Origin of the sequence: Salinicoccus albus DSM 19776 (assembly GCF_000385175.1) — a bacterium.
Classification (GTDB): domain Bacteria; phylum Bacillota; class Bacilli; order Staphylococcales; family Salinicoccaceae; genus Salinicoccus; species Salinicoccus albus.
In genome coordinates, this window is record NZ_ARQJ01000030.1 from 57,672 (window position 1) to 115,342 (window position 57,671).

At 42.6% G+C, this 57,671-nt stretch carries 56 protein-coding genes, 3 pseudogenes and 1 riboswitch (1 of these 60 only partly in view); of the genes and pseudogenes, 46 read left to right on the forward strand and 13 right to left on the reverse strand.

Annotated features, from left to right (window positions below):
* The 8 genes and pseudogenes from G343_RS0109720 to nagB form a co-directional block, all read left to right on the forward strand.
* Positions 1 to 797 carry the 3' portion of a 5-oxoprolinase subunit C family protein gene (locus G343_RS0109720; protein ID WP_020007950.1) on the forward strand. 187 nt of this gene lie to the left of the window's left edge, so 797 of the gene's 984 nt are visible here — the last part of the coding sequence; the start codon falls outside the window, past its left edge; the stop codon is at positions 795 to 797.
* Positions 798 to 802: 5 nt separating this feature from the next.
* The gene (locus G343_RS0109725) at positions 803 to 1,228 is read left to right on the forward strand and encodes an acetyl-CoA carboxylase biotin carboxyl carrier protein (RefSeq protein WP_020007951.1); all 426 of its coding nucleotides are present in this window, start codon (positions 803 to 805) and stop codon (positions 1,226 to 1,228) included.
* Between the two features lies 1 nt (position 1,229).
* Entirely contained in the window at positions 1,230 to 2,576 is a 1,347-nt protein-coding gene (locus G343_RS0109730) for an acetyl-CoA carboxylase biotin carboxylase subunit (RefSeq protein WP_020007952.1), read from the forward strand.
* Between the two features lie 16 nt (positions 2,577 to 2,592).
* Positions 2,593 to 3,351 carry a LamB/YcsF family protein gene (locus tag G343_RS0109735; protein ID WP_020007953.1) on the forward strand — a complete coding sequence of 253 codons (759 nt, stop codon included), beginning with the start codon at positions 2,593 to 2,595 and terminating at the stop codon, positions 3,349 to 3,351.
* A gap of 84 nt (positions 3,352 to 3,435) precedes the next feature.
* Positions 3,436 to 4,583 (forward strand): annotated as a pseudogene (locus G343_RS14805) (NRAMP family divalent metal transporter).
* A 12-nt stretch (positions 4,584 to 4,595) separates the two neighbouring features.
* Positions 4,596 to 5,375 carry a putative hydro-lyase gene (locus G343_RS0109745; RefSeq protein ID WP_020007955.1) on the forward strand — a complete coding sequence of 260 codons (780 nt, stop codon included), beginning with the start codon at positions 4,596 to 4,598 and terminating at the stop codon, positions 5,373 to 5,375.
* 132 nt (positions 5,376 to 5,507) lie between these two features.
* On the forward strand, positions 5,508 to 6,104 hold the full coding sequence (locus tag G343_RS0109750; protein WP_020007956.1) for a pyroglutamyl-peptidase I: 597 nt from the start codon (positions 5,508 to 5,510) through the stop codon (positions 6,102 to 6,104).
* Between the two features lie 74 nt (positions 6,105 to 6,178).
* Entirely contained in the window at positions 6,179 to 6,898 is a 720-nt protein-coding gene (gene nagB, locus G343_RS0109755) for a glucosamine-6-phosphate deaminase (RefSeq protein WP_020007957.1), read from the forward strand.
* 407 nt (positions 6,899 to 7,305) lie between these two features.
* On the opposite strand, the gene G343_RS0109760 is transcribed toward nagB, so the two are convergent.
* Both G343_RS0109760 and G343_RS0109765 read right to left on the reverse strand, forming a co-directional pair.
* Complete coding sequence (locus G343_RS0109760; RefSeq protein WP_020007958.1) at positions 7,306 to 8,538, reverse strand: ABC transporter permease; 1,233 nt, start codon at positions 8,536 to 8,538, stop codon at positions 7,306 to 7,308.
* A complete protein-coding gene (locus G343_RS0109765; protein ID WP_020007959.1) occupies positions 8,525 to 9,430 on the reverse strand; it encodes an ABC transporter ATP-binding protein in 906 nt (301 codons plus the stop codon). The genes G343_RS0109760 and G343_RS0109765 overlap by 14 nt, the downstream gene beginning before the upstream one ends.
* A 173-nt stretch (positions 9,431 to 9,603) precedes the next feature.
* On the opposite strand from G343_RS0109765, the gene G343_RS15845 reads away from it, so the two are divergent.
* The 7 genes from G343_RS15845 (at position 9,604) to G343_RS0109800 (ending at position 14,798) form a co-directional block, all read left to right on the forward strand.
* Entirely contained in the window at positions 9,604 to 9,726 is a 123-nt protein-coding gene (locus G343_RS15845; protein WP_020007960.1) for a hypothetical protein, read from the forward strand.
* A gap of 68 nt (positions 9,727 to 9,794) precedes the next feature.
* A complete protein-coding gene (locus tag G343_RS0109775; protein WP_020007961.1) occupies positions 9,795 to 10,358 on the forward strand; it encodes a VanZ family protein in 564 nt (187 codons plus the stop codon).
* A 19-nt stretch (positions 10,359 to 10,377) separates the two neighbouring features.
* A complete protein-coding gene (locus G343_RS0109780) occupies positions 10,378 to 10,782 on the forward strand; it encodes a hypothetical protein (protein WP_020007962.1) in 405 nt (134 codons plus the stop codon).
* A 113-nt stretch (positions 10,783 to 10,895) separates the two neighbouring features.
* Positions 10,896 to 11,816, forward strand: coding sequence for a TroA family protein (locus G343_RS0109785; RefSeq protein ID WP_020007963.1), 921 nt, complete (start codon positions 10,896 to 10,898; stop codon positions 11,814 to 11,816).
* Positions 11,817 to 11,881: 65 nt separating this feature from the next.
* Positions 11,882 to 12,757, forward strand: coding sequence for a M23 family metallopeptidase (locus G343_RS0109790; RefSeq protein WP_020007964.1), 876 nt, complete (start codon positions 11,882 to 11,884; stop codon positions 12,755 to 12,757).
* The gene (locus G343_RS0109795) at positions 12,754 to 13,629 is read left to right on the forward strand and encodes a DNA-3-methyladenine glycosylase family protein (protein ID WP_020007965.1); all 876 of its coding nucleotides are present in this window, start codon (positions 12,754 to 12,756) and stop codon (positions 13,627 to 13,629) included. Before G343_RS0109790 ends, G343_RS0109795 begins: the two co-directional genes overlap by 4 nt.
* Before the next feature lie 23 nt (positions 13,630 to 13,652).
* Positions 13,653 to 14,798 (forward strand): CapA family protein, encoded by a 1,146-nt coding sequence (locus G343_RS0109800; RefSeq protein ID WP_020007966.1) that lies wholly within the window; start codon positions 13,653 to 13,655, stop codon positions 14,796 to 14,798.
* Between the two features lie 23 nt (positions 14,799 to 14,821).
* Here G343_RS0109800 and G343_RS0109805 read toward each other — a convergent pair whose 3' ends face one another.
* Complete coding sequence (locus tag G343_RS0109805; protein WP_020007967.1) at positions 14,822 to 15,019, reverse strand: hypothetical protein; 198 nt, start codon at positions 15,017 to 15,019, stop codon at positions 14,822 to 14,824.
* Positions 15,020 to 15,136: 117 nt separating this feature from the next.
* Here G343_RS0109805 and G343_RS0109810 point away from each other — a divergent pair, with 117 nt between their 5' ends.
* Positions 15,137 to 15,442 carry a thiamine-binding protein gene (locus G343_RS0109810; protein ID WP_020007968.1) on the forward strand — a complete coding sequence of 102 codons (306 nt, stop codon included), beginning with the start codon at positions 15,137 to 15,139 and terminating at the stop codon, positions 15,440 to 15,442.
* Between the two features lie 54 nt (positions 15,443 to 15,496).
* On the opposite strand, the gene G343_RS0109815 is transcribed toward G343_RS0109810, so the two are convergent.
* Both G343_RS0109815 and exaC read right to left on the reverse strand, forming a co-directional pair.
* Positions 15,497 to 15,832 carry a DUF779 domain-containing protein gene (locus G343_RS0109815; protein WP_020007969.1) on the reverse strand — a complete coding sequence of 112 codons (336 nt, stop codon included), beginning with the start codon at positions 15,830 to 15,832 and terminating at the stop codon, positions 15,497 to 15,499.
* 1 nt (position 15,833) lies between these two features.
* Positions 15,834 to 17,354 (reverse strand): acetaldehyde dehydrogenase ExaC, encoded by a 1,521-nt coding sequence (gene exaC / locus G343_RS0109820; RefSeq protein WP_020007970.1) that lies wholly within the window; start codon positions 17,352 to 17,354, stop codon positions 15,834 to 15,836.
* Between the two features lie 212 nt (positions 17,355 to 17,566).
* Here exaC and G343_RS0109825 point away from each other — a divergent pair, with 212 nt between their 5' ends.
* Positions 17,567 to 17,806, forward strand: coding sequence for a hypothetical protein (locus G343_RS0109825; RefSeq protein ID WP_020007971.1), 240 nt, complete (start codon positions 17,567 to 17,569; stop codon positions 17,804 to 17,806).
* A gap of 100 nt (positions 17,807 to 17,906) precedes the next feature.
* Entirely contained in the window at positions 17,907 to 19,523 is a 1,617-nt protein-coding gene (locus G343_RS0109830) for a BCCT family transporter (RefSeq protein WP_020007972.1), read from the forward strand.
* A gap of 119 nt (positions 19,524 to 19,642) precedes the next feature.
* Here G343_RS0109830 and G343_RS0109835 read toward each other — a convergent pair whose 3' ends face one another.
* Together G343_RS0109835 and G343_RS0109840 are read right to left on the reverse strand one after the other, a co-directional pair.
* On the reverse strand, positions 19,643 to 21,094 hold the full coding sequence (locus G343_RS0109835; RefSeq protein ID WP_020007973.1) for a sodium:solute symporter family protein: 1,452 nt from the start codon (positions 21,092 to 21,094) through the stop codon (positions 19,643 to 19,645).
* A gap of 146 nt (positions 21,095 to 21,240) precedes the next feature.
* Positions 21,241 to 21,828, reverse strand: a complete 588-nt coding sequence (locus G343_RS0109840; RefSeq protein WP_020007974.1) for a YkoF family thiamine/hydroxymethylpyrimidine-binding protein — start codon at positions 21,826 to 21,828, stop codon at positions 21,241 to 21,243.
* 85 nt (positions 21,829 to 21,913) lie between these two features.
* Positions 21,914 to 22,017, reverse strand: a riboswitch (TPP riboswitch).
* Between the two features lie 527 nt (positions 22,018 to 22,544).
* Here G343_RS0109840 and G343_RS0109850 point away from each other — a divergent pair.
* From G343_RS0109850 to G343_RS0109925, 15 genes and pseudogenes are all read left to right on the forward strand, one after another.
* On the forward strand, positions 22,545 to 23,900 hold the full coding sequence (locus G343_RS0109850) for a GntP family permease (RefSeq protein ID WP_020007976.1): 1,356 nt from the start codon (positions 22,545 to 22,547) through the stop codon (positions 23,898 to 23,900).
* Positions 23,901 to 24,136: 236 nt separating this feature from the next.
* Positions 24,137 to 24,535: a hypothetical protein gene (locus G343_RS0109855; protein ID WP_020007977.1), complete on the forward strand. Its 399-nt coding sequence runs from the start codon at positions 24,137 to 24,139 to the stop codon at positions 24,533 to 24,535.
* A 223-nt stretch (positions 24,536 to 24,758) separates the two neighbouring features.
* Entirely contained in the window at positions 24,759 to 24,923 is a 165-nt protein-coding gene (locus tag G343_RS15205; RefSeq protein ID WP_020007978.1) for a hypothetical protein, read from the forward strand.
* Between the two features lie 851 nt (positions 24,924 to 25,774).
* Positions 25,775 to 26,405: pseudogene (locus G343_RS15210) on the forward strand (polysaccharide biosynthesis protein); the annotation flags it as partial.
* Between the two features lie 108 nt (positions 26,406 to 26,513).
* Entirely contained in the window at positions 26,514 to 27,707 is a 1,194-nt protein-coding gene (locus tag G343_RS0109880; protein ID WP_020007982.1) for a lipopolysaccharide biosynthesis protein, read from the forward strand.
* A 701-nt stretch (positions 27,708 to 28,408) separates the two neighbouring features.
* A complete protein-coding gene (locus tag G343_RS15440; RefSeq protein ID WP_156823601.1) occupies positions 28,409 to 29,086 on the forward strand; it encodes a hypothetical protein in 678 nt (225 codons plus the stop codon).
* A complete protein-coding gene (locus G343_RS0109890) occupies positions 29,083 to 30,093 on the forward strand; it encodes an NAD-dependent epimerase (protein WP_020007984.1) in 1,011 nt (336 codons plus the stop codon). Before G343_RS15440 ends, G343_RS0109890 begins: the two co-directional genes overlap by 4 nt.
* Before the next feature lie 16 nt (positions 30,094 to 30,109).
* Positions 30,110 to 31,384, forward strand: a complete 1,275-nt coding sequence (locus G343_RS0109895; protein WP_020007985.1) for a nucleotide sugar dehydrogenase — start codon at positions 30,110 to 30,112, stop codon at positions 31,382 to 31,384.
* Position 31,385: 1 nt separating this feature from the next.
* Positions 31,386 to 32,552, forward strand: a complete 1,167-nt coding sequence (locus G343_RS15020) for a glycosyltransferase (RefSeq protein WP_020007986.1) — start codon at positions 31,386 to 31,388, stop codon at positions 32,550 to 32,552.
* Positions 32,545 to 33,096: an acyltransferase gene (locus tag G343_RS14535; protein ID WP_020007987.1), complete on the forward strand. Its 552-nt coding sequence runs from the start codon at positions 32,545 to 32,547 to the stop codon at positions 33,094 to 33,096. Before G343_RS15020 ends, G343_RS14535 begins: the two co-directional genes overlap by 8 nt.
* A gap of 83 nt (positions 33,097 to 33,179) precedes the next feature.
* A complete protein-coding gene (locus tag G343_RS15760) occupies positions 33,180 to 33,689 on the forward strand; it encodes a hypothetical protein (RefSeq protein WP_020007988.1) in 510 nt (169 codons plus the stop codon).
* A 90-nt stretch (positions 33,690 to 33,779) separates the two neighbouring features.
* The gene (locus G343_RS15765; protein ID WP_245541950.1) at positions 33,780 to 34,022 is read left to right on the forward strand and encodes a transposase; all 243 of its coding nucleotides are present in this window, start codon (positions 33,780 to 33,782) and stop codon (positions 34,020 to 34,022) included.
* A gap of 217 nt (positions 34,023 to 34,239) precedes the next feature.
* Positions 34,240 to 35,391, forward strand: coding sequence for a glycosyltransferase family 4 protein (locus tag G343_RS0109915; RefSeq protein WP_020007990.1), 1,152 nt, complete (start codon positions 34,240 to 34,242; stop codon positions 35,389 to 35,391).
* 42 nt (positions 35,392 to 35,433) lie between these two features.
* Positions 35,434 to 36,357, forward strand: coding sequence for a hypothetical protein (locus G343_RS0109920; protein ID WP_020007991.1), 924 nt, complete (start codon positions 35,434 to 35,436; stop codon positions 36,355 to 36,357).
* Positions 36,350 to 36,982 (forward strand): sugar transferase, encoded by a 633-nt coding sequence (locus tag G343_RS0109925; RefSeq protein WP_020007992.1) that lies wholly within the window; start codon positions 36,350 to 36,352, stop codon positions 36,980 to 36,982. The genes G343_RS0109920 and G343_RS0109925 overlap by 8 nt, the downstream gene beginning before the upstream one ends.
* 909 nt (positions 36,983 to 37,891) lie before the next feature.
* Here the strand turns inward: G343_RS0109925 and nhaC are convergent.
* Positions 37,892 to 39,328: a Na+/H+ antiporter NhaC gene (gene nhaC / locus G343_RS0109930; protein WP_020007993.1), complete on the reverse strand. Its 1,437-nt coding sequence runs from the start codon at positions 39,326 to 39,328 to the stop codon at positions 37,892 to 37,894.
* A gap of 46 nt (positions 39,329 to 39,374) precedes the next feature.
* The gene (locus G343_RS0109935; RefSeq protein WP_020007994.1) at positions 39,375 to 40,034 is read right to left on the reverse strand and encodes a GntR family transcriptional regulator; all 660 of its coding nucleotides are present in this window, start codon (positions 40,032 to 40,034) and stop codon (positions 39,375 to 39,377) included.
* A gap of 181 nt (positions 40,035 to 40,215) precedes the next feature.
* Between G343_RS0109935 and G343_RS0109940 the strand changes: the two genes are divergently transcribed.
* From G343_RS0109940 to G343_RS15025, 5 genes and pseudogenes are all read left to right on the forward strand, one after another.
* Entirely contained in the window at positions 40,216 to 41,508 is a 1,293-nt protein-coding gene (locus G343_RS0109940) for an NAD(P)/FAD-dependent oxidoreductase (protein WP_020007995.1), read from the forward strand.
* 283 nt (positions 41,509 to 41,791) lie between these two features.
* Positions 41,792 to 42,025: pseudogene (locus G343_RS15960) on the forward strand (hypothetical protein); the annotation flags it as partial.
* Positions 42,026 to 42,075: 50 nt separating this feature from the next.
* Complete coding sequence (locus G343_RS15850; RefSeq protein ID WP_281167425.1) at positions 42,076 to 42,198, forward strand: hypothetical protein; 123 nt, start codon at positions 42,076 to 42,078, stop codon at positions 42,196 to 42,198.
* Between the two features lie 603 nt (positions 42,199 to 42,801).
* Positions 42,802 to 44,298, forward strand: coding sequence for an ABC transporter substrate-binding protein (locus tag G343_RS0109945; protein ID WP_156823603.1), 1,497 nt, complete (start codon positions 42,802 to 42,804; stop codon positions 44,296 to 44,298).
* 395 nt (positions 44,299 to 44,693) lie between these two features.
* Positions 44,694 to 45,038 carry a pyridoxamine 5'-phosphate oxidase family protein gene (locus G343_RS15025; protein WP_020007997.1) on the forward strand — a complete coding sequence of 115 codons (345 nt, stop codon included), beginning with the start codon at positions 44,694 to 44,696 and terminating at the stop codon, positions 45,036 to 45,038.
* A 15-nt stretch (positions 45,039 to 45,053) separates the two neighbouring features.
* Here G343_RS15025 and G343_RS0109955 read toward each other — a convergent pair whose 3' ends face one another.
* Positions 45,054 to 45,380 carry a hypothetical protein gene (locus tag G343_RS0109955; RefSeq protein WP_020007998.1) on the reverse strand — a complete coding sequence of 109 codons (327 nt, stop codon included), beginning with the start codon at positions 45,378 to 45,380 and terminating at the stop codon, positions 45,054 to 45,056.
* 156 nt (positions 45,381 to 45,536) lie between these two features.
* On the opposite strand from G343_RS0109955, the gene G343_RS14815 reads away from it, so the two are divergent.
* From G343_RS14815 to G343_RS14560, 4 genes are all read left to right on the forward strand, one after another.
* Positions 45,537 to 45,857, forward strand: a complete 321-nt coding sequence (locus G343_RS14815; protein WP_020007999.1) for a DUF1572 family protein — start codon at positions 45,537 to 45,539, stop codon at positions 45,855 to 45,857.
* A 73-nt stretch (positions 45,858 to 45,930) separates the two neighbouring features.
* Positions 45,931 to 47,184 (forward strand): MFS transporter, encoded by a 1,254-nt coding sequence (locus G343_RS0109965; protein WP_020008000.1) that lies wholly within the window; start codon positions 45,931 to 45,933, stop codon positions 47,182 to 47,184.
* A 130-nt stretch (positions 47,185 to 47,314) separates the two neighbouring features.
* Entirely contained in the window at positions 47,315 to 48,478 is a 1,164-nt protein-coding gene (locus G343_RS0109975; protein WP_020008002.1) for a Zn-dependent hydrolase, read from the forward strand.
* Between the two features lie 23 nt (positions 48,479 to 48,501).
* Positions 48,502 to 49,017: a GNAT family N-acetyltransferase gene (locus G343_RS14560; protein WP_020008003.1), complete on the forward strand. Its 516-nt coding sequence runs from the start codon at positions 48,502 to 48,504 to the stop codon at positions 49,015 to 49,017.
* A 12-nt stretch (positions 49,018 to 49,029) separates the two neighbouring features.
* Here the strand turns inward: G343_RS14560 and G343_RS0109985 are convergent, their stop codons facing one another.
* The gene (locus G343_RS0109985) at positions 49,030 to 50,076 is read right to left on the reverse strand and encodes a C45 family autoproteolytic acyltransferase/hydrolase (RefSeq protein ID WP_020008004.1); all 1,047 of its coding nucleotides are present in this window, start codon (positions 50,074 to 50,076) and stop codon (positions 49,030 to 49,032) included.
* A gap of 166 nt (positions 50,077 to 50,242) precedes the next feature.
* Here G343_RS0109985 and G343_RS0109990 point away from each other — a divergent pair, with 166 nt between their 5' ends.
* Together G343_RS0109990 and G343_RS0109995 are read left to right on the forward strand one after the other, a co-directional pair.
* On the forward strand, positions 50,243 to 51,376 hold the full coding sequence (locus G343_RS0109990; protein WP_020008005.1) for a trans-sulfuration enzyme family protein: 1,134 nt from the start codon (positions 50,243 to 50,245) through the stop codon (positions 51,374 to 51,376).
* Positions 51,377 to 51,467: 91 nt separating this feature from the next.
* Positions 51,468 to 52,301 carry a dihydrodipicolinate synthase family protein gene (locus G343_RS0109995; RefSeq protein WP_020008006.1) on the forward strand — a complete coding sequence of 278 codons (834 nt, stop codon included), beginning with the start codon at positions 51,468 to 51,470 and terminating at the stop codon, positions 52,299 to 52,301.
* Positions 52,302 to 52,636: 335 nt separating this feature from the next.
* On the opposite strand, the gene nagA is transcribed toward G343_RS0109995, so the two are convergent.
* Positions 52,637 to 53,773 carry an N-acetylglucosamine-6-phosphate deacetylase gene (gene nagA, locus G343_RS0110000; protein ID WP_020008007.1) on the reverse strand — a complete coding sequence of 379 codons (1,137 nt, stop codon included), beginning with the start codon at positions 53,771 to 53,773 and terminating at the stop codon, positions 52,637 to 52,639.
* Between the two features lie 145 nt (positions 53,774 to 53,918).
* Between nagA and nagE the strand changes: the two genes are divergently transcribed.
* Together nagE and G343_RS0110010 are read left to right on the forward strand one after the other, a co-directional pair.
* The gene (gene nagE / locus G343_RS0110005) at positions 53,919 to 55,397 is read left to right on the forward strand and encodes an N-acetylglucosamine-specific PTS transporter subunit IIBC (protein WP_020008008.1); all 1,479 of its coding nucleotides are present in this window, start codon (positions 53,919 to 53,921) and stop codon (positions 55,395 to 55,397) included.
* A gap of 163 nt (positions 55,398 to 55,560) precedes the next feature.
* Positions 55,561 to 56,667: an iron-containing alcohol dehydrogenase gene (locus G343_RS0110010; protein WP_020008009.1), complete on the forward strand. Its 1,107-nt coding sequence runs from the start codon at positions 55,561 to 55,563 to the stop codon at positions 56,665 to 56,667.
* Positions 56,668 to 56,721: 54 nt separating this feature from the next.
* Here the strand turns inward: G343_RS0110010 and G343_RS0110015 are convergent, their stop codons facing one another.
* Positions 56,722 to 57,621 (reverse strand): helix-turn-helix domain-containing protein, encoded by a 900-nt coding sequence (locus G343_RS0110015; RefSeq protein WP_020008010.1) that lies wholly within the window; start codon positions 57,619 to 57,621, stop codon positions 56,722 to 56,724.
* Positions 57,622 to 57,671: the final 50 nt, after the last annotated feature.

Below are 57,671 nucleotides of genomic sequence, written 5' to 3' on the forward strand. Positions count from 1 at the left end.
TCGAGGCACTCCGGGATATGACGGTCGCCGCCGCCGGTGCAGAAATGCAGATGCATATCGGCGGGGTACCGGTTAAAACCGGCACGGCGGCTAATGTCCTCAAAGGCGAGACCATTACATTCGGACCGGCTTCAAAAGGGGCAAGAACATATCTTGCAGTAAGGAAAGGCTTTAATATTGAACCGGTGCTCGGCAGTGTATCGACGCATACGCGCAGCGGTATCGGCGGTTACCGGGGCCGGAGGCTTGCCGCCGGTGACATATTGCAAACGCTGCCTGAGGAGGCAGCATACCTTGCCGATAAAGTGACTGATATTGAGGAAGATGACGAGATCAGAGTGATTCCCGGCCAGCAGTATGACCGGTTCAAAAAAGATATGGATCAGTTTTATCAGGCATCCTATCAAATTACCAAGGACAGCGACCGTATGGGATTCCGGCTGGATGGGCCGCTGCTTGAAGCTGAAGGCGGTCATGACGTGCTCAGCGAACCGGCCCAGCTTGGCAGTATTCAGGTGCCAAAAGGCGGCCAGCCGATTATTTTACTTAACGACAGACAGACGGCCGGCGGGTATACAAGAATCGCCACGGTCGCGATGGCAGATATTCCAAAGCTGGTACAGAAAAAGCAGGGCGATGAAATTTATTTTACAGAAATCGGTGTGGAAGCAGCCAGGGAGGCATACATGAGTGAAATCAGAAGGATAAAAAACGGCGCCTATCTTGAGCCGGATAATGATTTTACTGTACACCGGCGGCGCTTAGCATCAAAACTTGAAAGTCATATGAAGAGGTGAAGCGGATGGATATGGAAAATATTAAAGAATTGGTGAAACTGTTAAAAGAAGAAGAGTTGAAAGTGATTACTGTTGAAGATGAGAAGGAGAAAATCCATATTGAAGCCGGTACAGGTGATGCTGCGGTCCCGGGCGGTGCACAGCCTGCAGCCAATGACAGTCCGCAGCACGCGGATGACGGCAGACAGGAAGTCAGAGCTGCCCAGGTCGGTACATTTTATACCGAAAAGTCGGAAAGCGGCGGAGAAAAATTTGTTGAAGCGGGCGATGAAGTATCCGCAGGCGATCAGCTGGGCATGATTGAAGCGATGAAAGTATTCAATGATGTGACGGCGGAAGTTTCGGGTACTGTGGAGGAGATCCTTGTTGAGAACGGTGCAGCGGTTGAGTTTGATCAGTCTTTGATGATCATCCGTCGGAAGGGAGATTAGTATGAAGAAAGTATTGATCGCCAACCGCGGAGAGATTGCTGTTCGGATCATACGCACACTGAAGGAAATGCACATTGCCAGTGTGGCCGTCTATTCGGTGGCCGATCGCGGGAGCCTCCATGTGATGATGGCCGATGAAGCCATCTGTATCGGTCCGGCGGTGAGCACAGGGAGCTATCTGAACATCGGCAGTATACTGGCCGCCGTCGAGACGAGCGGTGCTGACGCTGTACATCCCGGATATGGTTTTTTGTCCGAAACACCTGAGTTTGCCCGCAGGTGTGAGGAAGCCGGTATCAAATTCATCGGCCCGTCTTCGGAGATGATGAAAAAGATGGGGGACAAGGCAGAAGCGAGAAAAACGATGAAAGCGGCCGATGTACCGGTGATTCCGGGCAGTGACGGTGCCGTTACGGATTTCGACGGGGTCAAAAACACAGTGGAGGAAATCGGTTATCCGCTGGTCATCAAGGCGGTCTCCGGGGGCGGCGGTAAAGGCATGCGTTTTGTCGGCCAGGCGGATGATCTGCAAAAGCAGTATAAAGATGCGAGACAGGAAGCTAAGAACGCCTTCGGCGATGACCGTGTCTATGTTGAGAAATTTATCCCGAAAGCCCGGCACATTGAAGTGCAGGTAGTCGGCGACGGTCAGGGGAATGCAGTGCATCTGTACGAAAGGGACTGTTCAATCCAGCGCAAAAACCAGAAATTGATCGAGGAAGCGCCGGCCTCTGTCCTGAGCAGCGAATCGCGAAAATACATCACGGAGCGGACCAGCAAAGCAGTGGCGGAACTGGGCTATGAAGGGGCCGGAACTGTCGAGTATCTGTATGTTGAAGCGGAAGATGCCTTTTATTTTATCGAGATGAACGCGCGTATCCAGGTGGAACACACAATCTCTGAAGCAATCACCGGGGTGGATATCATCCGTCTTCAGCTGGCAGTGGCGCAAGCCAATCAATTTGATATCACCCAGGCAGACATCCAGATCAATGGCTGTGCACTGGAGACGCGGATCAATGCGGAAAATCCGGCCAAAGGTTTTATGCCTTCCCCGGGCAGGATTGAAGATGTCCACTTCGGCCTGGGGCGCGGCGTGCGTGTGGATACGCACATTTATCCAGGGTACCATATTCCGCCGAATTACGATTCCATGATCGGCAAGATCATCACCCATGCCGCTTCACGGCAGGAAGCGATTGACAAGATGCGCCATGTGCTTGCAGAGACGGTCATAGCCCCGGTTGATACGAACCTGGATTTTCAGCATTACCTGATGAATCATCCGAATTATGTGGATAATATCATCGATATCAAGTTTCTGGAGCGCAATAAAATTATCGAATAGAAAGGAAGATACACTGATGCTTACGGTAGATTTGAACTCGGATCTTGGAGAAAGCTATGGTAATTATACGATAGGGAAGGATGATGAAATTATTCCGCTGATCTCTTCAGCCAATGTCGCCTGCGGTTTCCATGCCAGCGATCCGTCGGTCATGCAAAAAACAGTTGACATGATCAAAAAAAGCGGCAGGACAGGCATCGGTGCCCACCCGGCCTTTCCGGATCTGATGGGATTCGGCCGGAGATACATGGACCTCACGATGGCGGAAGTCAGGAGCATTATGATCTATCAGATGGGGGCCCTGGAAGGGTTTGCCCAGATGTATGGTTTGAAGATGAATCATGTCAAACCTCATGGTGCACTATATAACGCAACGTTTCAGGATAAGGAACTGGCTGAAACCATTGCGGAGACAGTGAAAGCATACAATCCCGACCTTAAACTCCTGGGGCTCTCCAATCAGAATCTGGTGAAAGCCGGGGAAGCCGCGGGGCTGCCGGTCAGGCATGAAGTGTTTGCAGACCGCGCCTATGAAGATGACGGCACCCTCGTCAGCAGACGGGAGGAAGGGGCCATGATCACTGATACGAATGAGGCAGTCGGCCGTGTGATCCGCATGGTGAAGGAAGGGAAAACAGAGAGCATCAACGGCAGGGATATTGATATCCAGGCAGACAGCGTATGCGTCCATGGCGATGGCCCAAATGCGCTGGAGTTCGTCAAAGAGATCCGGCAGCAGCTGGGTGAAAACGGGATAGAAATCAAAACGATGTAACTTTGAGGGGTGGAAAACATGAATAATGGAAAGCCGAAAATGACGGTGGCCTAAAGACGGCTGCTGTTTGGTGCTGTCTTCCTGATGGCAACATCGTCGATCGGTCCGGCGTTTCTCACACAGACGGCCGTGTTTACAGAGCAGTATCTGGCAAGCTTTGCCTTTGCCATTTTAGCATCAATTGTGATTGATATCGGTGCGCAGCTGAATATTTGGAGAGTGCTGAGCGTGTCAGGGAAACGCGGTCAGGACGTGGCCAACGAAGTACTTCCCGGTCTTGGTTACGTCGTTGCATTCTTTATCGTCCTCGGCGGTTTTGCTTTCAACATCGGTAACGTTGCGGGGCCGGTCTCGGTATTAATGCGATATTCGGCTGGGATGTCCGTGTAGGTGCGGCGCTGACCGGGGCAGTTGCGATCATCGTCTTCCTGGTGAAGAATGGGCGTGCTGTCATGGATGTTGTGACCCAGGTGCTTGGTGTCTTGATGATTCTGATTACGGCCTATGTCATGATCCAGTCGAATCCGCCATACGGCGAGGCGGCAGTCCGCGCGGTCGTTCCTGAGGATCCTGTCGCGCTGTTCCTGCCGATTGTCACACTGGTCGGCGGAACGGTCGGCGGCTATATTACTTTTGCCGGTGCGCACAGATTGATTGAAGCCGGCATGACCGGCAGGGACAGCCTCGGATTCGTCAGCAGAGCTGCGAACTACGGGATCCTGACGACCGGTCTGATGCGGGTGCTGCTGTTCCTGGCAGTGCTTGGTGTCGTCGCCCAGGGGTTCTCCCTCAATCCGGAAAACCCGCCGGCATCCGTCTTTCAGATTGCGCTGGGGGACATCGGCATGACGATATTCGGTATTGTACTGACAGCGGCAGCGCTGTCATCCGTCATCGGTTCAGCGTATACCAGTGCGTCGTTCCTGAAATCACTGCACAGTATATTTGATAAGTACAATAACGTGGTCATTGTGACATTTATCGTCGTTTCCACACTCATTTTTACAGTGGTCGGCGAACCGGTGACCCTGTTGATTTTAGCCGGCGCATTCAACGGACTGATCCTGCCGCTTACGCTCGGGGCCGTATTGCTGGGGTCCAGGCGCAGGAAAATCGTCGGTGACTACCGTCACCCGACATGGATGATTATCTTTGGTATACTTGCCGTAATCATTACACTCGTCGCCGGCGTTCTGTCCCTGCAGGGACTTGCAGATCTATGGAACGGATAGGAGGTGATTGAATTGGACAGTATTGAACTGAGAAAGAAAATCCGAAATGGTGAATTTAACGGCACAACTTCAGGGGCTGCCGGTGAAAAGGTGCAGGCAAACATTGTCATACTGCCGAAAGCGTATGCTTTTGATTTCCTGCTGTATGCCATGCGCAATAAAAAAGCGGTCCCTGTCATCGAAGTCATCGAAGATGGCATCACCGAGAGCAGATTTGCGAGGGAATCAGACATCCGTACAGATGTGCCGGAATACAATGTGTATAAGGACGGGGAACTTGTCGACACGGTCGCGGACATCACCGGCTACTGGCAGGCGGACTTTGTCACATTCCTCATCGGCTGCAGCTTCACATTTGAGCAGGCGATCTTAGACGCAGGCATCGATATAAAACACATCAGCGAAGGTAAAAATGTGGCGATGTATAAGACGAATGTCGCTACCGTACCTGCCGGTGTGTTTTCCGGGGGACTTGTGGTATCCATGAGACCGTTTAAAGACAAAGACGTCAAAACAGTCAGGGATGTGACAGCTCAATTCCCTGAAATGCATGGTGCGCCTGTGCATGCCGGTGACGAGATTGAACTTGGCATTTTGGATATCACGTCGCCGGCGTACGGGGAAGCCATCGATATCGAAGCAGATGAAACACCGGTGTTCTGGGCGTGCGGCGTCACACCGCAGAATGCGGCACTGAATGCCAGACCTTCCGTGATGATCACTCATTCTCCCGGCCATATGTTTGTGACGGATATAGATAATAAGGATTACAGGGAGACGCAGAATAACTGATTTAGCGGCTTTCCTTACTGTAAGCATCTGAACTTGAACGGACGTTTTTAGCTCCCGCTTGATGTTGTGGGAGCTTTTTATGGTGAAATCTGATACATTGCAGATAACGATTTTAATCTGGAGGGTGTTATGATGAAGAAACTGTTACTGACCGGATTTGAACCTTTCCTGAAATTCAAGTCCAATCCGACAGAGGCGGTGGTGAAGGAACTGCACGGTGAAGCAATCGGGGATTTTCAGGTGACCGGCAAAATCTATCCTGTGGCATTTGAAAGAATCAGTAAAATGATTGCGGATGACATAAGGGAAGAACAGCCGGATGTGGTCGTTTGTCTGGGGCTGGCCGGCGGACGGCATAACATCCACCTTGAACGGATTGCCATCAACTGTATCGACGGCCGTCCGGATAATAATGGTTTTCATCCGAATGGTGAGAAAATTGATGCGACCGGGCCGGATGGTTTATTTTCTACACTGCCGCTCAAGGCGTATGAAGCGGCTTTGCAAGCGGCTGAAATTCCGGCACAAATTTCGAACACCGCCGGCACCTATCTGTGCAACAATGTGATGTATTCGGCTTTGAATTACATCCACTCGGCAGGCCTCGATACAAGCGCGGGTTTCATCCATGTCCCGGCGCATCATGAAATTGGGACGGAGATGGATGTACCCAGCTGGCCGCAGGCGGATATTACCAAAGCAATCCGGAAAATCATTGAATTTACTTGAGCGTAAATTCGCTCAATTGTGGTAAAATAATAAAGCATTTTTAAAAACTGACTAATTTACATGTGGAGGCTTTTATGAGAAGTGTCAAAGTAAAAAATTATGATGAAATGAGCATGGAGGCGGCAATGATTGTGTTTGATAAAATCGTTCACTCCAACCGCCTCGTACTCGGTCTGGCCACCGGTTCAACCCCAGAGAAGATGTATGAGTATCTGTCGGACATGCTCAATAAAAACAAAGTGGATCTCTCCCATGTTACGACCGTCAACCTGGATGAATACGTGGGATTATCCCCGGAAGATGCGCAGAGTTACACTCATTACATGAGACGGATATTTTTCGATAAAGTCAACATTCCGCTCGAGAATACCAATGTGCCGAATGGTGTTGCAGAAGATCTCGAAGCAGAAACAAAAAGATTTGATGAAGGCATCGAGAAACTCGGTGGCGTGGACCTGCAGATACTCGGCATCGGACGCAATGCACATATCGCATTCAATGAACCGGGCACTTCGTTCGATTCAAATACACATGTTGTGAATCTGACAGAGTCAACGATCCGGGATAACGCAAGATTCTTCCACAGCATGGAAGATGTGCCCACACAGGCCATTTCACTCGGTTTGAATACGATCATGAATGCCAAAGAAATACTGCTGATGGCTTCCGGTAATAATAAAAGACAAGCGCTTTTGGACAGTTTCCACGGGGAAGTGACAGAAGATGTACCGGGATCCGTATTGCAGCGTCATCATAACGTGACTGTGTTAACGGATATAGATGGATTCAACTAATGATTTGATTGTTTTTTCGCCGGATCAGGGGCGCTTATCCTCCCTGTGGCCGGCGTTTTTTGTTTTATACCATTATCGGGCGCTTCGCTTGTATTGGATCGGGGATCGAGTACCAGAGCCCCCCTCCGCTTATACTTGATTTGAGATCGAATATGCGTCGGGCGCCCCGCTTATATTGGATCGGGGATCGAGTATCAGAGCCCCCCTCCGCTTATACTCGGTTAGAGATCGAGTATGTGCCGGGCGCCCCGCTTATATTGGATCGGAGATCGAGTACCAGAGCCCGCCTCCACTTATACTCGATCGCAAATCGAAGATACCAGATGTAATCCACCTGTCAAAAGCGCCTCAAGATTCAAAAAAACCGGGGCGCTCCACAATGGAGCGCCCCGGTACTGCGCAAATATCTATTCTTTTCTGATTCTCCTCAAATTCTTCATAATACCGGTGTCGGTTGACAGCACGCTGTTGCGGTAGATGCTTGAAGCAAGCATGACGACCAGGATGATTGTAACAATCATGATCAGGACCCCGGTTAATAGCACGAGTTGTCCGGTGGTCTCGTGCATGGCGCGCAGCGGCATGACGAACGGAGTGAACGGCGGGATGTAGCTTGTGATGACGACGAGCATGTTTTCGCCGGAAAATGTGTTGAAGATCCCGATGTAGAATCCAAATAATGAGAGCATTGTCACTGGCATCAGCGCCTGCTGCAAGTCTTCCATCCGGGAGACGAACGAACCGAGCAGTGCTGAGATGGCCAGGTATAATACGAGCCCAAGGATCAGATATAGCAGCGAATAAATGGCCAGCCTGAGGGTCAGATCATTGGATTCGAGCCCGAATTCAGAGATGAGATTGTTGAAGTCAAACATCTGAATCGCAATGACAACTGCGATGATGAATACCAGCAGCTGAGTTATGCTGACAGAGATCATCGCTGAAATTTTGGCCATCAGATGCGTGATGGGATGTACGCTGGATACGATCATCTCGATGACACGCGAAGATTTTTCCATCGCGATTTCCGAACCGATCTGGCTGGCGTAGTTGATGATGATGAAGAACATGATGATGACTGTGACATAGAAGATGATGCTGTTGAGCGGATTCAGCTCAGGTGTTTCACTTTCGCCCGCAGCGTCTTCTCCCGCTTCATCTGCCGTTGCGGCGATATCATAGCTCACTTCAGGTGTCTGACCAAGCTGTTCAGCTTCTTCAGGCGTGATATCCAATTCCTGAATGTTCGTCATTCTCTGGTATTCGCCGAGCGCCGTGTCAATTTGTGTCATCTGCGCTTCCGGGATTTCATTTTCAGCAGAGATGTTGAACGTCATCGGGTCTGTGTTTTCGATGCTCAGCACTGCAGTATCCCCAGCAGCTTCGCCCCCTTCGTGGGGAACGACGTCCATATCCGTTTCGGCTGCTTCGAATAGGGTTTCGACCTGTGTGACTGCCGCTTCGCCGCCGTCAACTTCTATCGTAGCGATTTCCTCGCTGGAGTCAAAGAGACTGATGATACGGTCGACGTTAGCTGCCAGGAAAATCAGGAGTACGACAATCAATGTACTGATGATGAACGATTTCGCCCGTACTTTGGATATGTAAGTCTGCAGGAATGTCGTTTTAAACTTGTTCATATTGACGACCTACTTTCGCGATAAAGATATCGTTGAGCGATGGCTCCTTCACCTGGAACCTTTTGAAATATCCCAGACTGGTAATTTCATTATAGATCTGTTCAGCATACTGCTCTTCTGAAATTTTGAGTGTCGTCTTACTCCTCACCTGTTTCATATCTATGACCCCCGGCATGTCTTTCAGGAAAGCAACGTCATGATCTCCTTCGATGATGATTTCTTTCTGGCCAAAATCGCTTTTAATCTGATCGATGTTGCCGCTGACCACCTGCTGGCCGTGATTCAGGATGCAGAGCTCTTCACACATTTCCTCCACATGTTCCATGCGGTGGGTACTGAAGATGATGGTCGCGCCTTCCCGGTTCAATTCTTTGACCGCTTTTTTCAAGATTTCAACATTGACAGGGTCCAGGCCGCTGAAAGGTTCATCCAGAATGATAAGCTCCGGCTGATGGATGATGGAAGCGATGAGCTGGATCTTCTGCTGGTTCCCCTTTGATAATTTTTCGATGCGCTTATTACGGTTTTCCGGCACTTCAAATCTTTCGAGCCAGTGATCGAGTTTGTCACTGATATCATTTTTGTTCATGCCTTTCAATTCGCCGAGGTATTTGATCTGTTCCTCCACTTTCAGTTTAGGGTGGAGCCCTCTTTCTTCCGGCAGATAGCCGATGCGGTTGGTCACATTGTAATTAATTGTCTGATTTTCGTAAGTAATGCTGCCCTCGGTCTGCTCGAGCAGCCCGAGAATCATGCGGAACGTTGTTGTCTTGCCTGCCCCGTTGCCGCCTAAAAAGCCGTACATACTGCCCGAAGGCACTGTAAGGTTGATGTCGTCCACTGCTGTATTCCCACCGAATCGCTTCGTCAGATTGTTAAGTTCCAGTGACATTTTCCCCCTCCTTTTTTATTCAGTAACAGTTTACAGTTTACCATAGTCGGATAAATATCGTTAATATATAATAGAGAAAATGTATAAATGAATACAACAAAGCCCCCAGCGCGACTGAACGGATTATCGGGCGGACTGACTGAGGATGACTGCACATTTCAGGCGGTCAGGCAGTGGAACGGACGTATGCCAGCGAATTTATCGACGCTTTTGAAGATAGTCTGAATACACAGATCGGTGAGAGCGGTGTTAAACTGTCGGGAGGACAGAGGCAGCGGCCACCCATGAACCACTGATGAACACCCGCGAAATGTACAGCATTGTCACAGAACAGCAATTTGGCTGAGAATAAGAGGAATTGAAAATGTACGAATTATATCATGCGTTTGAACCGATCATACCTATCTTTATCATTTTGTTCTTTACGGTGGTTTTTATCACCGTTATGATCAACCGAAAATCCGGATATAAGCTGGATAACGGCAAAAAATTAGTCAGATTCATCAGCTATATTGGTTTCATCATGACTTTGATCGGCATCTTTCTGGTGACGTTGCTCCCAAGTTCAAATCCGGAAAGGATCACCCAGTTCGTGCCGTTTTTGAGCATCGTTGAAACGTGGGAGCAGGCAACCTGGAGAGCGATCGTCAATTCACTGCTGATGAACATCATTCTTTTCATCCCGCTTGGCTTTTTCTTGTATGTATTAATCAGAAAATTCACGATCACCATCCTGCTGACAATCCTGATCTCTCTGCTTATCGAACTGTTGCAGTATCTGATGCCAATCGGCAGAATTTCCAATATTGATGATGTGTTTCTTAATACTGCGGGCGGCATCATTGGCAGTGTTTTCGGTCTTGTATTTGTAAAATTGAGAATTGTTTATCCAATTCAAGGACAGGGTAAAGGGGGAAATAAACGTTAACAATTAAGGGGGATGAGTGATGCATAAAAGACTGAAGCGCCTTGAGGGTGTAGAACTTTTTGAGGACGAAGTCGTCGGGCCGGAACTGATTGGCACGATTGAGTACGAACATGATGGCCGGCATGAGTTCTATGGGGCGGTGATTCCGACGACGTATCGGGTGTTTCTGAGGATTGCAATCAGCGATGATGAAATCAGGAGCAGGGACGTGATGTACAGCGACATTACCGGTATCAGCAGGGAAAACTTGCTCATGGTAGGTAATATCCTTCATATTTGGACAGGTAATGAAAAAACGTTCAGCCTGAAAAGTCTGTCCGACGGCAGGCTGGGGAATTTTCTGGATTTCCTGATCCAATACAGATCCAGAGCATTGCATATAGAGGAGGGGACGCAGACGTCCCGCACTCAGGATGCTGTATAAATACACCATATCCAGGGACCGGGAATTTCCCGGTCTTTTTAATCATCCAATTACACAGTAACCGCTTTCGTGTATAATGAAATGTGATTCAATTGGAAAAGGAACTGTAACTCATGAGGATAAAATTTTTATTGACAGCGCTTGTCGCTGTATTGTTCCTGAGCGCATGCAGCAGCTTCAGGGAAACCGGCGTATCAGAAGATGGCACGCTCAGACAGATTATGACTGAGCATACCGAAGAGATAGAAGTGCCGGCTGATCCGCAACGGATCGTCCTGTTTCGTGCCATGGATGCCGGCAATGCGGAACTCCTTGACGGCGATGTGGTTGGAGTGAGCGAATGGGTCAAAGAGAGTAAATTCTCTGATGCGTTTATGGATGACCAGGTGACATATCTGGAGCATGGTGATCTCGACGCGCTTGAGGCACTGGATCCGGATCTGATCGTGACCTACGCACCGGATGAGTATTTCTTCGAATACCAGGAAATCGCACCGACGGTGCAGGTGAACTATTCAACCTCTGCCTTCAGCCCTTTCAGGGAACGGCTGTATCTGACACATCTATACAACCTGGGTGTCATCATCAATCAGCGGGACAGCGCAGAAGCGCTCGGTGATGAATGGCTGGCGGATACCACCCGCCTGCAGCGGGAGGCTGCCGGAATTGTTTCTGGACAAACAGCAATGGTGCTCCGGGATGTTGACGGCGGCTATTATCTTCAAGATCAATATTCGAGCTTCGGCACCGAAGCAGTCTATGATGTGCTGAAATTCGGGATGCCGGAAAGTGTTTCCGGAGCACTTGAAGAAAACGGCTCGACGGTAATACGGCCCCGGGAGCTGGGCGCCTTCGATCCGGACTATGTTTTTATCAGCACCGCATCCGGCGGAGCGGATATTAAGACGGAAATCGCGCAAGCGATGGATATGCCGGAGGGCAACGTGTTTCTGCTGGATGAAGACAGTTACAGACTGAATGACCTTTCTTCTGTCAGAGCACAGACTGAAGAAATCATAGAGATGTTAAAATAGACAGGCGTGACGGGCGCGCTTGTTTTCGGTATGATGAAGTTGATAATAGTGATGGAGGTGACTATATGGTTGAAGGCAGAATATTCCCTGAAGAATTTGGCTATCATTTCTCGCAGGAAAATTTTGAACAGATTTATCTGCAGACGGTCAACGATTTCAGATTGAGCATGGGTGTGGACGATTTTATCAATGCGGCACAGAATTTCAACGAGGGTACAGGCGCTTTCCGTTTGAAACGGACGAATTCCCTGGAACCCGGCATTAAAAGATACCAGTGGGTGGATGATGAGAGCGGCCGGATGATCATTACCGCTTTTAACAGCGAAGGCGAGATCATCGGTATCCAGTTTGACATCCATGAGTCTTTCAATTCAGACCGTGAGATTACCATTAATTCATACCGCATGCCATTTACAGGAGAATGGTTCGTCCTCTGGGGCGGCAATGACAGCTTCCTGAATTATCATTATCCACATCCGCATCAGAGATATGCATATGATTTTATCAGGAAATCAGCGGGCAGAGCGTTTGACGGGGATGAATACAATCTTGCTTCCTATCATGCGTTCGGCTCGGACGTCGTCGCACCGAGAAAAGGGAAAGTGGTCCATGTCATTAAAAGTGTGGAGGACAACAAACCGCACAGTATGAACATGGTCTCTCCGGAGGGCAACTGCATTATCATCGCACATGGCTATAATGAGTATTCGATGCTTGCCCACCTCCGGGAACACTCGATTTCAGTGGAAACAGGCGAGGAAATCGCGGCCGGTCAAATGATTGGGCAATGCGGCAACAGTGGCGCTTCCGATACACCGCACCTTCATTTTCATGTGATGAACGGTGAGGATCCGTACGAGTCGGATTCTATTCGCATCCAGTTTGCAGACACCCGGGAACCCAGGCAGGGAGATACGATTAAAGGCAGAGGTGCTGTATGATTCTAAGTGCCAACGGACCGTTTGATTACAGCCGTATGTATGAATTCATGGCGCTGCAGGATGACTGTCTGTACGAAACGGCAGCAGGCAGGGTCAGAAGAGCAGAAGTATTTGATGGGCAACCGGTGCTTTTTGAACTTTCCGAAGCTTCGGAATCCAATGCACTGAATCTGGAGATTCTTCACAATGACGGGGCCGATGAGGCGCTGGTCATCGATTATGTTAAAGACTGGTTCGACCTGGCATATGATATTAACGCTTTTTATGCATTTGCATCCAAAGATGACCGGCTAAAAGCGGTGGCCCGGGAGCTGAAAGGCTTCCGCATGCTGGCCTATGTGGATATGACAGATGTCCTCGTCTGGGCGGTGCTCGGCCAGCAGATCAACATGAAGTTTGCATTTGAATTGAAAAGAAGGCTGGTGCAGCACTTCGATCATTATATCGAATATGAAGGGACAAAATATTGGATGATGCCGGGGGCGCGTGAGCTATTTGATATGGATCTTTCTGTGATGCGCGGAATGCAGATATCGAGCAGCAAGTCGGGATATATCAAAAACTGTGCAGCAGGCCTGCTGGACGGCAGTTTAGCCAAGGCACATCTGGAGAAATTTGATGATTACAGCCGGGCGCTCTCTCATTTGACGCGGGTGAAAGGCATCGGGCCGTGGAGTGCCAACGTGATTTTGATGCGTACGATTAAATTCAGAAATGCCGTGCCAATCGGGGATGCCGGTCTGAAAAATGCACTTAAGGCGACGGACGGTCTGAATGACAAACCGACACGTGAATATATCGATGAAGTAATCAGCCAATGGGGGGATTTTGGCACATACGCAACACTTTATATGTGGCGGGTGCTGGGCTGAACGGTTTATAGGGGGATAAATATATGAAATTTTTGATGTCGGTCCTTTTATTTTTAGGATTGTTCCAGGGCGGAGAGCCAGATGCTGAAACGCACGCGACGTACGATAAGGAAACGTCTCAGATTTCAGATTCGGTACGGACAGTGCTGGATGAACATTTTGTCAGCAGTTTCACATTTGGAGCTGCGGGGGACGTGCTGATCCATGACCATCTTTACGAAGACGTTGAGACCGGAGATGGCTATGACTTTATATCCAGAGTGACAGAGGTGTCGCCCTATCTGCAGCAGCAGGATCTTGTCTTTTTAAATCAGGAGACACCGATTGGCGGTGAGGCGCTGGGACTGAGCGGCTATCCGAGTTTTAATGCGCCGCTTGAGACACTCGATCTGCTTGAACACTTCGGCACAGACATTGTTTCATCTGCGAACAATCATACACTCGACCGGGGGGCAGAAGGTGTGCAGGCAACACTCGAAAACTTTGAAGGCAGAGGGATTGAGTATGTCGGCGCGGCCAAGAGTGAAGCAGACAGCCAGCGGGATCGGGTGATTGAAGTCAACGGCATCACAGTCGGTTTTCTGGGATATACATACGGTACGAACGGCATACCGGTACCGGACGGCCAGGATTATCTGGTGAATCTGATTGATGACAGCCCGATTAATGAAGAGATCAATGAATTGGATGCGCAGGTAGACCTGCTTGTTGTCAGCATGCACCAGGGGGTGGAGTATGAACCGTATCCGAGGGAAGCACACAGGCAGCAGATGCTTGAGATGACCGAAAATGGGGCGGACATCATTCTGGGACACCATCCGCATGTGCTCCAGCCGGTTGAAATCCACGAGCGGGATGATGGGTCGGAAGCCGTCATTGCATATTCTCTGGGGAATTTTTTCAGTGCCCAGCAGGATCTAAAGACGAAGATTGGCGGTATCATAGAGTTTGATATAGATAAGGAATCCTCGGATGAAGCAGCGGCAATCAATAATATCCGGTTCATGCCCACTTATGTGGCAAGCCAGGGCTACGACAACTTCAATCTCGTGCCGCTGGCGGATGCGGGAGAATACGGCCTCGAGGACGCCGGCAGTGTATATCAGGACGTGAATGCCCATATGACTGAGTATACAGAACAGATGGAAATCGTTGAGTACCTCGAATAAAAAACGCCGGGGCAATTGCTGCCTCAGCGTTTTCTATGGCTGTCATCTTCATCATGACTCTCTTTTTTAATCACAAATATGAATGACACGATACAGACAATGCCGATTGCAATGATGAGGGGCAGATGATAGTCCGGATTGATCCTGCCGCTCAAAAATATGTAAACGGCGGCCAGTGCTGCGATTGTCAGGAAAAAGTTCAGCCATCTGTATGAATTCATGTTTATTCCGTCGCTCCTTTACACCTTATGAACTTAATGCATCGCTTTTAATGTATATATTCTAATGGTACCATATAGGTGAGACAGTTAGAACGATTTTGAAAGGGAGGCGTTTTCATGAATTATCTTATGGCCGTACAGCTGAAACCGAAGCATCCTCAGCAAAGTAAAAATGGGGATTTGATTGACAGCTCAATTGACATTATCGAACAGAGCGGACTCACTCATTTCGTAGGCCCAATGGAAACTACCGTGGAAGGCACGCTGGATGAGTTAATGAACCTTGTGAAGAAACTGAACAGCCATCTTGAGGATGGCGGCGTATCGGAATCGGAGACCAGTATCAAATTGGTTCAATCCAATGACTCACTGGAAATCAGAAATATACTTTCCGATTATTATGAATTTGATGAAGAAGAGTAAATGAAGCGCAACCGGGGGGCATGTCATTTTGACATGCCCCCCGGTTGCGTTTTCCTATTCGATCGGTTCGCTTCTGATATGGAAGCGGACCCCTCTGGGTCCTTCGATGCTGAACATTCCGCCGATACCTTCTACAACATCCAGTGTCAGACGGGTGTGCTTCCAATACTCATATTGTTTGTGATGCATATAGAAAGGGACACCTTCAACCGTACCCAATTTCACATCGGCATCACCGATGATCATTGTGCCTTCCTTGAAGCACATAGGGCTGGAGCCGTCGCAACAGCCGCCGGATTGATGGAAAATGAGTGACCCATGTTCTGCCTGCAATTCCCTGATCAGCGATCTTGCTGATTCTGTGGCATCAATCTGACTCAGTGTTTTCATATTAAAACAGTCCTTTTGGCGTTTCGTCGTAGCTTACCAGAAGATTCTTCGTCTGCTGATAGTGGCCGAGCATCATCAGATGGTTTTCCCGGCCGATCCCGCTCATTTTGTAACCGCCGAATGCGGCATGCGCCGGGTAGTCGTGGAATGTGTTCACCCATACACGGCCGGCCTGGATCGCCCGACCCATACGGTATGCTCTGTTTTGGGAACGTGTCCATACCCCGGCGCCCAGTCCGTACAGTGTATCATTGGCAATTTCTATTGCTTCATCATCATCTTTATAAGTGGCAACCGCCAGTACCGGGCCGAAAATCTCCTCCTGGAAGATTCTCATGGAGTTGTCTCCCTTGAAGATGGTGGGTTCGAAATAATAGCCGCCAGCGATTTCTCCGTCGACTTCTCTGACATTACCGCCGGTCAGGATTTCTGCGCCTTCCTTTCGGCCGATATCCAGGTATGAGCTGATTTTCTCCTTCTGTTCTTCTGATGTCTGCGCCCCCATCATCGTACTTTCATCGAACGGGTTGCCCACCTGGATACGCTCGACACGTTCAACCACTTTCTTCATAAACGCGTCATAGATATCCTCGTGGACCAGTGCGCGGGAAGGACATGTACACACTTCACCCTGGTTCAGAGCGAACATCACCAGCCCCTCAATTGCCTTATCCAGATAGTCATCCTCAGCGTCCATGACATCTTTGGCAAAGATGTTGGGTGACTTGCCGCCGAGCTCAAGCGTCACCGGAATGATGTTTTGGCTGGCGTTCTGCATGATGATACGGCCGGTGGTCGTTTCACCGGTGAACGCAATCTTATTGACCCTGTCATGGGTGGCAAGCGCTTGTCCCGCTTCAGAGCCAAATCCGTTGATGACATTCAATACGCCTTTTGGAATGAGGTCTCCAATGAGTTCCATCAAGTGCAGGATTGTTGAGGGTGTCTGTTCTGCAGGTTTTAAAACAATTGAATTTCCTGTGGCCAGCGCCGGTGCAATCTTCCATGTCGCCATGAGCAGCGGGAAGTTCCATGGGATGATCTGACCGACGACACCCAGCGGTTCATGATAGTGGTAGGCGACAGTGTCTTCATCAATTTGTGAGATACCGCCTTCCTGGGCCCGGATCGCTCCTGCAAAATATCTGTAGTGATCCACGACCAGCGGCAGGTCGGCGTTCAGGGTTTCCCGTACCGCTTTGCCGTTTTCAAAAGTTTCCAGTACAGCCAGTTCTTCGAGATTGTCCTCGATGCGGTCCGCGATTTTAAGCAGAATATTACTGCGCTCAGTGGCAGAAGTTTTCCCCCAGGACTTCTGCGCTTCATGGGCTGCATCGATCGCTTTGTCTACATCTTCCTTCGTGGAACGCGGCATTTTCGAAACAGGTTTGCCGATCACCGGTGATTCGTTATCGAAATACTGTCCGTTTGCCGGGGCTACCCATTCGCCGCCGATGTAGTTTTCATACTGCGCCTTAACTTTATACTGCGCATTCTCTTTGTGCGGAAATTCAAATACCATATACTCATACCCCCATAAATTTGATACTTCCATTTTATCTGAATCATCGAACTTTTGTAAAGGCTTTCACACTTCAATGAGAGGATTTGGTGGATGGCAGCAATTGTTGTATAATAAAGACATAGAATGAACTCAGAAGGAGAGATGGCATGGGGAAGTGCCCGTTTTGCAGTCACCAGTGGACCTATAGGCAAAAACTGTTGGGGTATTCCTTGAAACCGCGGACGCGGATCAAGTGTCCCAGGTGCCGGGCATACATAGAACCGTCAACGCTGACAATCATCTATGATTACGTTGCCATCATTGCGATTGCGCTGATGGTATTTATATTCATACCGGTGATGCAGATGGCGGTATGGGCATCAATCATGATAAGTGCAGGTCTGCTCGTCATCTATCTGGCAGTCTTCCTGCCGTTCACTGTCAGGTTCAAAAGATATGACTATGACTGAATGGTTCTCCTTTCTTTACTCCGTTGATAATATTCTGATCTATGTTAAGCTTTAACGGTTGGATTTAACTTTAAAGTAAAAGGACATGGAGTGAGTAAATATGAAAAAGAATAATCTGATGGACTGGCCGACGTTTATCGTTTCCTTATTGATATTGCTGTCGGTGGTTATACCGCTTATAGTGTTTCCTGAAGCCAGCAATGCGGTCATCATGTCACTGAACAGTATGGTGACCACCGGACTGGGCGCTGTCTATCTGGCCCTTGGCCTCGCAGTTTTCCTTTTCATAATTTATATCGCATTCGGTAAATATGGCCATGTGACACTGGGAGAGCCATCCGACACACCTGAATTTGGCACACTCAGCTGGGCAGCGATGCTGTTTTGCGCCGGTATCGGTTCCAGTATTCTGTACTGGGGCGTCATTGAATGGGTATACTATTATCAGGCACCGCCGTTTCATCTGGAACCGGAAAGTGAAGGGGCCATCAACTATGCAAGCACTTATGGTATATTTCACTGGGGGCCGATCGCATGGGCGATCTATGTGATGCCAGCCCTTCCAATCGCCTATTCACTGTACGTCAAAAAGACGCCGATACTTAAAATTAGTCTGGCTTGTGCGCCGATACTTGGCAAGTATACAACCAGATGGCCGGGCAAGCTTATTGACATTCTTTTCATTTTTGGCCTGCTGGGCGGCGCAGGGACTACATTGGGTCTCGGTACACCTATGATCGCGGCAGGTATTGAAGCGTTATTCGGCATAGATGGGGAAAACATCGTTCTCCGCTCAGCCATTATGCTTACAGCAACATTGATCTTCGCATTCAGTGCTTATTCCGGATTGAGACGGGGCATCAAATTGCTTAGCGATATCAATGTCTGGCTGACATTTATCCTGATTGCCTTTGCTTTTGTTGTGGGTCCGTCGATTTTCCTCATGGAAACGACAGTATCCAGCGTGGGGTTGTTGATCAAAGACTTTTTCCGTATGGCAACCTGGCTTGAACCGTTCGGGGGGCAGGGCAACATCCCAGAGACCTCTTTTCCGCAGAATTGGACTGTGTTCTACTGGGCATGGTGGCTGGTATATGCCCCGTTTGTCGGACTGTTTATCGCTCGTATATCAAAAGGCCGCAATTTGAAGGAAGTGATATTGGGGGCGCTGATCTATGGTACTTTAGGATGCGTGCTGTTCTTTGGTGTACTCGGTAACTACGGCCTCTGGCTGGAGCTTTCAGGTACATTTTCAGTGACTGATGTTCTGGCAGAACAAAGCGGCGAAGATGCAATCATAGCCGTGGTCGGGCACCTGCCGATGGGAGATGCTGCGCTTGTGCTGTTCCTCCTCACTGCAATCATCTATCTGGCGACAACCTTTGATTCAGGCTCTTACATCCTGGCTGGCACATCTCAGACAGAGGTGGATGGTGAACCGCACAGAGGAAACAGATTATTCTGGGCATTTGCACTGTCCCTGCTGCCGTTTTCATTGATGCTTATTGGCGGAGATGATTCACTGAGCCTGCTTCAGACATCATCAATTGTCGCTGGTGTTCCACTGATCATAATCTTCATCATGCTGATGGTGTCCTTTATGAAGACATTGAGCAGGGACAGGATCAAACTCGAAGAAAGAGCAAGATTATACGAAGAACAAGAACGAAAAAGATTAACCGCTCAATATGATAAGCGTGACAGATGGTGGGAATAAAACGCTGTCGGCATAAAGCGTATTAAAAAAACAATATCAGACATTAGAAAACCCGGGCGGTCATATGACCGTCCGGGTTTAAAATTGATCAAGCATAATCGTAACACCAAAGTCCAAGTTTACACGTTCTCCAATTCAGCAGCTGCCTGTGATGGATCTTTTTCTTTTTTTAGATCAAAATAATAGGCGGTCACCGTTTCATCCTTGGAGTGGTTCGTACTCAGGCTGACGGTGATGAGTAACACAAACGATGTGAGTAAGCCCGGGATGATGACATGAAAGCCAAATGGCTGTCCGAGTAAACTCCAGGTCACGGAAACAATAAGTGAACCAATGACACTGAGAATGACGCCGGATTTCGTTGCCCGGCGCCAGAACATCGCAGCGAGCACCGGAGCGACCATTGTAATCGCAGATAAAGCTAAGGCATATGAGTAGATGGCAATCACATCTGTGATGAACAATGCGACCATTAAGCCAATGACGGCCATTCCGGCAACGGACAAGCGTGATACCCCGAGCACTTCACGACTGCTGGCATCCGGCTTAATCCAGCCTTGATAAATGTCTTTGGAAATATTCATCGCCCCGCTTAACAGGAAAGAAGTGGCACCGGTCAATACAGCTGCAAACAGAGATACCATGAATAACCCGCCGATAGCCGGATGGGCGACAGCCGCAAGGAATTGAGTGTACACAAGGTCCGGGTCGGTGTTCGCCGGGAGCACCTGCTGGGCAATAATGCCGATTCCGATTGAGAAGAACGCTATTAAAAAGGTGATAATGAATCCGGTGGATACAGCCCTGACAGCAATTTTTTCCGTTTTTGCCGCCGAAATGCGCTGCCAGGATGTCTGCCACACCAGATAAAATGGCCCGAATATAATCAAATAGTTAATCAGTTCAGTCGTTTCCATACTGAAAAGGTTCAATGACTCAGAGGGTGTGTTGCTGATGACAGCACCGGGGCCGCCAACATAGTTCAATCCCAGCACAAACAGGAAGATTAAACCGGCAAGTATCAGCACCGATTGTACAGCATCGGTCCAGGCAACACTTGGCAGGCCGCCCATCAATGTGAACAGCACACAGATGACAAAACCGACCAGCATGGCTGTCGTCACAGAAATGTCAAAAGCAATGGTTAAAACCGATCCCATTCCGACAACCTGCATCCCGAATGTTGGTGTCATGTATAGGATGCTGATGATGAGAGAAGGAATGATCCCGGATGTTTTGCCAAAACGCCGGACAAATAAGTCAGGTAATGTATACAGCTTTAGTTTGCGGATGGTTGCCCCCAGTAAAACTGCTAACAATATGGAAAAAAACACAGTCGGGAGTTTTGTCAGTATCCAGCCAATACCGATTTCGAGCCCTTTGCCGGAGGATCCAATGACGGCTGCCGAACCTAAGGAAGTGGCGATGATCGTTCCGCAAATAGGGAAAAACCCAAGGCTGAAATTGGCCATTGTATATTCATCAGCCGTTTTGATCTTTCTCGAATAATATATACTTACGGTGAAAATTCCGATAAGAAAAACGACAATCCAAAAAATATACCAATTCAAATGTGTCACCTCACCTGTATCATTGTTGATATATACGACATCACTGCTGTCGTTATTTTGGATTTTAAGGGCTGTGAATATTTGAATTCAATATTGTCATAATGTCCGTACCAGTCCATTACGCAGCTGGTACGGACATTCCTGGTCTATCGATTGGACGGGCTGTTTGCTGAAATGGTGAAGGTCATGGTTGTATGGCTGACCACTGCCTGAACTTTTGTGAACGCAGTTTCTATTGCGCGGAAAATATCATTCACTTCGCCGTCAAGGCGCGTGGCATAGTGGGTTGGACTCACTGTCACCCCGCGTTCTTTGGACAGGTCAATCTGCTCGTTGATCTTTTCCATATAGTTGTCCGTATTCATCGGATAAAGGGCGAATTTGCATCCAGCGGCCTGGGAAATTTCGGATGAATCAACCACATTCAGGCGGTCATCCGTCACGTCCATGTAGGCATGTCCCGACGAATCTCCCGGGCACCCGATGGAGAACGTCCCGCTCATCTCCACATGTTTGCCTGTTTTTGCTGCCTGCAGATACACCGCTTTCACCACATCGAACACATGCGTCATTCTGCCGCGGACACACGTCGAAACGTCATCCGTATCTTTCCACACTTTCGACGTATCAACCTCAGCCAGTGCAGACAAGATCACATCAGAAAAATCATCACTCATTACGCTCAAATTAAATTGGCATCCTGCAATTCTGTCTGTATTATTTTCAATAGCCATCATAAAACCCTCCGTCAGATAATTGATAATGAAAAACTGCACTCCCAAGGGAATGCAGTCCATGTCATCATTACCGATCTTCAGCTTACACAGAGCTGCACTTCCCCACGCTGGTGTTATCCAGATCGGGTGTGAGGGTCCGGTTCCACCGTCTCAGCCGCCTTTATGACAGCACCCCTAGTGCTTCGGATATGCAGTTCTTATTACACTTACTATTTTAGGGGGTTGAACGAGGGAAGTAAAGAATGATGGGCTGGCGGCGATTTAGCTTTTATCCAAATCATGCATTGTTTTGTTTATAAATGTTAACTAAACTGGATATTGACAGGAGATATAACAGTTATGGAAGTTTGTATTTGTCCTGACTTTTTTAAAGGCAATTTGCCAGCTGAACAATGTTGCTTTGTAAAGACTAAAAGGATTAAAAAGGGTTTACCAGAGTCTGAATGTTTACAATTCTCTATGACAAATGGCGGAAAGGCACCATGGAGTAAAGTTTTCGGAATAAATAGTAACCGCTTACATTTTTAAGTTTTCAGGTCTTTGGTGTGGCTGCAAGTCAACATGGATCAAAGGGAGGGGGATTTAACTATAAGTGTGTGCGGCTTTACTCAAGAAGATCGTGCATTAGAAATGCGGAACAGTTTACTGTTATCAGTGAACTGCACATATTATTCATTTTTATAAACAAATTATAGAATAGAGGGGATTATAATATGGAAGGTTTTGGTTTAGTTCTTGTAATTGTAGCTGCAGTGTTACTGGTGATTGGTTTAACTGCGAAATTCAACATGCATCCTTTTTTATCTTTGATTATCGCTTCGTTCGTTCTAGGGATTTTAGCAGGACTGCCTTTGATGGAGATTGTTGAAGCGGTCAATAATGGCTTCGGAAACCTGATGGGCAGCATCGGCTTAGTCATCGTGTTCGGTACGATTATCGGTGTTCTGTTAGAAAAAACAGGAGCGGCCTATAAAATGGCAGAAGTGGTTTTACGCTTGATTGGGGAAAAGCGGCCGCAGCTCGCAATGAGTGTTATTGGAAGTATTGTCAGCATTCCTGTGTTTTGCGATTCCGGATATATCATATTATCCTCACTGAAAAAAGCAATCGCTAAACGAGCTCAGGTGGCAGTCGCTTCAATGGCTATTGCCTTATCCACAGGGCTATTTGCTACACATACCCTGGTACCGCCGACTCCGGGCCCTATCGCGGCAGCGGGGAATATTGGCGCCGAGCAATACCTGGGCACTATTATTTTAATAGGCGTGGTTGTTGCCATACCGACGATTATGGCGGGCTATTTCTGGGCGATAAAAGTTGGAACAAAGATTAAAGTGGAAGGCGAAGATGAGATGCAGATTGACTATAATGAGGTCGTTAAAGAATTCGGGGAAATGCCTTCAGCCGTAAAAGCATTCTCACCGATTGCAGTGCCGCTCATTCTGATTGCCATTGGTTCCATTGTTACATTTGCCGGCTGGGAAGGTAATTTCTTCAACATCCTTCTATTCTTAGGAGATCCTTCTGTAGCACTTCTTGGGGGTGTATTGACCGGATTCACTCTTCTGCCTAAATTCGATCGTGAAACAATGAATGATTGGATACAGGAAGGACTGAAAACAGCTGCCCCCATTCTACTGATCACAGGTGCGGGCGGTGCTTTCGGTACGGTTATATCATCGACCAATATTACTGGTTTTATCGAAAGTGTTGGTGAAAATTCATTCTTCACAGGCACCTTATTCCTGCTGGTACCGTTCGTCATTGCTGCAGCGCTGAAAACAGCACAGGGCTCTTCAACGACAGCGCTTGTAATTACATCAACGTTAGTAGCGCCGATATTAGTTGACGCCGGCATTCAGGATCCTTTACCCATGGCATTGGTCGTTATGGCGATTGGGGCCGGAGCGATGGTAGTGTCCCATATTAATGACAGTTACTTCTGGGTGGTTAAAGAATTTAGCGGTATGAGTGTGACCCAGGCGTATAAAGGTCAGACGGCTGCCACTTTAGTACAGGGATTAGTTGCGATTTCAATTTCTATTATACTTTGGATAGTTTTTGTATAAGTGTAATTTTCTATTCATAGTTGAAATGTGATGGGTTGGAAATAATCATGTTGCTGATTCATTTACAGCGGACTTGCTGATATCCCGAAGTTAAACAAATGGATGCTGTTATACTCGCTGTCCGGCTCACCATTTCAGTGAGTCGGACAGCGATATTTACATTCTTCGACATACTTTCCATATAATTTACGTATATCAATCTGTATCAAACATCCAAAAGACAAAAACAGTTTTTTATGAACGCTTCAGCAACCGTGCTTTTAGGGATATTGATATTCTTCTTCCAGCCGCTTTTCCGCTTTTTCATCGAGGGCAGTATCGGAAGCGGCGGAGTGAATTGGAATGATTTCACTTCAGGACGATACAGACTGTGGGAGCCGGTGTTTCATAACAGGACGTGGCTTGAGGAAGGGCATGATTATTTTGACTTCATCGATTTCATTCATACGCATAATATACTGTCCGACACCCTTGGCCGCTACGGTATGATGATCGTGATATTTTTTACCGTTCTATTGATTTTTATCTTCGTTGTGTTTGTTTTGTTCATAAAGCCCCTCGGCAGTGCTGTATATATTTCAGCTTTCATAACAATCGGGATGTTCGAGTATAACTGGTTGTTCATGTTTACGTAATTTTTTCCGATAGTATTGTTTTTGGCCATCAATTCCTATATATATTTAGTAGGGTATGAGAAAGTGAAGCATGCCTAAATAGGCAAACAAGTAAAGTGAAAAGATATAATAAGTTGTAAATATATGGTTGAATTTTAAATATTCCCCTCCTCAAATACATGTATTAATGTTATAGTTACTTAGGTAATAATCAAAAAAGTATGCATACATTTTGATGATCCTTATGGAAGAGGCTTTGAACCTGGAAGATATTCTGGAAGTCATCAGGGAGAATTGGTGGTGGATTATCAGTTTAATGTTGCGGTTCGGTGCGATTGTCGCTTTTGCGACCGCATTTTTTAATGACGCCGCAATACGAAGCAAATACTGGTCAGCCAGGATGAAGTAAAAATGTAGTTTCACCTAGAGCTGGAAAGTCCACAACTGTAGCAAACGTAGCAATTGCATACCACACCTCGGTAAACACACACTTTTAATAGATGCTGATATTCGTCGTCCAACTACATATCATATGTTTGAAGTTGGTAATCACTGAGTATTATCAGCAGATATTGTTAAAAAACGGAAATAGAAAGCCTCGAAGTTATAACATCCGGACCAATACCATCGACCCCCTAGGAAATTTTGTCATCGAGAAAAACAAAGCTATATCAGTTGAATGAACTTGTTTACATACTGACACACAACCGGTCAATCTCTCCATCCCGGCGTTGACCCACATCTTGGAAAAATGCCAGGACAGCTAGGACGATTTTCTGCACATTGTCAAAAAGACATTGTCGATAACTGATTCTTTCAGCTATTTCCATAACCCTGCCACCGAGTTGAGTTGTGGGCTGAACGGCTGCAGGAAGAACAGTCCCATCCGGTCCCGGTTTTCCACTCGAAACTTGCTTTTTCCAGCGTATACGTCAGACGTGTAAAACTGAGATCGAGAGCGTGCAGTAATTTGGAAGTACCTGTAACAAGGAGGGTTCTCACCATTACTGTTGGTGATTGACTCACTGATAGTCACTTTTTTCTGTATTTTTGAGTTATTACATACTCGCGGCGTTTTTCCTGCAATCTACATTACCGTTGCTTGTGGGAGGTTCCATCACTCTGTTGATCAGTCATCATATTTTCGCTTATTTTTTTAATTGTTATCACAGAGCATGGGAGTACGCGAGTGTCAGGGAATTGATATCGATTGCGAAAGCAGTGACGACATAGATATTTGTTACATACATATTAACGATGATTCTTTTCCAAATAAAGCCTGATATAGTTTATCATGCAGCACATAAGCATATACCATTGATGGAAGCAAATCCAAAGGAAGCAGTAAAAAATAATATTATAGGGACAAAAAATACAGCAGAAGCTTCAATTGAGTATCAGGAAAAAAATTTGTTTTGATATCTACTGCCAAGGCAGTAAATCTTCCCAATGTAATGGGAGCAACGAAACGTATTGCGGAAATGGTGGTACAATCACTTAACCAAGAAGCAGAGAAAACCACTTTAGTTGCGGTGAGGTTTGGAAATGTGCTTGCAGCAGAGGTACAGTAATTCTGAAGTTTAGAAAGCAGATTGAAGCAAATGGACCAATTACTGTTACAGATGAAAGAATGACATGTTATTTTATGACTATTCCAGAAGCGTCCCGCCTAGTGATTCAAGCTGGAACATTTTCTAAAGGGGCGAGGTTTTCGTACTAGACATGGGCGAAGCAGTAAAAATTATATATTTAGCAAAGAATATGATTAATTATAGTAGTTATAAAGAGAACGAAATAGGAACAAAGATTTCGGGGGTTTAGACCGGGTAAAAAATTACTCGATGAAAGTGAAGTACACCCGGATCAAGTGTTCGAAAAAATTTATATTGGAAATCAAAATTTATAAAAAAGCGACTTTAGAAAAAAGATAAAATCATTTATTGAAGAGGATAATCTGAAGACGAGTATTTTAGAATTTGTGAATAGAGGTTAAGTATACATGAATAAAATACTTAAAAATATTTCATACGTTTTTACTGCAAACATTAGTAATGCCTTATCAAAATTCTTAATTGTCATACTTATAGCAAATATATTAACTGAACTTGAATTAGGAGTTTACACATTTGCAATGGCTCTTACTGCTCCCGTTACATTATTATTTAATATGAAAATGAGATCTTATATTATTGCGAGTACAAACATCAATTACTATAAGTTTTTAAGATTAAGAAATTTAGCAAACTTATTAGCGATATTGCTAATAAATTTAATTGCGATTACATTTTATAATGAAATATTTTATATTATATTACTTGTTGGTATTATCAAAATTATTGAAATCAATTCCGAATTCTACCAATCTTTCCCCAATAGGGAGAAAATATTTGAACAGCCAGCTAAAATAATGATGGGTAGAATAATATTTTCCACTTTGGTTTTTTATATAACTTTAAAAATCACTCAAAACCTAGCTATTTCGTTGATTTTTCAACTATTAGCTCTATTATTATTTTTGTTTTTAGAAAAAAGAATAAATTTATCATTAGTAAATTATAAAAATTATAATTATCCAATAGATATAAAACAAATTTCATTATTACTATTACCACTTGGTATTGTTCAAGCTTTAATGAGTTTTTCATCTAATATCCCAAAATATTTATTAGAAATAATTGGTTCTTTTGAAGAAGTAGGTGTTCTGGCCGCGACGCTATATATAGTAACAATCTTCAATCTTGTCATGAGTACTATTACGCAAACGTTATTACCATATATGAAAAATGTATATGAGCAAAATGTATATAAATTTAATATCACTCTAAATTATGGAGTTAATATTATTTCTTTAATTATAGGTTTTATATTTTTAGGAATATTTTATTTAATAGGAGAAAAATTACTTATTATATTATATTCTGCAGAGTTTGCCGATCACACCTATCTACTTTATATATTTAGTTTTGTAATTACCTTTAATATTTCAGGTTGGGTATATGATTCTGCATTACTGTTGAGTGGAGCAATTAAGTATCAACCATATATCTTGGTAGTTATCTCCTTAATTACTTTTATTGTTGCCTATTTTTTAATTTATCACTACGGGCTTTTTGGTGCAGGAGTAACAGTATTACTATTTAATGCACTTAACACCCTTTCTAAAGCGCTTTATTACAATTTGAAAATGAGGTGAGTAAAATTTTAAGAATATACTATTTAACTTTGATTATAATATCATTTTATGTCTCAATGTATGTTTATTTTAATAATATTCATCCAGGTTATGATTTTTTGTTTATTCTTCCATTTATTTTTAGTATTTCCAGTATGTTTCTTTTTGTGATTAATAATAAAAATATATCTTTGAATTTCCTATATTTGTTATATTTTATTCGCTTCGTCGTATTAAGCTACTTTGTGGTTTATTCTAATTGGTACGGAGGCAGGGCATTTTTTCCACCTCAAGAATCTAGTTTTAACTTAGCAGTTATTCTGATGTGTTCAGAATTTTTATTAATTAATATATTCTATTTTATTTTTGTAAATAAGAAAGATATAAATATAAAAAAGAGCAACCTTAATTTTAAGTATAATGATAATATATTAGACATAGTATTCATTAGTTTTGTAATTATGAGTATATTTTTATCAATATTCATAAGAGATCATATAAGCTTTTTTGGATTGAGTATGGGTTCAGAAAATCAGGCAATGGAATTAAGCTCATTTCGCACATTAATATTTTTTTGTGTTTACATTTCAAAGTATTTATTAATTGGTCTTATAATCAATTATTATTTTAAGAAATATAAAGCGCAAAAAAATCACATTTATATATTATTATCCTTATTTGGTGTTTTATTAGTAAATATGTTTTTCTTGGGGAGTAATAGAATGGATCATGTTCTTCCCTTTATTGCGTCTTTGATACTATTAAATTATTTATATAGGAAAAAAATGATCATTTATAATTTACTTGCTTTTGCTTTTTTAATACTTTCTGTATATATTATTTCTATTTTTCGGCAGACATTTGAATATCAAATTGTTAATGATACTGTGGCATTAATTACCGATTATATCCAAATCTACTTTGCTGGTGTTTATAATGTAGCTTTAAGTTTGGAAATTGCAGCGAGTACTAGTCAAAATATTTTTATTACATTTTTATATGATTTATATAGACCTTTCCTTGGATTAAATTTATTTTGGAGATCCGATTATTTAAATACAAGTGCTGAGCTTTTTAATGATCGTATATTTGACGGTGAACAAACTACACAAATCATTCCTATGTTAGGACAATTTTATTTACCGTTTGGTGTCTTAGGCGTATTGGTATCATCAACATTTCTCGTATTAACGCTATATTTTTTTCTGAGAATTTTAAGCCGAAGTTATATAATTAATGGACTTATAATAATTGCATTAATAATTAGATTATTGATAACTCCAGTTCAAAATTTTGGTATATTTATGAATGAGTTTTCATCCATTGTTTTAATAATGTTGAGCTTGAATGCTTTTGCTTATATTTTACGGTTAAACACTAAGAAGGAGAAGATAAAATGAAAATTCTAATTACAGGAACTGCAGGATTTATTGGATCTCATTTATCAAGAAAGTTGTTAAATAACGGTTACAGTGTAGTGGGTATTGACAATGTGAATAATTATTATTCTGTCGACTTAAAGAAGGATAGATTAAAAATACTGCTTGAAAGTAAAATTAAAAATTATGAAATTGATTTAGAAGACCATAATGCGTTAATGTCGGTTTTTGAAAAGGAAAATCCTGATGTAGTGATTAATTTAGCAGCACAAGCTGGGGTTAGATATAGTTTAGAAAATCCTCATGCATACATTACTAGTAATGTAAATGGTTTTACTAGCATTTTGGAAGGGTGTAGACACTATGGGGTTAATAATTTAATTTATGCTTCTTCAAGTTCAGTATATGGAGCAAACACTACAAAACCATTTTCTACTTCAGATAATATAGATCATCCTTTAAGTCTGTATGCTGCAACCAAAAAGGCTAACGAATTAATGGCGCATACATACAGTCATCTTTATAATCTACCCACTACTGGTTTAAGGTTTTTTACTGTCTATGGTCCATGGGGGAGACCTGATATGGCATTATTCAAATTTACTAAATCTATCGTTAATAATGAACATATTGATGTGTATAACCATGGAAACATGATGAGAGATTTTACATATGTAGATGATATTGTTGAAGCTATCACAAGACTAGTTGATAAGCCTGCAGAATCCAACTCAGACTGGTCTGGTGCTAATCCTGACCCAAGTTCAAGTAAGGCGCCTTATAAAGTATATAACATAGGAAATAACTCTCCTGTAAGGTTAATGGAGTTTATAGAAGCTATAGAAAATAAACTGGGGAAAACCGCTAAGAAGAACTTTATGAATTTACAACCAGGTGATGTACCAGAAACGTATGCGAATGTAGACGATTTATATAACACCATTGATTTTAAACCGGAAACTAAAATACAAGATGGGGTAAATAACTTTATAGACTGGTACTTAGAATATTACGACATTAAATTATAGAAAGGTGAGGGAGTATATGGATAGAAAGATTGCTGTTGTTGGTTTAGGTTATGTGGGGTTGCCAGTTGCTGTATCATTTGGAATGAAACATGAGGTCATAGGTTTTGATATAAATGAACAACGTATTAAAGAATTACAGGAAGGCTATGATCGTACGGATGAAGTTTTGGATGATGATTTAAATAAATCTAAAATAGAGTTTACTTCAGATAAAAACAATCTAAGCAAAGCTGATTTTATTATTGTTGCAGTCCCGACCCCTATAAACAAACACAAACAACCAGATTTAACACCACTATTAAAAGCTAGTGAGACTGTTGGAACTGTCTTAAGCGAAGGTACTATTGTCGTATATGAATCAACTGTATATCCAGGAGCTACAGAAGATGATTGCTTGCCCGTTTTAGAGAAGTATTCAGAACTTAAAGCAGGGAAAGATTTTTTTGTAGGCTATTCACCTGAACGTATAAACCCGGGTGATAGAGAGCATACTTTTGAAACAATTACTAAAGTTGTAAGTGGTCAGACACCAGAAGTGCTTGATATAGTTGCAAATGTTTACAGTACGGTCATTAAAGCAGGGGTACATAAATCAGCGAATATCAAAGTGGCTGAAGCCGCAAAAGTAATTGAAAATACACAAAGAGATGTTAATATTGCTCTTATGAATGAATTGGCTTTAATTTTTAACAAGGTTGGTATTGATACAAAAGATGTATTAGAAACTGCGGGCACCAAATGGAACTTTCTTAAATTCTCGCCTGGTCTTGTGGGTGGACACTGTATAGGTGTAGATCCATATTATTTAACTCATAAAGCACAGGAACTAGGACATCATCCTGAAGTGATATTAGCAGGTAGAAGAATTAATGATGGAATGTCAAAACATATTGCATCAGAAATAATAAAGCAAATGTTACAAAAAAATATACCAGTTGTAGGCACTACCATCAATCTTCTTGGTTTAACTTTTAAAGAAAATACATCTGATTTAAGAAACACTAAAGTTTTCGAAATTATAAATGAATTACAAGAATTTGGCTTGAAAGTAGTTGTTAATGATGCCGTAGCTGATTCCGCAGAGGCACTGAAATATTATAATATAACATTAACTGATAAAAGTGCTTTACAGCCTACCAACGTCATAATTTTTACAGTACCTCATAATGAATATATTCTTGATAAAAAATATTATTTAGATTTAGTTCAGGAAGAAGGTATAATATTCGATATTAAAGGAATTATAAAAGAAGAAGATTTAAAAGCTCATCAATCAATCTGGAGGCTTTAGAATGTCAATATTATGGGCTCACGATCATAAATTTTACAAATATAGAGAACGAATATTTTCCAAAATTGATTTTCCTCATTCAATATGGAATAGATATTTAAAATTTGATTCAAAATTGACTGTTGTGTCTAGGCTGTATAATTTAGAGAATGATGACAAAGATAATTTAGATAAATATAATTTTTCTTCCAAGGAACAGGTTGATTTTGTAGGTATTAATTATTCTGGCTCACCGCTAAAATATTTCACTGATGTGACGTTAATTAAGAGTGAAGTTAAAGATTTAGTAAGAGCAAATGATAAAATTATAGTACGCTTACCAAGTTTAATCGGGACAGTAGTTGCATTTGAGGCACTAAATCAAAAAAAACCATTGGCAGTAGAGTTAGTAGGAGACCCTTGGGACACTCATATTAATATACCTACAATGAAATCTAAGTTATATGCACCTATAATTTATTTTCAAACGAAAATCGTTGTAGCAAAAGCAGATCAGGTTTTATATGTAACTAAACATTTTTTACAAGGAAGGTATAGTAATAAAAGTAAATATAATATCAATGCATCCAACGTTGAAATAAAAATTAAAAATAAAGAACCTAGAGAACTTAAAAAGAAAAATAAATTCAGAATAGGTTTAATTGGTTTTCTGTCACCATATAAAGGTATTGATACTGCTATAAAAGCTGTGAAAGAATTAAATACAAATAGTGAAATTGAGTTTTCGTTAGAAGTATTAGGAACAGGTAGTCTAGATTCATTTTGTGAATTAGCAAAAAAATTGAATGTCGATCAGTATATTAGTTTTAACACTTTGCCAGCTGGTGAACCTGTATTAAACTGGCTTGAATCTATAGATCTTTATATACAGCCTAGTCTTACAGAAGGTTTACCACGGGGGTTAATAGAAGCTATGAGCATGGGCTTGCCAGCTGTGGGAACAAATGCAGGGGGTATTCCTGAATTACTTCCTAAAAGTTATATTATAAAAAAAGGAGATTATATGGATTTAAACCAAAAAATACTTTATCTTTGTCAAAATAGTAAGGAGTACGCAAATCTCTCCAAAACAAATCTTGAAACTTCAAAAGATTATGATAATGATTTTTTAGATAATAAGCGTGAAAATTTTTATGGAAACTTTATATTAGGTGATTTTAATGAATGATATTATTAAAATTTTCAATCAATTACGTTATAATATACCTGTTTCATTAATTTCTACATTGACGGGATTTTTACCTGATAATAGATACAGTGTGAAAATTAGAGGTAAGTTACTAAAACCATTTTTGAAATCGTGTGGTTCTAATTTTCAGATAGGTAGAGATGTCACACTTTTAAACACAAATAATATATATATTGGGGACAATGTATATATTGCAAAAGGTACATGGTTAAATTGCAATGGCGGGATGCATATTGGAAATGAGGTGTTAATTGCTCCATATGTTACTATTAGTACTCAACAGCACACTTATAAAAACAATTCCTATAGGTTTGGTGAATCTATGAATGGAAAAGTAGTAATAGAAGATGGCTCTTGGATAACTTCTCATTGTAGCGTAAAGCAAGGAGTAAATATAGGCAAAGGATCACTTGTAGCAGCTAATTCTTCAGTCATAAAAGATGTTGACGCATATACGGTGGTAGGGGGGGTACCTGCTAAATTTATAAAATCATTAAGCAATAATAATGAAGATTCAATATAAACTATTAGTTCGATTCAAAAATGGTATTAATATATAACATTCTATGGTGTCCCTTTCTTAAAGATATTTAAGGAACGGATATCATGCCATTCAAACGCACAAAAGCTGAACTGCATTTATCTTGGGAAGATCGTGATTATTTAGAGAAAATCCATCAGACTCGCACTGAAGAAGTCCGTCGCGTCGAACGGACTAGTATGCTTTTATTATATGCAAACAACATCAGCGTGTCGATAATTACGGAACGATTGGACACAACTCCGCCCAGGTTTATCGCTGCATTGATAAAGCCTTGGCGTTATGAAGTCTGGACCACACGCCTGTTAGCGCAACATATCGAGGGGGATGCAGACGATGCCGGGCGCCCAAGTGTCAATAATATCGGCTCTGGCACTGTATCGCGAATCCTTGATGAAAACGATATCAAACCGCATAAAGTCAATTATTATCTGGAACGCCGCGACCCGGATTTCGATACTAAAATGGCTCATGTGTTGCATATATACCAACAAGTTGAATGGATGATTGAAGACAATGCATTTCAACCGGTATGTGATGTTATGCTGTCTTACGATGAAAAGCCGGGGATTTAGGCCACCGAAAACAAGGCATCCGATTTACCGCCGGTGCTCGGCAAGCATGCCATCATTGGCCGTGATTCCGAATACATTAGACACGGCACCTTGAGCTTATTGGCTGGCATCGACCCGGTGACCGGCGAAGTCCTTGGTTCTGTTGAAGAGCGGCATCGCAGCCGTGAATTTGTAGACTTTTTGAAAATGCTTGATGCTCATTATGATTCGACGTTGCAAATCCATATTGTCCTTGATAATTACTCCGCCTATACATCTAAAGAAACCAGAGCCTACCTGGAGACGGTGCTCAACCGATTTGAATTTGTATTCACCTCGACACACGGATCTTAGTTAAATATTATCGAATCGTTTTTTGCGGCATATCCGGGTCAAATTGAAAGCAGAATTAAAAGAACGGATTGAATTATATCTCAAAGAAGTCAATGAAAATCCTATGCCGTTTAGATGGATACATGGGTTGGAATCTGCAAGTGATTAAATGATTCCATATTAATGTTATGTATGAAACGAACTACTAGTATAGTATTCATGTTAACGAGGTGGTAAGTTGAAAACAGAGAGTCGTCAAAGTGTGTTTCATTTATTAACTGTGCCAAAAAGTTTAGTTTTGATGAGAGGACAAATCAAATATTTATCAAAAAAAGGTTATGATATATCAATTTTGACAAGTGAAGGGCCGGAATTAGACAATTTTAAAGAAACTCATAAAAAATATCGTATTAATATGAGTAGAGAAATAAATGTCATAAAAGATCTGTCATCTCTCAAAAATATTGTTAGCCTCTTCTTGAAAAATAAGCCATTAATAGTAAATAGTGGAACACCTAAGGCGGGCCTATTAGGTACAATAGCTGCCTTTTTAACCAGAGTTCCAGTTAGGATATATACTATGAGGGGTTTGAAGTTACAAACCAGCACAGGGCTTAAATTTATTATTTTATGGTTTATGGAAAAAGTGTGTTGTACTTTAGCTACTGATGTAATATGTATCTCACATAGCGTTAAAAAAGATATGATCGATTTAAAATTAGTGAATAAAGATAAGATTGTTATACTAGGGAATGGAAGTAGTAATGGTATTGATCTAAAAGACTTTCCACCTCAAATTAATAAAAGTCAAATCGTTATGAATGATTATGATGAAAAGAAATTCACCCTTGGATATGTTGGACGTATCGTTAAAGATAAGGGAGTTGATGATGTCGTTCATATTTTCCAGTATCTAAAAGAACAAGGCGTGAATTGTCAACTTATTCTAATTGGTAGCATTGAGGAGGGGGATCCTATAAAATCAACCACTTATGAAAAAATTTTGAATGATGAAAATATAATTTACTTATCACATGTTGAAAATCCCAGTAAATATTATTATTTAATAGATGTTTTTCTTTTCTTAACTGCACGTGAAGGTTTTGGCAATGTGAGTATAGAGTCACAGGCAGCAGGAACTCCGGTTATAACATATGATGTAACTGGAGCTAAAGATACTGTGATTAATTACAAAACAGGATTCATAGTTAAAAAGAATGACATCAATGAAGTGATTGAAAAATTATTCTTACTCTATAATAATAGTTTTATGTTAAGAAGAATGGGTGCAGCGGGAAAAGAGTATGTGGAAAAAAATTTTTCCAATGAGTTGGTTTGGGAAAGTATGGATCAATTTTATAAACAAAAAATTTTAAATATTAAGCAATGATATTTTTCAGATGTTATCTACTAATAGAAAGAGTGAATATGGATGCGATTTACATTTCTCAGTACTACATCTAAACACAATAAAGAATTTATAAAACTACCTGATAAAAAAGTATTTAATGATTTAAGGCCCAATTTTTTAGTCACAGATCTTGATTATCTTAAACAGTTAGTAGTTGATTATAATCAAAATGACATGTATTTTCTTTTGGATACAGAAAAAAAACAAAACATATCTCTTTATGATGAAATTAATATAGAAAATAAAATAGATTATAAGCCAAATGATTTAACCATGGAAGCTGCAGATTTAAGTATCTTAAATTATTTCAATCGTCGTCTTAGTAATAAATCAATAGCTATATACGGCACAGGCAACATTGCTTTTAAACTAGCTTTAAGATTGTCTGAGAGAAATGCTCAAATTTATATGTATGGTCGAGATGATAAGAAAGTAAATATATGCATAAATGCCTTAAAACAAATTACCTTTGATCGTGATCTGATAAATTATGGAGATAACAAAGCACCGGTAGATTGCTTAGTGTCATTTGTTTCTTCAGAAGAAATAATTGATGAAACATTTTTGAGAATATTAAACGGAAGGTCCCTTTGCTTAGATGGTGGTATAGGAAACTTTTCAAAAGAATTTATAAAAAATGCAATTGTTGTAGGACATGAAGTAAGAAGATTAGATGTAAGACAATCACAAGAAATTATGGATGGTTATATATACTCCCGTTTAAATTCTGAATTTGATAATATTATTGGAAGTAGTACTATCAATGGTCACTCCGTAGTAGCTGGTGGAATCATGGGAGAAGAAGGACAGGCCATTATTGATCGAATTTATAATCCATCCAAAGTTATAGGTATCGCTAATGGAATAGGAGGGGTCAAGGATGAGTCAGAGCTTAACAGTGAAGAACAATCTAAAATCAAAGAGGTTCAGGCCTTTATTGAATAAAGTAGCTAAAAGAGCATTGGACATTAGTGTCAGTTCAATTGCCTTAATCGCTGTGAGCCCGGTTCTGGCTTACACATCATATAGAATTAAAACAGAAGATAGAGGACCTATCCTATTCAAGCAGAAAAGAAGCGGATTGAATGATGAAACATTTGAAATGTACAAATTCCGATCGATGAAAGTGGATAATAAAGTGATAGGCACACATTCCAGCGAAGGAAAGAATCCTTATGCTGAATGGAACGGAAGCGTACCTGATGATTTTGTATTTAAAAGTGCGACAGGACGTAATCCTAACGTTACAGAAATTGGCGCCTTTATCAGAAAATATTCTATAGATGAACTTCCTCAACTTATCAATGTGCTCAAAGGTGAGATGAGTGTAGTGGGTCCCCGACCGGAGATTCCACAAATTACATATCACTATGACAATGAACAACGAAGAAGATTGGAAGTCAAACCAGGCGTTACTGGATGGGCGCAAGTAAATGGCAGAAGTGATATGGACCACGGTAAGAAAATTGTTTATGATCTTTGGTATATAGACAATGAAAATTTCTGGTTAGACATTAAAATACTGTGGGTGACATTTTTGCAAGTTGTCAGTGGTAGAGGGTCAGTGTAATGTATTTACAATGTGCATATCTACGTTAGATTTTGAACTAACTTATAGGAAAAGTGTCAAATAATCTACCACCTGTCTTCAAATCAGAACTTATTAGATACTTGACATACTTCAAGAAAAGAATTTAAGCAGTCTCGTTATTCAGTAGTTTATTGTTATTTTCAAAGATGCATTCTGTATGCTTTTCAAGGGTATTTAAACAATATGTGATGTTAACTCACCATACATAACAGTATTTTCAAAGCAATCTCTCTCATCAATGATGAAAGAGATCAATTAATCAAAACCATTCGTTGATATCCCATTGAATAACTATAAAAGGAACGCCAGATATCTGGAAATTGTCGGCAAAGCCGAACAGGTTAAAGGTCAAAGAGTTATTGAGTGGTGGCAGCATACACATAATGAATCTACAGAGTCTTCAGAACTGACTAGGCTTAAAATTCTAGTAGAGAGATGAGGAAAATGGTAAAAAAGCAAATGTTCGCTCAGGAATAATTGGTATGGAAACTCCCGTTATGAGTGAGGATTTGAAAATGAATGTAGTGGTCAGAAATTGGTCAGTAATCAACATTCCTTGAAGTACCGACTATGCATACGGGTGGCGTGATTTTGACAAGCGGGACACTGAGCTGTCGTTGAATCAATTTGGATGATAAAAAAGCGGGAGTGTTAGTCACCAAAAGTGCGTAAGAAACATTTTATAACTGCCATTTACAATTGCGTAAGAACCACCACTCTAGTTTAGCAGTCACAATTGGTACATTCCTTGTCATTTGGTGGTAAGAAAGATGGTAGAAGTGGTACATTTGTTTGACAGTAATCGATACACTCTAGCTATTTAAAAAATACTCCGGTGATTGACACCGGAGCTCTTACTCTAATACATTCCAACTCTCTTTAATTTCTTCATTCACTACTAAAATTTTTTCCATTTTGATTAGTTTTATAAATACCGATTCCTGTAAAAGCCAGTATAATCGCGATTATAGGTGTCACATACGTCATAACTGCCCAAATTGCATATCCTTCTGAGCCATAAATAGCTATACCTAGAGTACTTATATAGAATGCTCCTGAGGTACCCCATGGCACTAATCCTGCCATCATTGTACCGACATCTTCTATAGTTCTAGACAACGTTTTGGCTGTCATCCCTGCTTTTCTAAATGGCTTTTTAAACATTTCTGGTATTATTATAGCAACTGTATATGACGTTCCAGAAAATACAAGTATAAGTATTTCTGTAAAAACAGTAGTTATCATAAGTGGACCACGTTTTTTCACTCTTGAAGTTAGTGGTCTTAGAGCAGTCTCTAAAAACCCTGCTTTACTTATAATTGCAGTATATGAATAACCTGCATAAATTATTATTACTACCCCAACCATCGAAATGAGTCCACCTCTATTTAATAAAGTTAATAAAGATTCAGACCACTGCTCTGATGCTGAATTCGAAAGTAGTTCTGTACTAAAGCCATCATAAGCGGCAGTTATACCATTTTGTAAAGAGAACCCTTGAAAAAGAACACCTAATAATATTGCAATGAAACATCCTAAAAGCATCACAGGCACTGGTGGTTTTTTCATAAGTGCACCAATAAGGATTATGGCAAAAGGTAATAACAGTAAAATATTCCAATCATATATTTGGTTTAATTCATTTAAAATTATATTTGTTTCTGAAGTAGGCGCACTTCCGGATACGTTTAAATTAAGGCCTGTAATATAGAAAACAATAAATGATATGACTGCTGCAGGTATAGTAGTCCATAACATTGATTTTATGTGTTCATATAAATCTACTCCCGTTGTCGCAGCTGCTAAGTTGGTAGTTTCAGATAAAGGAGACAATTTATCCCCAAAAATAGCTCCACTTATTACTGCACCAGCAGTAATATGCAGAGGCACCCCAATGCTTGAAGCAATACTCATCATTGCAACACCAGCGGTTCCAACTGAGCCCCATGAAGAACCGGTCACAATAGAAAATAATGTATTGAGTAAAAATGCAGATATAAGTAGGTATCCAGGATTGATGATCTCTATACCATAGTAAATTAGCATAGGGATAGATCCGCTAAATATGAAAGTCCCAATTACTATTCCGATAACCCAAATTATTAAAATAGCTGGAGTAGCTCCAGTTATACGTTCACTTATTGCTTGTTCCATGTCTTTCCAAGTTAACCCTACTCTAATTGCTAACAATCCTGCTCCCACAGCTGCTGCTACCATCATGAGTTCAACACGTAATCCAAAAATTAGATATCCAACGAAAACAAACAAAAACATCAATAATAATGAAAATATCGACTCCCAAAAATTTGCTTCTCTTTTTAACATTTCCATCCCCCTATGTTTATAGCCACTAAATATTTATATAAATAATTTAATCTTCAAATATTGATGCTGGTTCCTCTAAAGAACTTAAAGTAGTCTTTAAATGTTTTTCCACTAGTTGTTGGGCAAGTTTACTATTGTTGGCTGATAATGCTTCAACAATTTTTTCATGTTCAGGTATATTTACTGCAGTGTCGACAGAACGCTCATAAAATGGATCTTTTAATATTATGTAACAATTACTCCAATTGATTAGTGAAATTATTTGGTTTATTAATGTTTTATTATCGGCGATTAAGGCAGGAGCCAAATGAATATCACTATTTACTTCAATAAATTTTTCGAAATCTTTTTCTTTATAAGCTTCCTTTTCTTTTTGAAGAAGAGAATTTAGATATTTTATATCAGATTTACTAGTTTTTAATGCTGCAATTTTAGCGGCATAACTTTCTAATAAGATTCTTACTTCAAATACTTCTTTTATTTCATTCATGCTAGGTTTATATACGAAAGCCCCTCTATTAATTATCATTTCTACAAGTCTTTCATCTTCAAGTTTTTTTAAAGCTGCTCTTACAGGAGTACGGCTCATATTTAAATTATCTCCCAACCATTTCTCTGATAATCTTTGGCCAGGAAGTAACTTTTTCAAAAGTATCGCCTTCTTAATTTGTTCGTAAGCCTTATTTTCTGAATTATAATTTTTCAATTCTACACCTCTCATATTTTTTAATCGTATACAATAATAGGATACTTTTTAACTATCCTACACTTTTTTATAAGCATATGTCAAATTTATTTCTTAATATTCTTTATATTATGATTTCTTTGACATATAATATTGTATACAATACAATAATACAAAATATCATGAAAGGGAGTATTTATATATGAATAAAGTAAGTTCATACTGGGAGGCAACAAAAAACACTAAAAGTTCTTATCCCAAATTGGAAGGAAACTTTGATTCGGAAGTAGTAGTTATTGGAGGAGGATTTAGTGGATTATCAACAGCATATTTTTTAAGCAAAAAAGGAATAAAGGTTACTCTACTCGAACAATCGTCTATAGGTTGGGGAGCTAGTGGCAGAAACGCAGGAATGTTAACAACTGGATATAAGAATTCTATAGCTAGTCTCTCAAAAAAGCATGGGAAAAATAACGCTAAACAATTATTAGATTTTTCCAAAGACTGTATTAAATTAATAGATCAAATAGTTAAAGAAGAAAATATAGATTGTTCTTTGAACTATAACGGAGGTTTGAAATTAGCTTTTAAAAAACAACATTTCGAAGATCTTAAGAACGAGCAGGAGTATATGTATGACAATTTTAATTATGAAACAAAGTTAATATACCCATCAGACATGAATAATGAAATTAATTCTCCCATATATAAATACGGTGCTTTATTAGATTCAAATAGTTTTTCGTTCCACCCATTAAATTACGCAATTGGCCTAAGTAACTCTATAGATAAATACGGTGGCATAATTTATGAAAATTCTAAAGTAGTATCATTAACTAAAAATAAAGATGAATATGTCGTTAAAACTAATGAAGGTCAGATTATTTCTAAAAATGTCGTAATTGCTACCAATGGTTATTCTACTTCTAATGTTCACAAAGACTTAACCAAAACTATGATGTCTATAGACAGTCATGTTATTACAACTGAAAAGCTAGAGAATAATACATTAGATCAGATTTTACCAACAAATAGGGTGGCGAGTGACACTAAAAATTTTTTATATTACTTTAGAAAAACTACTGATAATCGTTTATTATTTGGTGGAAGAGTAAGTTTCGGTAACCGTAAAGATTCTCAAAATAAATTAGAATTATATGAAGAGCTACGTAAAAATATGGTCAAGGTTTTTCCTAATCTAAGAAATGCTGATATCGACTATAAATGGGCAGGAACAACTGCATTTCCTATGGATTTTATGCCTCATGTAGGAAAAACAAGAGAGGGGGTATACTATCTACTTGGATATTGTGGTCATGGTGCAGCAATGTCTACTTTCTTTGGAAAAATAATTTCAGATTCTATTTCCAAAGAAATTAATATTCCAGATAGTTTGAACAATTTGAAATTAACAAAAATCCCTTTCCATAACCAACAGAACACTTTATTAAGCTTAGCTGAGAACTATATGAAATTTAAAGATATAATATCTTAGTAAACATAATAGCGAGATATATTAGTTTGTTGAATGAAATGAGCAATCGTATTTCAAAAAAATTAGGTGAACTCGTTGTCATCAATTATTGAACTTTATGTCGCAACGATTTAGTTTTAGTAATAATAGTCAACTGGTGTTTGAAGCATTTGAAAGACAATTGTTGAATTTTATTCGGGGGCAAAGTGTTGAGTTCTACGGTTCTTACGCAATCTTGGGGAGAAGTTCTCAGCCCCCGCTTTCCGGGTATAATTAATCATAACCCTGAAAGGCGGTGAAGCAAATGTCCCCAAGTTTGGAAGTGTTGCTTTTCCCGTGTGATGAGAGTATTCGTGTGCTGCATCACTGGCAGGAAAGTCAGACGTTGTTTTTTATAGTGGAATCTGCGTCCACCAGTGCGGCCTGTTCCGTTTGTGGCCTTCTTTCTCATCGCCCCCACAGCCGATATATGCGTCGCATTCGCGACCTTCAGGTATCCGCCCATGATATTCAGATTGAATTCATTTCTAGAAAATGGTTCTGTGACCAGACAACATGCCTAAGAAAGGTGTTTACGGAGCGTTTCTCGTGGTTGAATACCTATCAAAGAAACACGAACCGTCTGGAAATGATGATAGAGAAGATCGCCTTCTCCACCAATTGTTTGAAGCTGCGAAAGCGGTCATACATGCAACCCTGCCATCCGAATAGAGACCGGGATCGGATGTGCTTTCTTCGCTTAAACCTGACGCTTTCCACAAGGGCAGCCGGAAAACCGATCACTTATGAATACAAAATGAAAAGAAACATTGGGCGCGTATACAAAGGGTTAAACAGCTCTACATAAGGTTCCTTCTTTCTTTGTTTGTTGTGGTAACTACATTGCATAAGAAGGTCTTATTTTTTGTAGGGATATATGACACTTTTATAAAAAAACCGCACTTGACTCCTAGGGGAATAGCGTCTGCGTGAGACTACAGGCTCACGCAACACCCCAGGAAAGCAAGTGCGTTTTTTTATTTAGGAACGGGACTTATGTCCCAGCCCCCTGAATTTTCCATTACATTTCTATGTACTTCTACTTTCGAAACACAAGTGTGAGATTTTTGGACCTAAAGCTTTCCCCTGTTATTATTGTGAGAAAAGTTTTTCAATTGAGAATTGTCAAATAATTAAGTTGCATATTTACATTTTTAAAGTTACAATAAATGTCACTACAATTTAATTAAAAAATTACAGGGGATGGTATCATGTTAATGAGAATGGTAAGAAATGCAATTCTTTTTTCAGCTATTTCTTTATTTATAATTGCCCTTGACAGACGATTCAAATGTTGAATCACAACAATCAGGTGATGCATCGAATGATAGTCCGGACAGCCAGGAAATTGCTTTTGCTTCGTCATCAGATGCAGTCGGCTTATCACCAATTGATACCAATGATTCAGTTTCCAGTTATATGATTGATCAAATCTACGATACTTTATTTGTACATAACCCTGAAACAATGGAAATTGAACCACATTTGGCAGAATCATATGAAACGATAGATGATACGACATGGGTGTTCGAATTAAAAGAAGGTATTGAGTTTCACGATGGTACACCATTAAATGCTGAAGCGGTCAAATACACTTTTGATCAGCTTATGGATGAGGAAAGAGCAGCACCAAGAGCGTCACTGATCGAACCTGTGGAATCTGTTGAAGTAGAGGATGAATACACTGTGGTGATTAATACAGACGAACCATATGGTCCTTTACTTGCTGCATTGGCCCATGCAAATGCGTCTATCGTCTCACCTGAAGCTGATCAATCTGGAGATATTATGACAGAGCCTGTCGGTTCCGGTCCTTTTGAATTTGAATCATGGACGAGCGGCGATAATATTGTATTAACGAAAAATGAAAATTACTTTGATGGCGCGCCTGAACTTGATCAGGTAACGATGTATGTCATACCTGAATATGCATCTGCTGTAGGGATGCTTGAAACAGGACAGGTTCAATTTCTGATTAATATACCTTCTGAACACGTTACAAGAATAGAAGGTATGGATGATGTTGAATTGGAGATATCTCCAGGTACAGGAATTGAATATTTAACTTTTAATACGGAAGTAGAACCAGGTAATGACCCGGAATTCAGAAAGGCAGTGTCACATGCTATTGATCGTGATACCTATGTCGAACAATTAAATGGAGCCGGAATTAAAAATAACAGTATTTTAGGACCTGAAGTATTTGGTTATGATGAATCCGCACAGGAATTCGGTTACGATTATGATTTGGAAGAAGCACAAAGAATTATAGAGGAAAATAATTTTGATGAGACACCGCTGACATTGCTTGTAGCCAATGAAGGAAATTTTGTTTTAATGAGTGAAATCGTTCAGGCGCAGTTAATGGAGGCTGGACTTGATGTAAGTATAGAAATGATGGAATGGGGCGCGTTTTTAGAGCAGACAACAAACGGAGATTATGAAGCAGCGTTCATCAGCTGGTCAAACAGTACTGCTGATGGTAGTGAGCTTTTCTATCCCAATCTGCATTCAGATAATATAGGCTCAAGTAATAGACCCAGATATGATAATGAGGAATTTGATAGTATTGTAGAAGAATCAAGAACCACAATCGATCAGGAGGAAAGATTAGATTTGCTACACGAAGCAAACGAATTTGCAACCAATGATGCCGTGTGGATTCCAATGCATCATGCGAATGTGAGTGTCGCTTATCATGAATCGGTAAATGGTTTGGAAGTGGCGCCGAATGACACATTTTCATTGCATGAAGTTAGTATTGAAGAGTAAAAATATATATTAAGGTGTTGGGGTTGAAAATGTCCTGACACCTGTTTCTGTGACTAAAGCCGTTTCTACATGGCTGAAGCTCCTAATCCACCAACATAAATTCCAGGTCAACAGTTACTACCCATTTCTGGTCCCATTATCGTTTCATCTCTAAGGTCGAAAATGGTGCTTCATGAGCAAGTACCTCGATGTTCTGACCAGTTGCTTTCCTGTATTTTTATACTACCATTCACCCTCTAGAGTGATTTCAATAGCCCATGGTTTTTATTTTCCAAACTTCTTATTGCATATATGATCGATAAAAGGCATCTTTTATAATGAGGGAGTATATAGATGGAAACCGAGCACCTGATGAATGAGATCGACCGATTCTGCAGACTTCTAAGGAAGGCACGATGCCGATATTATATAACGATAAGACAGACAGCAAATATATGACTTTCTACATAAAGGATTACGTGTTTTATACCGAAATAGAAAAGGATACCCTCATGATGAGAGCCTTTGAACAGAACCCTTTCGTCCATATTACATTGGGTGGCGATAAACAGAGTGAGATTTACCTGGAAATCATCGGAGACACCGCGGTGGTTACCGACCAGGACATGATTGACTGGTTACGGGAGAAGGAGGGTTTAGTTACGGTTGCGTCTGAGATGGCCATGCTGAGGGTTTTGGTGCAGAGAGTGAGGTTGGGGGGTATAAGTGAAAAAAGAATGGAGAACCTAAAAGAGGCATAGGGTCCTGCATTCTTTTTAAGATTGTCTTGCCGTACCTAAGGGAGGAGGCAAAGCAGAATCTAATATAGACTCTACTACTACATGCACAGTATTGTATTTAAGCGTTTTTTCTACATATGGTTGTAGTTTTAAACCGCTAGTTTTATAAAGATTTCCTTTGTCAGAATATCCATAGATATGTTCTCTCATCCTTTTCTTTAGTTTATCACTGCTACCTACATAGAAGATAGAATTATAAGTAGAGTTAGATTGTTTCCAACTAGGTGCTTTACATTCAACATTATTCTCTCTATGGTCGTAAATCACGTTTTTATCGTAATTTAGCAGCGCCGTATGCACCATGTATACTTTTTCACCACGATTGCGTAAGAACTAATCTAGTTTAGCAGTTACAACAATTGAGCAACTGTATGATAAGGAGATGCATTGGCAGTATAATGAAGCATCCAACAGCATCGCAATCATCGGCAAACACATGAGCGGCAACATGATATCGAGATGGACCGATATTTTTTTACGACAGATGGCGAGAAAGGGGAGCGCGACCGGGACGGCGAGTTTATGGATACTTTGAATACAAAAGCGAAAATTGAAGTAGCCTGGGAGAAGGGTTGGCAGGTGTTATTGGATACTCTGAATGATTTATCGGAAGAAGATCTGTTGAAAACGATCAAAATCCGGGGAAAGGACCATACTCTCCTTGAAGCAATTAAGCGGCAGATCTTCCATTACTCATACCACGTCGGGCAGATGGTCTTTATTGGCAAACAGATTAAAGGAGAAAAGTGGCAGTCACTGAGAGTATACCTAAAGCGATGAATCTCTTGAATCAGTGACGGTGGGAAATGGAAATATTGAACAGGACAAATGACAAAAGATTGGATATGGGACAATGGATAAAAAGATACAAGACTACATAGATCATCCTGAAGTGAAGAAGCAGGTGTACAAAAAGACATTAATGATTGTTGTCATCTCCCAAATATTCGGCGGGGCGGGACTTGCTGCGGGAATCACTGTCGGCGCACTCCTGGCACAGGAAATGCTTGGTACGGATGCATTTGCCGGACTGCCGGTAGGCTTATTCACACTGGGGTCTGCATTGGCGGCGTTACTTGTCGGACGCGTGTCCCAAAAGCTGGGAAGGAGGGCGGGTCTTGCTGCCGGGTTTATCACAGGCGGCATTGGTGCAGTGGGTGTGGTCGCAGCAGCCATCATCAACAGCCCGCTGCTGCTCTTCCTATCATTATTTATATACGGCGCGGGGACGGCGACGAATTTGCAGGCCAGATATGCCGGCACGGATTTAGCGGAAAAGAAACAAAGGGCGACTGCCATCAGCATCGCTATGGTATCGACCACTTTTGGTGCGGTCGCCGGCCCGAACCTGGTGGAAGTGATGGGGGACTTTGCGCGTTCCGTTAATATACCGGCGCTCGCCGGACCGTTTATATTGGCAGCGGCTGCATTTATCATGGCTGGCCTCGTGCTGCTGATTTTCCTGCGTCCGGACCCTTTTCTGATTGCACAGGCACTTGAGTCGGAAAAGCAGCGGAGCGGGCTAAAGGATAATTCGGAACCGCTGGAGAACGACAGAAAAGGTATGGCACTCGCTGCAACGATAATGGTGGTGACACAGATTGTCATGGTGGCGGTTATGACGATGACGCCTGTGCATATGGGGCACCATGGTCATGATCTTGGTGCCATCGGCATGGTGATCGGTTTCCATATTGCCGGGATGTACCTGCCTTCTTTATTCACTGGAATTTTAATCGATAAGATTGGTCGGACTGCAATGACTATCACTGCAGCATTAGTGCTGCTTGCTTCAGGTATCATTGCAGCGGTGGCACCAGGGGAATCATTATCAATGATGATCCTCTCTCTCACATTACTCGGTCTGGGTTGGAATCTGGGACTCATTAGTGGCACAACGATTTTGGTTGATTCGACCGAACCATCCATCAGAGCGAGGGCTCAAGGGTCGGTCGATGTCCTGATCGCTTTATCCGGCGCAGCGGGCGGTGCCTTATCCGGCATGGTCGTTGCCGGGGCAAGTTTCGGCTTCCTTTCCACCGCAGGCGGTGTATTGGCACTATTCCTGATTCCCGCACTCGCCTGGGCACGGAAGGGGAGGAAATGAAGGTGTATATTCATATGGAGAGATGGGTACAATGGACAGTCAGTTTACAGTTTTTCTTACGGCCTTTAATCTTAAGGGAGAGATACAGATGTCGTTTTACGATTAAGTTCATTAAAGAAGGAGATGCAGAATGAAAATTAACCTGAATCGAATGATGGATATGTTAAGCGAAGTAAATCAGATCACAGACGAAGGTGAAGGGGTGACCAGACCGGCGTTTTCAGATTTTGAAGATCAGGCCCATGGATGGTTTATCAACAAATGCAAAGCCCATGGACTTGAAACCTATCAAGATCGTTTTGGAAACAGCTTCGCAACGATTGGGCCAGGTGAGGAAAAGGGGTTACTGATTGGATCTCATTTGGACACAGTGAATAATGGCGGTGAATATGACGGTGCCCTCGGGGTGATTACTGCACTTGAGACGGTTATTACGTTACTGGAAAATGGCGTTGAATTGAGCAAACCGGTGACGGTTGTTGCATTTAGGGCAGAGGAAATTGGATTAATAGGCAGCAGTGTGTTCTCTGATCTTATTGATAAGAGCGGGAACTTTGCTGAACGGATGGCTGGAATTGGCCGCACACCTGAAGATGTTGAAAATGCAATCGGCTATAAAGATTTTACGGATTATTTAGAACTGCATATTGAACAAGGTGTATATTTGGAGAATAACGCTCTCGATATTGGCATCGTCAATGCCATTGCCAGTATGCATCAGCTCAATGTCACTGTTTTTGGCGAAGCAGGGCATGCGGGTACGATTGGCATGCGTGAACGCGATGACGCAATGATGAATGCTTCGAAGCTGCTGGTGGAATTTGAGAAGATCGTTAAATCATATGGGCCGCCGTTCGTCGGGACTGCCGGAACACTTGAAGTGTTCCCAAACTCCTCTAATGTGATCCCGGGTAAAGTGGAATTTACAGTGGAGGTCAGAGGTGATGATATGGATAAGCTGCACGCCATTCTGGATTCATTTATCGAATATGCCGAGCGTGATTTTAAAACAAACATTACAAAAAGTATCGATAAAGCACCGGCACATATGTCTGATGGGATGATAGATGCGATCACAGCCGCCTGCGAGGCTACGGATATGAAGTATGAATTAATGATGAGCGGTGCCAACCATGATGCGAATCCGCTGTCCAGGAGAATGAATGCGGGGATGATTTTCATACCGAGTAAAGATGGCATCAGCCACAATCCACGTGAATTTTCATCAAAGGAAGATATTGAAACCGGTGCGGCAGTGATGCTCGAGGCTGTAAAGAGGCTGTTGAGTAAATAAGGGGTAAGAGGGGGAGGCGAGTTATGCTTAAACGATTCGAAACCAAGCGGCTTATTTTGAGGGAACGGCGGATTGATGACCTGGACGACTGTATGGAAATGGACAGGGATCCAGAAGTGGTGAAACATCTTCCTGAAAACAGGGATCTTGTCCACGATGAAGAGAAACATAAAGCGTTTATCATGGACAAGATGACCACGGTATTTCCTGAAGGTTTAGGATACTGGACCATTGAATCCAAGGAACATGAGAATGCGTTTGTGGGGTGGATCCTTCTGATTCCCGTGGGCACAGTTGGCCCTGAGATTGAGATGGGCTGGAGATTGAAGCGGAAGTTCTGGGGCAATGGGCATGCCTCCGAAGCGGCACAAGCGGTTTTGGAGTACGCGCTGTATGAACTGAAGCTGTCTGCAGTTATCGCAGAAATAGTGGCGGACAACCATGCATCGATCGCACTGGCGGAAAAGCTGGGATTCGAAAGCGCGGGGGATTCACCATCCGGGATCTATACGAGATACACCATATACAATGATAGGTGACCTTTAAAACAGTTACTCTTCCATATTCACAAAAGGCCGATGGTACTCCAGTTCGCCTTTTATCCGGGTAATATTCAAATTTTCTCCCTGCAGCCATTTGTTAAAGTCCAAAATGACCGGCTTTCTGTCAGCGCCGAGCGCGAACATGGCTTTTAGGTTTTGTGGAAAATAGGCGGAGGTATGAATGGTCCCTGCAGCTGCATCGTATTTTTTTGAAAAAATGCCATGCGCCAGGCTGTTCATTACTTTGAATGCATCATACGGGTTCATCGTATCCTGTTGCGCATCAAGTATTCTTTGTTCCCGTTCCCGCGTTTCTTCCTGCCTGTACCGATTTTCCTCATCCAATAAATGAAAATGATTGGTGCATACATTGGATTCGCGGACAGCAACACTTCTTGGCGAGGCTTCAACGACGTATGATATGCCTTGCTTATCCAGCAGTACATAGCTGAACGAATGGCGATGAGGAATTTCTTTCAGCAGGGAAATGGCTTCATCCACATTAGCGCAGGTCTCTAAAATTAAACGGCCGATCATATTGCACAAAAACCCGTCTCCGGACTTTTTACTGTGGGTGAAATTATAGCCCATGACAAGCCCTTGTTCATTCATGCCATCAATCCGGCCGGTGATTTGCATCGTGGGGCCCATGATGGCATAGCCCGCATCAGCAGGCTGATAGAGCATATACCTGCCTTCATATCCCCGTGGATGGCTGTCGTAATTCCGCACCATGAAATTGGAATCTGTAAAGATCGAACAGCCGCTCTGGGTACGTTCGAGGTAGTAGCCGCCAAATAAACGGAATGCCTTCTCCATATCCAGATGAAGTGCATCGGCAAGTCCGCGAATTTCTTCAAGCAGGGCGGGGGCGATTTTTGCCATGACATCTTTATAGGTTTCTGGATCAACCAAAAAATGCCGGTTTCTCCTTGGTTTCCATTGTTTTTCACGGTTCGGCAGAATGGGAGAATTCTGGAGCAATTCCCCTTGAAAATAGCCGAAATCATAGTGGCTTCCTCTGTATTGAATAACATCACTGTAATAGGGTTTCATCAACTTTAACCTCTTTTCGTTATTATAAGTGTATTACAATCGGGAATGATGGAAAAATTTTATGCTCGGCAGCTCAGCGGTTAAGGGTTCGAACATATATTACAGACGAAAGAGTATTCAAGTCTGCTACAATGATTGATATCAACTATGGGAAAGAGGTGTATATATGCGTTTTGAAACGAAAGCGGTGCATGCCGGACGCCAGGTCGACCCGTCGACTGGGGCAGTCACCACGCCGATGCATTTGTCCACAACATATGAACGGTCAGAGCGCGGGGCGTATACCGATGATTTTGTTTATGCCCGCGGAGATAACCCCAATCGCCGTGCATTGGAAGCGTGCCTGACGTCACTGGAGCAGGGGTATGATTGTGTGACTTATGCGTCCGGCATGGCGGCGATCTCCTCGCTAATTGAAGCACTGCCACCGGAGGCGCCGAAGAGAATCGTCATGCCGGATGATATGTATTTCGGTGTGCGTTCACTAGTGTCTGAAACGGATATCGGCAGACGATTCAATATCGTCACAGCAGATATAACGAATCTAGATGAAGTCAAACAGGTGATTGCCAGTGAAGACACAGGGTTGGTTTGGATTGAGACACCGTCCAATCCCCAGATTAAAATCACAGATATTGAGGCTGTTGTGGAAATGGCGAAACATGCCGGGGCATATACTGTCGCAGATAATACAGCGGCGACGCCAATGTTACAAACCCCTCTGCTGAAAGGTGTGGACTTCTCACTGCACTCAGTCACCAAATACATCGGCGGCCACAGTGATTTAATGCTCGGGGCCGTCATTGCCAAAGAGCACAGTCAGATGCTTGAAAATTTGAGCGCATGGCAGCATGCGAAAGGTGCAGTCCCTTCTTCATTTGACTGCTGGCTGGCGCTGCGGGGTGTTCAGACACTTTCTGCCAGAATGATGGTCCACTGTGCGAATGCCAATGCCATCGCAGCGTTTTTAAAAGCGCACCCGAAAATCGAGGCCGTTCATTACCCGGGGATATCAGAACATTCCGGCCATGACACAGCAGCGGCTCAAATGCGTGACTTCGGGGGATTATTGTCTTTTCAGGTGAAAGGCGGCGAGCAGGAAGCATTAAAAGTAGCAAATTCAGTCCAGATTGTGACCCAGGCAACGAGCCTCGGCGGCACACACAGCTACATTGAACACCGTGCTTCAGTGGAGAAAGCGCAGACAATGGCGCCGGATAATCTGCTGCGGCTGTCGGTCGGCATTGAAAATGTGGCAGATCTGAAAGACGATCTCAATCAGGCACTTTCAGAGATATGAGTAAACATGCACACATTAGAGTTATGATGTGTGCATTTCTATATTCAGGCCGTTTATATATTTCACTAAATACTTAATAAGGAGCGCTGCTATGCTTAAATCAGAAATGCACGTTGCGGTACCTACAGCTTTTTATGAAGATGAATCATTGGATACTTCAGCCACTATTTCACATGTTAAACAGTTATATAAAGACGGGGTTAAATCTGTACTCATTTCAGGTACCACGGGCGAACAGCACAGCATGCGTTTAGAGGAAAAAATTGAGCTGATCAGTGCCCTGGACAATGAGGCAGACCTAATGCAGGAGATCGAAGTCATATTCGGCGTGGCCTCAGTCAGACAAAAGGAAGCGGAACAGCTGGCCAAAAAAGTCAGAGGCACAGAAATCGCCGCTGTAATGATTGGCTTTCCACCGTATATCATTCCATCCCAGGCAGAAGCCGTGCATTATGCCAAAAAGCTGATTCAGATCAGCAATAAACCGGCGATTATATATAATAACCCAGGTCGAACAGGCTTTGACTTATCAGTTGAAAGCATTCTGGAGTTAAGCCAGCTGGATTCCGTTATTGGTGTGAAAGATCCTGGTGACAGGGAGAAAATGCGCACTGTTAAAGAAAGGATAGAGAAGGAGTTTTACTTCTATGCCGGCGGAGAAATCGATTTGGAAGCGAAAGTGATGTATGGGTATAACCGTCTGTCTTCAATTGCCGGTAATTGTTATCCGCACGAAATTGAAGAATGGTTTACTCGTTTGATTAGAGAAGAACCGGTTAAGAAAGACACCGCGTCCGCAGTCAGTCAAATCCTGTATGAAGTTTACAACGGCAGCCCCATCGTTAATATAAAAGATCATCTAAATGCCCAAGGGACGCCAATGGGAATTTGCAGACGCCCGATAGGCACAGTTAGACATACTTAGAGGCGAGGAAAGGGTTTTCTCGGGAATGAGCAAACGACGAGGCCGAGAAAAAGGGTTTTCTCGGGATTGAGCGTTCGACGAGGCCGAGAAAAAGGGTTTTCTCGGGATTGAGCAAATGACGAGGCCGAGAAAAAGGGTTTTCTCGGGATTGAGCAAATGACGACGCCGAGAAAAGAGGTTTTCTCGGGATTGAGCAGTCAACGAGGCCGAGAAAAGAGGCTTTCTCGGGATTGAGCGCTCGACGAGGCCGAGAAAAAGGGCTTTCTCGGGATTGAGCAGTCGACGAGGCCGAGATTAAAGAGGCTGGGTAAAAACACCAGCCGCTTTTTGCTTGTTTACATAAACATTTCACCTTTAACAATCGTGTGCACCAGGTTGGCATCGTGATCATAAAGGACCAGATCGGCATCTGCGCCTGTCTCAATCACCCCTTTAGTTTCTGTAACCCCTAATTCCGCCGCGGGATTATAAGATGTCATCTTCACGATATCTGTCCATCCGCAGCCGGTAAATGCTCTCATATTTTTTACAGCCTGGTTCATTGTCAACACACTGCCGGCGAGTGTTCCGTCTGCCAGTCTTGCTTCATTTTCCCTGACATTCACTTCCTGGCCGCCAAGCTCATAGACGCCATCGGGCAGTCCCTGGGCTCGCATTGCATCTGTAATGATGACCATTCTGTCTGAAGTGATGTTGTCGTATGCAAGTTTTACCATTTCCGGATTGGAGTGGATGCCGTCTAAAATGATCTCCACGGATGTCTCTGACATATAGGAGAACCCGATGACCCCGGGCTCTCTATGATGGAGCCCGCGCATTCCGTTGTACAGGTGCGTCACGTGAGTAAGCCCGTTTTTTTCTGCGTTGAGCAGCGTTTGATATTCCGCATCTGTATGACCGGCTGATGGGATGATGTTCAGTGCTTTCAGTGTCCGGAGGAAGCTGCCGTCGTCTTCTTCCGGCGCATATGTGATCATTTTGATCCGGCTGCCTGAAATATCCTGAAAATATCTGATTGTCTCCGGATCGGGGGTGATGATGTGTTCGGGATGCTGTGCACCGGGGTGTTTTTTCGAGATAAAAGGCCCTTCCTGATGAATGCCGAGCATCTCTGCCCCGGACGCGTATGAATAGTCTGCGAGGTTCATGAGTGCCCGTTCAATATTATCCAGCGTTGAAGTCATTGTTGTCGCTAGAAATGATGTTGATCCGGTGCTGGGCAGATGGGCGGAAATTTTTTCGACATATTGCATATCCGCATCCATTGCATCCACGCTGTTCCCGCCATGAATATGCATTTCAATCGCCCCCGGCAGCAGATACATGCCTCCGGCATCCATAATCTCTGTATGTTCAGGACAGTTTTCCATGGATCCAAAAGAATGGATCTTGCCGTTTTCCGTCAGCAGCCACTGATTTTTATCCACGGATTCATGTGTGACAATTGTTGCATTTATTATAAGCAATTCCATAAAGTTTCTCCCATCTTTTAGTAAATTTTATTTATCGTAAATACTTCGGAGTCATTAAAAATAGTGTACCAAAATACCATTTCTTATGCTATATTATAAGAAATACCATTTTCAAAGGGGTAAAAATAAGTTTGGGGGAATAACAATGATGAAATATTTGCAAAACCTTGGCCGCTCGTTAATGCTGCCGGTGGCGGTATTGCCTGTTGCTGCCATTCTTGCCGGTATTGCCAACTGGATTCTGGCATTCGCCGAAGAAAGCGTCATCGCAAATTTCTTATTGTTCGGAAGCGATGCGATCCTTGGTAATCTAGGCATCTTGTTTGCCGTCGGTGTGGCCATCGGCATGTCGAAGGACCAGCATGGCGCCGCCGGTCTGAGCGGGCTTGTGGCTTTTCTGGTGGTTACGTTTACATTGGAAACAGAAGGTGTGGCTGTTCTGCAGGGGATTGATGAAGGTTCAGTCAATACGGCATTTGAAAATATAAATCTGGGCAACGTATTCACCGGTATTCTGTCCGGGATCATTGCATCCATCATGTATAATCGCTTCAGTCACGTGAAATTGCCGGACGCCTTTGCATTTTTCAGCGGCAAGCGTCTTGTACCCATTATGAGTGCCGGCGCCATGCTGCTCGTCTCAGCTATTCTATTTTTTGTATGGCCGGCGGTTTATACGGGATTGGTAGGCTTCGGTACCTGGATCAGTAATATGGGTCCTGCGGGTGCAGGCCTGTATGGCTTCTTTAACCGTTTGCTGATCCCCACCGGCTTGCATCACGCGTTGAATAATGTGTTCTGGTTTGATCTTGCCGGCATTAATGATATCGCCAACTTCTGGGCAAGTGAAGGGGCGCAGGGGATTACCGGACGCTATCAGGCAGGGTTCTTCCCGATTATGATGTTCGGTCTGCCGGCGGCCGCTCTGGCTATGTATCACACGGCCAAAACGGCCCGCAGAAAGCAAGCGGCTTCCTTGATGCTGGCGGCCGGTTTCGCTTCTTTCTTTACCGGCGTCACCGAGCCGCTTGAGTTCTCTTTCATGTTCCTGGCACCGCTGTTGTATGTGGTCCATGCCTTTTTGACAGGGCTTTCGCTATTTATCGCGGCCATGTTCGAATGGACAGCCGGGTTCAGTTTCAGCGCCGGCCTGGTGGACTATACGCTCAGTTTAGCGGTACCGATTGCTAACCAGCCGTATATGTTACTTGTCCAGGGGTTGTTTTTTGCAGCACTCTACTATTTCCTGTTCCGTTTCCTGATTCAGAAATTCGACTTGAAAACACCGGGCAGGGAAGAAGGCGAAGCAGTGGAAACAGCAGGGAGCGACCCGGCACCTGCTGCCTCCGCTGACACCGCTGCTGCTCAAGAAGATGACACCACAGTGATGGCAAAGCAGATTTACGAAGGATTGGGCGGAGACGAAAACGTGACGGCGATCGACAACTGTGTCTCCCGCTTACGGATAGAAGTAGAAGATATGGATCAAGTAGATCAGGAGAAGATAAAAGCCACCGGCATTCCGGGTGTGAATGTGGTCGGCAAGCATAATATCCAAGTAGTCGTCGGGACACAAGTCCAGTTTGTAGCCGATGAAATGATTAGAATACGGGATACGGAATAAATCAAAAGTCTGTTTTGTTGGCACTGGACTGGAGCATATACTGGAAGGAATGTATAAAAACCGTTAGAATCGAAATATAGAATGGGCATCCCAGCGATGTGGGATGCCTTTTTATATTATTCTGGACGTATATTATTATATAATGAAGAAAAGGAGGAATCTGATGTTTACATATAATAACCCGGTAAAAATTCATTTTGGCCAGGGTGTTTTTGCCAGATTGAATGAATTTATCAATGAATATGACTATGAGAGTATGATTGTTGTTGCATCGAATTCACAGGTGGAATCAGGGGTGGTGAATCTGATTAAATCTGATCTGGGGGACAAGGTGAAGGCAGTGGTGAGCGGCATTGAACCGAACCCGACGACGCAGAATGTTGAAGCGATCACACAGGAGATGTATGCGCATAATGCCCACGCGGTGATTGCTGTCGGCGGCGGTTCTGCAATGGATGCATCAAAAGCTGCTGCGGCTGCCTATATGCAGGGCATATCTGCCGTTGATCTTTTGGATCATGATGATTTCACGAAAGCGCTGCCTGTCATCGCCATCCCGACAACGAGCGGATCTGCATCTGAAGTCACACCGACCGGTGTCATCAGCGACAAAGAGAATGAACTTAAAATTCCGTTAATCGGAGCAGGGCTTTACCCAAAAGCTGCGATTGTGGACCCTGAGCTGACACTGACGTGCACTCAGAGTGTGACGGCAATTTCTGGCATTGACGTTATTTGTCATGCGCTGGATGCACTTGGGGCAATGAAAAACAACCCGGTATCCGACAGTCTTGCTGTTCGTGCAGCCAGGCTTGCTTTTGACAACCTGGAAACTGCGTATAATGAACCCTCCAACAGAGAGGCAAGAAGGAATATGTCACTCGGCAGCATGCTGGCGGGTCTGGCATTCAGTCAGACAGGGACATCAGGTTCCCATGCGATGAGCTATTATTTGACCTCTCATTACGATGTCCCCCATGGCGAAGCATGCGCGTTCTCACTGGATGAATGGTTTGTCATCAATTCAAAAGTCAACCCGGAACTTAATCAGCATGCCATGGATATCGGGTTTGACAGTGCGGAGACACTCGGCCAGGCATTCAACGATCTAAAGAAAAAGGTCGGTTTGCGGTCAACGCTGGCCGAACTGGAAATAGAGCGTTCGGACATCGATAAGATTGCAGAGGAAAGTCTGAAATCGGCAAACATGAAAAATAACATTGCCCAGCTCGAAAAACCGGAAGTTGCCGGGCTGCTTAAGCGTAAATAAATATCTATGTTCTGCTTCGGTGTCATCGGTGGCAGCACGAAAACTGCGGGGTTTTTACTGTTGCTGCTGATGGTGTTCGAGACGATCGATTGCTTCCTTTGCAGTTTCTAGATGGGGACGCATTTTTTCTGCGATGTCTTCCAGACAGAATGCGGCTTCTGCTTTTTTTAAATATTCACGGGCGTTGGCAGAATCGTTCAATGCGATGAATATCAGACTCATCAAATGGTGTGATTTCCCCAAATAATACATGGAATTATGCTCCTGTATCCGGATCAGCAATTTATAGCAGACATCCATGGCTTTCAGGTACTCAAAATCAATATAAAGACAGTTTGCATAACCATAATAAAGTTGTATCAGCATATATTGATCAAAATATGTAACTTTTTCATAATTCATGATGTTTTTCCTGTAACGTTCATATAATCCCAGTGCCTGACTTTGTTTATCCTGGGAAATATAGAGATCAGCAAGAGAATTGATAATCTCAAGCTCAAGATCGGCTTTGTTTTTCTTTTCTTCGATCAGTCTGACCAGAATCTTTTCAGCCGTATCATATTTGTTTTCATTTCTGTACACGATGGCGGAATATGTATCAAACAGCCTGTCATAATTTTTGTATTTCAAATCAAACTTCAGATTATTATTGATGGTCTCTTTGGCATCCTGCAATGTCATTTTCAACATATCCGGATGCCTGAAATAGACATATTCCCTTAATTTTTCCAGGTAGTAGTCGATCAATGCATATTCGGAACCCTCATCAACAAACAACGTCTGCATATCGATACCAAGCCTTTGACACAGCTGGTACAGCACTTCAGCCGTAATCGCAGTATCTCCGCGTTCAAATCTGTATATTGTGGTCATGCCGCATATGCCCTCGGAAAGGTCTTTATGGGTGAACCCTTTCAAGTTGCGAATGGCTTTGAATCGTTCGTGGTATTCCATAAAATCCCTCCTGTTTGTTCACAATTTTTGCATATGTGAATATTGATTAA

What these genes read in the sequence shown, in the direction of transcription:
- G343_RS0109725 (WP_020007951.1), top strand. Translation starts at nt 803, where the DNA reads ATGGATATGGAAAATATTAAAGAATTGGTGAAACTGTTAAAAGAAGAA.
- G343_RS0109730 (WP_020007952.1), top strand. Translation starts at nt 1,230, where the DNA reads ATGAAGAAAGTATTGATCGCCAACCGCGGAGAGATTGCTGTTCGGATC.
- G343_RS0109735 (WP_020007953.1), top strand. Translation starts at nt 2,593, where the DNA reads ATGCTTACGGTAGATTTGAACTCGGATCTTGGAGAAAGCTATGGTAAT.
- G343_RS0109750 (WP_020007956.1), top strand. Translation starts at nt 5,508, where the DNA reads ATGAAGAAACTGTTACTGACCGGATTTGAACCTTTCCTGAAATTCAAG.
- nagB (WP_020007957.1), top strand. Translation starts at nt 6,179, where the DNA reads ATGAGAAGTGTCAAAGTAAAAAATTATGATGAAATGAGCATGGAGGCG.
- G343_RS0109760 (WP_020007958.1), bottom strand. Translation starts at nt 8,538, where the DNA reads ATGAACAAGTTTAAAACGACATTCCTGCAGACTTACATATCCAAAGTA.
- G343_RS0109765 (WP_020007959.1), bottom strand. Translation starts at nt 9,430, where the DNA reads ATGTCACTGGAACTTAACAATCTGACGAAGCGATTCGGTGGGAATACA.
- G343_RS0109775 (WP_020007961.1), top strand. Translation starts at nt 9,795, where the DNA reads ATGTACGAATTATATCATGCGTTTGAACCGATCATACCTATCTTTATC.
- G343_RS0109780 (WP_020007962.1), top strand. Translation starts at nt 10,378, where the DNA reads ATGCATAAAAGACTGAAGCGCCTTGAGGGTGTAGAACTTTTTGAGGAC.
- G343_RS0109785 (WP_020007963.1), top strand. Translation starts at nt 10,896, where the DNA reads ATGAGGATAAAATTTTTATTGACAGCGCTTGTCGCTGTATTGTTCCTG.
- G343_RS0109790 (WP_020007964.1), top strand. Translation starts at nt 11,882, where the DNA reads ATGGTTGAAGGCAGAATATTCCCTGAAGAATTTGGCTATCATTTCTCG.
- G343_RS0109795 (WP_020007965.1), top strand. Translation starts at nt 12,754, where the DNA reads ATGATTCTAAGTGCCAACGGACCGTTTGATTACAGCCGTATGTATGAA.
- G343_RS0109800 (WP_020007966.1), top strand. Translation starts at nt 13,653, where the DNA reads ATGAAATTTTTGATGTCGGTCCTTTTATTTTTAGGATTGTTCCAGGGC.
- G343_RS0109805 (WP_020007967.1), bottom strand. Translation starts at nt 15,019, where the DNA reads ATGAATTCATACAGATGGCTGAACTTTTTCCTGACAATCGCAGCACTG.
- G343_RS0109810 (WP_020007968.1), top strand. Translation starts at nt 15,137, where the DNA reads ATGAATTATCTTATGGCCGTACAGCTGAAACCGAAGCATCCTCAGCAA.
- G343_RS0109815 (WP_020007969.1), bottom strand. Translation starts at nt 15,832, where the DNA reads ATGAAAACACTGAGTCAGATTGATGCCACAGAATCAGCAAGATCGCTG.
- exaC (WP_020007970.1), bottom strand. Translation starts at nt 17,354, where the DNA reads ATGGTATTTGAATTTCCGCACAAAGAGAATGCGCAGTATAAAGTTAAG.
- G343_RS0109830 (WP_020007972.1), top strand. Translation starts at nt 17,907, where the DNA reads ATGAAAAAGAATAATCTGATGGACTGGCCGACGTTTATCGTTTCCTTA.
- G343_RS0109840 (WP_020007974.1), bottom strand. Translation starts at nt 21,828, where the DNA reads ATGGCTATTGAAAATAATACAGACAGAATTGCAGGATGCCAATTTAAT.
- G343_RS0109850 (WP_020007976.1), top strand. Translation starts at nt 22,545, where the DNA reads ATGGAAGGTTTTGGTTTAGTTCTTGTAATTGTAGCTGCAGTGTTACTG.
- G343_RS0109855 (WP_020007977.1), top strand. Translation starts at nt 24,137, where the DNA reads ATGAACGCTTCAGCAACCGTGCTTTTAGGGATATTGATATTCTTCTTC.
- G343_RS15205 (WP_020007978.1), top strand. Translation starts at nt 24,759, where the DNA reads ATGGAAGAGGCTTTGAACCTGGAAGATATTCTGGAAGTCATCAGGGAG.
- G343_RS0109880 (WP_020007982.1), top strand. Translation starts at nt 26,514, where the DNA reads ATGAATAAAATACTTAAAAATATTTCATACGTTTTTACTGCAAACATT.
- G343_RS15440 (WP_156823601.1), top strand. Translation starts at nt 28,409, where the DNA reads ATGGATCATGTTCTTCCCTTTATTGCGTCTTTGATACTATTAAATTAT.
- G343_RS0109890 (WP_020007984.1), top strand. Translation starts at nt 29,083, where the DNA reads ATGAAAATTCTAATTACAGGAACTGCAGGATTTATTGGATCTCATTTA.
- G343_RS0109895 (WP_020007985.1), top strand. Translation starts at nt 30,110, where the DNA reads ATGGATAGAAAGATTGCTGTTGTTGGTTTAGGTTATGTGGGGTTGCCA.
- G343_RS15020 (WP_020007986.1), top strand. Translation starts at nt 31,386, where the DNA reads ATGTCAATATTATGGGCTCACGATCATAAATTTTACAAATATAGAGAA.
- G343_RS14535 (WP_020007987.1), top strand. Translation starts at nt 32,545, where the DNA reads ATGAATGATATTATTAAAATTTTCAATCAATTACGTTATAATATACCT.
- G343_RS15760 (WP_020007988.1), top strand. Translation starts at nt 33,180, where the DNA reads ATGCCATTCAAACGCACAAAAGCTGAACTGCATTTATCTTGGGAAGAT.
- G343_RS0109920 (WP_020007991.1), top strand. Translation starts at nt 35,434, where the DNA reads ATGCGATTTACATTTCTCAGTACTACATCTAAACACAATAAAGAATTT.
- nhaC (WP_020007993.1), bottom strand. Translation starts at nt 39,328, where the DNA reads ATGTTAAAAAGAGAAGCAAATTTTTGGGAGTCGATATTTTCATTATTA.
- G343_RS0109940 (WP_020007995.1), top strand. Translation starts at nt 40,216, where the DNA reads ATGAATAAAGTAAGTTCATACTGGGAGGCAACAAAAAACACTAAAAGT.
- G343_RS15025 (WP_020007997.1), top strand. Translation starts at nt 44,694, where the DNA reads ATGCCGATATTATATAACGATAAGACAGACAGCAAATATATGACTTTC.
- G343_RS0109955 (WP_020007998.1), bottom strand. Translation starts at nt 45,380, where the DNA reads ATGGTGCATACGGCGCTGCTAAATTACGATAAAAACGTGATTTACGAC.
- G343_RS14815 (WP_020007999.1), top strand. Translation starts at nt 45,537, where the DNA reads ATGGACCGATATTTTTTTACGACAGATGGCGAGAAAGGGGAGCGCGAC.
- G343_RS0109965 (WP_020008000.1), top strand. Translation starts at nt 45,931, where the DNA reads ATGGATAAAAAGATACAAGACTACATAGATCATCCTGAAGTGAAGAAG.
- G343_RS0109975 (WP_020008002.1), top strand. Translation starts at nt 47,315, where the DNA reads ATGAAAATTAACCTGAATCGAATGATGGATATGTTAAGCGAAGTAAAT.
- G343_RS14560 (WP_020008003.1), top strand. Translation starts at nt 48,502, where the DNA reads ATGCTTAAACGATTCGAAACCAAGCGGCTTATTTTGAGGGAACGGCGG.
- G343_RS0109985 (WP_020008004.1), bottom strand. Translation starts at nt 50,076, where the DNA reads ATGAAACCCTATTACAGTGATGTTATTCAATACAGAGGAAGCCACTAT.
- G343_RS0109990 (WP_020008005.1), top strand. Translation starts at nt 50,243, where the DNA reads ATGCGTTTTGAAACGAAAGCGGTGCATGCCGGACGCCAGGTCGACCCG.
- G343_RS0109995 (WP_020008006.1), top strand. Translation starts at nt 51,468, where the DNA reads ATGCTTAAATCAGAAATGCACGTTGCGGTACCTACAGCTTTTTATGAA.
- nagA (WP_020008007.1), bottom strand. Translation starts at nt 53,773, where the DNA reads ATGGAATTGCTTATAATAAATGCAACAATTGTCACACATGAATCCGTG.
- nagE (WP_020008008.1), top strand. Translation starts at nt 53,919, where the DNA reads ATGATGAAATATTTGCAAAACCTTGGCCGCTCGTTAATGCTGCCGGTG.
- G343_RS0110010 (WP_020008009.1), top strand. Translation starts at nt 55,561, where the DNA reads ATGTTTACATATAATAACCCGGTAAAAATTCATTTTGGCCAGGGTGTT.
- G343_RS0110015 (WP_020008010.1), bottom strand. Translation starts at nt 57,621, where the DNA reads ATGGAATACCACGAACGATTCAAAGCCATTCGCAACTTGAAAGGGTTC.